Here is a 56065-nt window from a genome sequence, read left to right on the forward strand (position 1 = left end):
GCGCTGGCGGATGTAGCTGTCCTCTTCCCGCATATTGACGGCGGCCCTCAGCGCGCGGCTTGCGCCGGCGCGCTTGACGCGGACAGCAGGCGGCGCGGCCGCGAAAATCAAGTCTTGCATCGCGTTCCTCATTGGTGGATGGGTGACTTGCTGGCGGTGGCGCGGGCATGGCTGGCTGTGCGCAGATGATACAGTGAATGAGAATCATTATCAATATTACTTGCAGCCCTTTGCGCGTTGCAATATGCTATCGCCATCAGTTATAAACAGCCAGCAGCCGCCAGCCATGCACGATCCAATTTACTTATTTCAGTACATTCGAGGACCCCTATGGCAATCAAGAAAACCCCGCTGGCGCTGCTGCTGGCACTGACCTTCCCTGCGCTCTCGCAGGCCCAGATCGCCGACGCGGCCGACAGCGTGATGCAGACCGTGACCGTCGTGGGCAGCGCCGACGCCGAGGGCTACAATCCCGCCAAGTCGTCCAGCGCTACCAAGACCGACGCGCCGCTGCGCGACATTCCGCAAACCGTGAACGTGATCCCGCAAGCGCTGCTGCGCGACCAGGGCGTGCGCTCGATCAATGACGCCCTCAAAGCGGTGCCGGGCGTCGGCATGTCGCACGGCGACGGCCAGCGCGACCAGGTGACCATCCGCGGCTTCTCCGCCATCGCCGACCAGTTCATCGACGGCATGCGCGACGACGCCCTCTACTTCCGCGACCTCTCCAACATCGAGCAGCTGGAAGTGGTGAAAGGCCCGGCCGCCGTGCTGTACGGGCGCGGTTCGTCGGGCGGCCTGATCAACCGCGTGACGAAAAAGCCGGGCGTGGACATCAGCGAAGTGTCGCTGCAGGTGGGTAGCTGGGCCCAAAAGCGCGGCGAATTCGACCTGGGCCGCAAGCTGCCCGATACGGGTAACGGCACCGAGGTATCGTTCCGCGTGACCGGCGCGGTGGAGGACGCCGACAGCTACCGCGACCAGCAGTTCCTGGAACGCCAGGCACTGGCGCCGTCGGTGCTGTTCAAGCTGGGCGCCGCCACCACCCTGCTGCTGCAGGCCGAATACCTGCACGACAAGCGCGTCACCGACTTCGGCATCCCTTCCTACCAGGGCCGCGTGGTGGACGTGGCGCCGGGCACCTACTACGGCGCCGCCAACGCGAAGGACAACGACTTCAGCGAGGCGCGCGTGAAAGCGGCCGGCTTCGTGCTGGAACACGCCTTCAGCGGCACGCTCAAGCTGCGCAACGCCTTCCGCTACTACGACTACACGCTGGACCGCAACAACACCCTGGTGGGCTCGGTCAACGAGGCCGCGAAGACCGCCTCGCTCACGCGCGGCAACGTGTACCGCGCCGAGGACGGCTATTTCAACCAGACCGAACTGGTACAGAAGGCTGAACTGGCCGGCATGCAGCACCAGATCCTGTACGGCGTGGAGTTCGGCCGGCAGGACAAGGAAGTGCTGAACCGCTCGCAGACCAATGTGGCCACGGTATCGCTGTTCAATCCCGTGTCGCCAGCCGTGCCCTTCACCGCCGGCGGCGCGCCCACCGCCAACAACCTGTCCAGGTTCGACGTGAGCAGCGGCTACGTGCAGGACCAGGTGACCCTGGCAGCCAACTGGAAGGCGCTGGCCGGCGTGCGCTACGACCGATTCGAGCAGAAGACTACCGAGCGCCGCGTGAACCAGCCCAACCTGGCGCGCACCGACAGCACCTGGAGCCCGCGCGCGGGCCTGGTGTACCAGCCCGACGCCCTGCAGTCCTACTACGCCTCGTTCAGCAAGTCCTACCAGCCGTCCGGCGAGACCTTCGCGCTGGCCGCCAACAATGCGGAAATGGCGCCGGAACAAACGGTGAACAAGGAACTGGGCGCCAAGTTCGACCTGCTGGGCGGCCGCGCCTCGCTGACCGCCGCCGTGTTCCGCCTGCAGCGCGACCATATCAAGGCCACCGATCCGGGCACCAACAAGATCATCCCCATGGGCACCCAGCGCACCGACGGCCTGGAATTGACCTTCGCGGGCGACCTGGGCCAGGGCTGGCAGGCCTGGTCCGGCTACTCCTGGCTGGACGCCACCATGATCGCCTCCATCGCCAAGGATGACGGCCAGTTCGTGCAGGGCAAGCGTGCCACGCTCACGCCGCGCCACAGCGTCAACGTCTGGCTGAGCAAGGCCTTCAACAGCACCTGGGGCGCCGGCGCCGGCCTGAACTACGTCGGCGAGCGCTTCGCCAATCCGGGCAACACGGTTTCGCTGGCCGGCTACACCACGGTGGACGCCATGGCCTACTACCGGGCCAAGGCGGTGGAGGTGCAGCTGAACGTGATGAACCTGCTGGACCGCGGCTACATCGCGGCCGGCCACGGTTCCAGCAAGTTCCTCAGCCTGCCCGGCGCGCCGCGTTCGGCGCAGCTGACCGTGCGCTACAGGTTCTAAGCCAGGCGCGCTACTTCGCGGCGGGACGGGTGGACGCCCACACGTCCCCCTGGCGGCAAAACACCTCGCTGCTGGCCAGCTCGAAGCTGGCCAGCGCTGGCTGCCAGCTGTAGCGCTCCACCGTCAGCCGTCCAGGTTCCACGCGGATGGCGTTGAAGGAGTTTTCCTCGCCGCGCTTGCGGGTGGAGGTGGCAGTGCCAGCCTGCACCACCAGCGCCGCGTAGCCGGGAATCTTGTAGCGGTGCGCGCTGTTGCCCGCGTGGCTGGAATGCAGGTGGCCCGCCAGCAGCAGGTCCACGCCGCAATCGGAAAACGCCGCCATGGCCATGGGCGCGCGGTCCACCAGGTCGTCCTCGTCGAAATTGTCGGGCAGGTCGAAAGGATGGTGGGTCACCACCACGTGCGTCAAGCCGTCGGGCAGCGCATTGAAGCGCTGGCGCAGCCGGTCCACCTGCTCGCGGTTGACGCGGCCGTCCTTGAAGGTCAGCGAGCGCGCAGTGTTCATGCCCAGCACGGCAATTTCATCGTCCACGTACTCCGGCGCCAGGTTGGCGGTCATGTGGCGGCGGTACTTCACCAGCGGCGTGAAAAAGCGCGCCGCGATGTTGTAGAGCGGAATGTCGTGGTTGCCCGGCACCACGATCTGCGGCCCCGGCAAGGTGTCCAGCCAGGCCCGCGCGGCCTTGAACTGGGCGCTGCGGGCACGCTGGGTCAGGTCGCCCGACACCACCACCACATGCGGCTGCAAAGCTTCCACGCGCGCCTTGAGCGGCGCCAGCAGTGCCTCGTCGACGCGGCCGAAATGCAGGTCCGATAAATGCACCAGGGTACGCATGGCTTTCTCCTTTATTTGGGTACCACCACTGTCAATGCGCCTGCGCGCATGCGGTAGGACAGCGGCGCCTGCATGACGGTGACTTCGCCGTCGGTCGCCACGTGGATGCGGGCGTTGCCGTGCTTGAGGCTCTTGCGGGTGCCGATCTCCAGCTCGGTGGCCAGCAGCACGTCGAAGTCGCGCTGCTGCGCCAGGGTGCCGGTGAGCGCGTGCCAGGCCAGGCGCACCAGGCCCAGGCGGCTGGGCCGCTGCGCCACGTACAGGCTCAGCATACCGCTATCGATGCGCTCGCGCGCGCCGATGTTCAAGCCCTGCATCCGGTATTCGTTGTTGCCGATGAAAACAAAGGGCGTGCGCCGCGCGTGCTCTTCGCCGTTTACGCTCAGGCGCACATTCAGGAAGGGATAGCGCCGCAGCGCCGCCAGCGCGGCCCAGGCGAATGCCAGCCACTTGCCCCGGCCCAGGCGGCTCTGCTGCTTCTCGCGGTCGCGCACAATGTCGGGATACAGGCCGAGGCTGGAGTTGTTGAGGAAGATGCGGCCGTTCACCTCGCCCACGTCCACCCGCACGTGGCCGCCGGTGGCAATGGTGGCGATGGCCTGGTCCAGGTCGAGCGGGATGTTCAAGTCCTTGGCGAAGTGGTTCAGGGTACCCAGCGGCAGCACGCCATAGGCCACGTCGGTGCCCGCCAACACCGAGGCCACGGCGTTGATGGTGCCGTCGCCGCCGCCCGCCACCACCAGCCGCGCGCCCGATGCCACGGCCGCCTTCGCGGCGGCAATCATCTGCTCGCCGCTTTGCGCCAGCGTGATGTCGGCCAGGTAGCCATGCACGGCGAACCTGGCCAGCAGCCGCTGCGAAAACTCGCCGCAATAGCCCAGGCCTGCGCCGGCGTTGACAATGACGGGAACCACGGTCGCCACGCTTATCCTTTCCGGGTATCTGCCGGGCCGGGCCGCGCGGCCCGCGAGGCCTGTCTGCGGCGCAAGGTTGAACACCCGGTGATGCACACCGCGAGCCAGCCGCAGCCCTCCACCATGGCCCCCAGCACGTCGCTCGGATAGTGGGCCCCGAGGTAGATGCGGCTGATGCCGGTGAGCGCCACCATCAGCGTGGCGCCCGCCACCACCGCGCAGCGCACGCGCCAGCGCTGCGCCGTCATCACCGCGTAGCTGGCCACCACGCCCCAGAACAGCGTGGCCGCCACCGTGTGGCCGCTGGGAAAGCTGTAAGTGGCCAGCGTGAGCAGGGGTTCCTCGAACACGGGGCGGGCGCGCTGGTAGATGTGCTTGAGGACGACGTTCAGCAGCATGCCGCCCGGCACCGACAAGACCAGCGCCAGCAGCCAGTAGCGTCCGTGCAGCGCGGCGCGGCGCCAGAAGAAGGCTCCCGCCAGCGCCACCAGCAGGCACACGCCTGCCACGCTGTGCAGATGGGTGAACAGCCACATGATGCTGGTGTACGGTTCCTGACCGTTCACGTGCATCCAGGTCGATACGTGCTGGTCGAACGCCGCCACGCCGTCGTTCTCGGCAACGTCCTCGGCCACCTCGCCGAAGGCTGCAACGGCCGCCATCATCAGTGCCGCGCCGGCGGTCAGGTGCAGTCCGAATTCGCCACCGGGGGTCAGGCGTGCTTCGACGAAGCGCACCACGGCGGCTGGTATCAGTCGGGTCAAAATATCGGTTTCTCCTCGTGTTCCCCCGCATCTTATCGCGAACGCGCCGCAGCGCGCATTCAGCAGTGCGCTGCCCTATCATTCCATTCCACAATGCAATTACAATAATCGCTCCGCGACTTCCGCCCCGCTCCATGCCAACCCCGAATACCGGCCCGGTTTCCGCACCTGCCGCACTGCCCGCCTTGCACGGCGACCCCGCCCGGCAGGCCATCGCTTCCCTGAGGGGCTATGTCTACCAGCTGTACGCAAGCTGCCTGGCCTGGCTGGAGCTGCCACCCAACGCCGAGCTGCACCTGGAAGTGGCGGAGGACTACGCGGTGGCCCTGTCCGGCGCAGTGACGGCGTGCCAGATCAAGGACGTGACCGACAGCACCGTCACCATCAACACGGGCGATGTGCGTGACGCCATCGACAACTACTTCTACCTGGTCAAGCACAACCCGGGACGCACGGTGCGCATGCGCTTCATGACCACGGCAGTGGTGACGAAGGAAAAAGACCCCAGCCACCGCATCTGCGGCCAGGCCACGCTGGCGTTCTGGACCGAGGCGGCCGCCGCAGCGCAGCCCGATCAGGCCAAGCTGGCCACGCTGCACGCATTGCTGGTCAACCTGCCACTGAAAGCGGACACGCAGGCAGGCCTGAACGCCATCACGCCGCAGCGGCTGCCGCAGGCACTGCTGCGCAACATCAGCTGGGACTGCGGCCAGCCGGACCTGGGCAACATCGAGCGCGACGCCATCGAGCGGCTGGCCGCGCTGGGCAACGCCAACGGCCAGTGGCTGCCGGCGGACGCGCCACGCCTGTTCACCGTCATGATATGGGAGGTGATCCGGACCGTGCTGCAGACGGCCGCAGGCAAACGCGTGCTGCGGCAAGCCCAGCTGCAACTGCTACTGTCCCAGGCCAGCAGCACCCCGGTGCCCACCCACCAGCTGCGCGCCCAGCTGCTGGAATTGATTTCGCTGCGGCAAGCACGGGTCAGCGAGACCAGGGAGTTGGCGGCCCTGTCGGACAGCCTTGCCGCTGAAATCGGCGTCGCCGGCAGTGGCAGCGCGCACCAGGAGCTGCGGCTGGAAGACGGCCTGTTCGTGCCGCGCAAGCAGGGCCGGCTTATCCAGCAACGCATCGACGCGCTGCTGGCCGGCGACGGGGAAGCGCCACGGCTGCTGGTCCTGAGCGGCGAAGCGGGCCACGGCAAGACGTCGCTGCAATGGTGGCTGCACAGCCACTACCGGCAGCGCAGCGATGTCCGCGCCTTGCTGCTCAGGGCCTCCTGGCTGCGCGACGCCGGTTCATCGGTCAGCGTGGCAGGCGACCGCCTGTGGCGCGCCTGCGCGCTGGCGCAGGAAGAAGGCCGCGTGCCGCTCATCCTGATCGACACCGCCGACCTGCTGCTGCGCAAGGAGGACGGCGCCATCCTGCTGAACAGCAAGCTGGCCTTGCTGAGCGATACCGGCGCCATCGTGGTGCTGAGTACCCGGCCGCAGGAAGCGGGCCGCATCGATGCGGTCCAGTGCCCGCATGCCGCCTTCATCCTGGGCGCTTACGACGACGAGGAACTCGACTGCGCCCTGGCGGTGTACGGGAAGCACTACGGCGCCGCGCTCAACAAGGCCAGGCACGATATCGCCTTGCGCAGGCCGATCAGGGACGTGTGTTCGGTGCCGCTGACGCTGCGCATGCTGTTTGAAATCTATGCGCCCGACGCCATTCCCGATGAGATCGACATGGCCAGCCTGTACCAGGATTACTGGCGCTACCGCGTCAGCTCGGACCGCCGCTCGGTGCGGGCAGACGACATCGACGCGGCGGCGTCCGGCGCCGATCTGTCCGACGCCGCACACCGCATTGCCGCGCTCATGCTCTGTCGCGGCACGCTGGAACTGGACGCCAGGCAGGTGGAGGACGAGCTGGACAGGTGGCAGCTCCCCCGGCAATCGGCGCAGTCGCTGCGCCACCGAGGCCTGCTGCATGTAGGCCACGACGGCAGCGTCAGCTTCTTCCACCAGACCTTTTTCGAGCACGCTGCCGCCCGCGCCTTGCTGCGGCTGCTCCCCGATGATGCCGTCGGCCTGATGCAACAGCGTTGCGCAGCGCGCCAGGACGACCTGTTTCTCAAGCCCATACTGCTGCAGACGCTGCGGCTTGCGCTGGCCGGCGGCGCCCGGCCGCCACAGCGCGCCAGCGCGCGCAACTGCTGGCGCACCCTGCTGGACAGCGATGACATGGCCGACCAGGGCATTGCCCTGCGCGTCTACTGCGAGCTGAAACAGTGCGACTCGTCCGACAGTACCGTCGTGCTCGACTATTTCTCCCGGAAACAGACCGCCGAAGTCATGCGGGTCGAATTCCTGCGCTACGCGGCCAATATGCCGGCCAGCCGCCACGCGGAATTGTGGCGGCTGCTCGAACGCTTCTGGCTGTCGGGCACATTGCGCGTCCGCAAGCACCTGATGCGCCTGCTGGCCGCGCTGGCCACGCCGTTCCCGGCAGCCGTGCTGGATTTCGTCACGCAGCACAACATCAAGACCTATGCGTTCAGCAAGCACACGCGCAGCGACGAGTTCCCCAACTGGTTCCTCGACGTGCTGGCCACCATCTGGCTGCAGGCCGGCGCGCAGCAGCAAGCCGCCGCCCTGTTGATGAAGGACTGCCTGGACGCGGCGCTGGGCAAGCGAACCAGGCTGGTGAGTGCCGACCTGATCTTCGCCTCGGTGGCGAAAGGCACGCCGCAAGCGATCGCCGGCTTCATCGCGCTCACGCAAGCCGGACGCCCCCGCTGGAAACTCGCCATCAGCGGTTCGCGGCCCCTGCCGACAGCGGCCGCCTACGGCGCGCTGTGGGCCGGCCAGTGGCGCCTGCAAGCGCGCACGATTGAAGAACTGCTGGCCCCGCTGCCGAGCGCCGAGGTGGAATGCAAGCTGCACTTGCTGGCGCTGCGGGATTGGCTGTTCGGCAGTCCGGAGACCGCCCCGGCGCAGTCGCCAGGCACGCTGAAGCGCCTGATGTCGTGGCTGGACTCCTTGGCCGATGAAGACCTGAAAGTACGTTGCGTGCAGCTGGTGGTCGGACCATTGCTGGCCCACTGGCGAAGCGTCCCGGGCACGGCCGGCGCACCGGACGATGAACTTGCCGCCATCCTGCGGCAACGGCTCGGCACGGCGCTTGCCGCCTGGCGCACCGGCGGCAGGAAAGGCGAACTGGCAGTGGCCTGCTGGATGCTCAGGCACGCGGACCTGGCTCCCGCCGAGCTGGACTCAGTGCTTGCCGCGCAAGACATCAGCACGGCCGAGTGGCGCAGCCCGGAACTGATGTCCTTCCTGCTGAGGGCCAGTCAGGCCGATATTGCCGAAGCCGGCAACTGCTACCGGCAACTGCTGGCGGAAGAGCCTGTTAGCCAAGTGTTCATCAACTCCATGCTGCTTCAGATGTCGATGGTGCTGGAGGCCAGGCCGGGCAGCGAGATACCCGACCTCCCTCAGTTCCTGGACCTGATCGTGCTCGCGGGCGACAGCAGCAAGCTGCTGCGCGCAGCCGATGCCTTGCGCCAGGCGATGGCGCGGGACGACCGCTTGCAGGCGACAATAGAAAAGACGGTGTGGAAACTGCTGCGTAGCCAGTCCGGCACAGCGCGCCGCAGTGCGGTCCAGGCGCTGCCGATGCTGGTCCGGGAAGGCCTGTGCGGCCTGCCTGCCGCGCCGGACGCACTGGACTTGCTGGCCCGCGAGCCGGTGCCGGACAACCATGCGCACCTGGCGCGCTGGATATGCCGTGAAGCAAACCTCAGCCAGGCCCAGGCGGTGAGCCTGGCCGAAGGGCTGCTGGCGCGCGGCAGGCTGCTCGGCAAATCGGACGTTTTCCTGAAGGAAGCCTACCTGGAATCGTGCGCGGCGCTGCTGCGGCGCGGCCTGCTGCCCGTGGCTATGCCCCTGCAGGCCGTGACGACCGGGCCAGGGACCGCGCCGATGGACGTGGCGGATGCCATGCTGCAGTTCTGCCTGGCCGAGCCGGTGCGGGCGAATTTCCTCAAACTGTATGCCTGGCCCCTGTCGGCATGCGCCCTTGCCGACCCGGCGCGCGCCGCCCATTTACTGTCCACCCTGCTTTCATCGCAGCAGGCCAATGCCTTGGGCGCGAGCGCGCAGAACCACCTGGCGCGGCACCTCTGGCGTGCCAGCCACGAGGTATTTGCCCGCGCCGCACTGGCGCAATGCCGCGCGCTGCTGGCCCTGGCGTCGGCCATCAAGCCCCGGCTGGCGCGCGCGCTGGTGGATGCAGCGCTGGCGGTCCGCTTCGGCGAGTTGCAGCAGGAGCTGGAGCGGCTGCGCAATGACATGGCGCTGGGCCCCGACCTGCGCCGCCTGATCGGCGTCTACATGCATCACCGCGTACGGCCCGGCGGCAGCGATGAATGGGAAGCACTGGAGGACAAGCTGGGCTGACTGCACAAAAATACAACAGTTGTTTGATTTGCCTGTTTTTTCATACAGTACTGTGTTTTTCAACAGTAGTTGTGATACAGTGGCTTCACTCGATCAACATTCAACTGACCCAAAGGAAGAATCATGACTACATTGAACAGCGGTTTCGGCTCCCGTTTCGGCCTGGAATATGCCCCGATGTCTTTCCTGGTGCGCTTCGGCAAACGCGAAATCCTCGTCTGCCGCGACTTCCGCAAACGCTTCTACGCCGTTAACCCCATCCTGGAATGCGATACCGGCGTGCAAGCCGGCCATCTGGAAATCCTGGTGCTGCGCCGCTGGCTGCTGATTCTGTCCAAGGCGCACTAAAACAGCTGCTCGTACTGGGCGCGCAGGAAGTCGCGCAGCTGCAGCACCGTCGGCGTCACTTGCGAGCGGTGCATGCAGACCAGGTTCAGCGGCGTGGGTTCGCCCACGATGTCGGGCAACAGCACTTGCAGCCTGCCGCTGCGCAAGTCCTCCGACAAGTCCATCTTCGATTTATACGCAATGCCCAGGCCGGCCACGGCCCAGCGCCGCACCAGGTCGGCGTCGTCAGCGCAGCGGTTGCCGCGCACGGCCAGCGTTACCGGCTTTTTGCTGCCGGGCGGATGAAAAGTCCAGTTGTTGTGGATGACATCGTCTAGCGCGTAGCAGAGGCAGTTGTGGCGCGTCAGGTCATCCAGCGCGGCCAGGCGGCCATGCTTGCGGATATAGTCCGGCGACGCCACCAGCACGCGCCGGTTGTCCGGCGCAATCGGCATCGCGATCAGGCTTGAGTCCTCCTGTTTGCCGTAGCGGATGGCGATGTCCACCGGCTGGCGGTACATATCGGCCTGCCTGTCGCTCACGCTGATCTGGTAATGCACGCCCGGGTACTGGGCCTGGAACTTGTCCAGCCAGTACAGCAGGATGTTGCGGCCCAGGTCGGACGGCATGGCAATTTTCAAGGTGCCGCCGGGAATCTCCTTGGCTTGCATCAGCGTATCGTGACCCTCTTTCAGCAGCCGCAGCGCCTCGCGCGCGTGCACCAGGTAGCGCTCGCCTTCGTCCGTCAGGCGCAGCGAGCGCGTGGTGCGCGCGAACAGCCGCAGCCCCAGCTCCCCCTCCAGCCGCTTCAGGCCGGCACTGGCCAGCGCCGGCGAAATCTCCAGGCTGCGCGCGGCGGCGGACAGGCTGCCCTCGTCGGCGGTCCGCACGAACAACGTCAAATCATCGAGCCGCAGCACTATCTTCATTCCTTTGAAAGTGTTTCGCTAAAAGCGCTCTTTTTCGCGCCTGCGAAATAAGTGATGATACTCGCATCACACAAACCCATGCACAACCCATCAGGAGTTCCCCATGAAAGCAGTTGCTTACCGCGCCTCCCACCCCATCGACCACGCCGATGCGCTGATCGACGTCGAACTGCCCGAGCCGAGAGCGGCGGGGCGCGACTTGCTGGTGGAAGTGAAGGCGGTGTCCGTCAACCCGGTCGATACCAAGATCCGCAAGAACGTTGCGCCGGCGGACGGCGAATTGAAAGTGATCGGCTGGGACGCCGCCGGCATCGTGAAAGCAGTCGGCCCGGACGTGAGCCTGTTCAAGGTGGGCGATGAAGTCTGGTACGCCGGCTCGCTGACCCGCCCCGGCACCAACAGCGAACTGCACCTGGTGGACGAGCGCATCGTGGGCTACAAGCCGAAGAACCTCGATTTCGGCAAGGCCGCCGCCCTGCCGCTGACCGCCATCACGGCATGGGAACTGCTGTTCGAGCGCCTGGGGGTCAGCCGCGGCGGGAACGGCAGCAACAGCGCGGGCGGCAAATCGCTGCTGGTGATCGGCGCGGCGGGCGGCGTCGGCTCCATCCTGGTGCAGCTGGCGCGCCAGCTGACCGGGCTGACCATTATCGCCACCGCTTCGCGCCCGGATACGGCGGACTGGGTGACGCAGCTGGGTGCGCATCATGTGATCGACCACAGCAAGCCGCTGGACGAGGAAATCAAGCGCCTCGGCCTGCCGCCGGTGAATTACGTGGCCGCGCTGAACCAGACCGACAAGCACTTTGCCGCCATCGCCGAGCTGATCGCGCCGCAAGGCAAGCTGGGGCTGATCGACGATCCGGGCCAGCTGGATGTGAGCAAGCTCAAGCGCAAGAGCGTGTCGCTGAACTGGGAATTCATGTTCACCCGCTCGATGTTTGAAACGGACGACATGGCGCAGCAGCACGCGCTGTTGAACGATGTCGCTCAACTGGTGGACAGTGGCGTGCTGAAGACCACGCTGGGCGAGCGCTACGGCAGCATCAACGCCGCTAACCTGAAGCGCGCCCATGCGCTGATCGAGAGCAACCGCGCCAAGGGCAAGATCGTGCTGGAAGGGTTTGGATGCACGGCGGGTTACGCGCGCCCTGCGCGCTAACCCGCCCTACGAAGACAATGGCTGAGGCGGCTCCTGCATCTGCCGCAGCAGCGCCAGCGCCGCCGCGTCATGCTCGGCCAGCAGCTGCTGCAGCTGCGACGCCGATTCATAGGACTCCGACAACAGCTTGACCAGCCGCTCCTGCAGGCGCGAAAGCCGGCGCGAGCTGTAGCCCACATTGCCGAACAGCCGCGTCACGTCGATGCAGATTTCGCGCAAGTCCCAAAGGGTGCGCTTGGTGCACTCGATATCGTCGCGCATGGCCTGGCGCACGTCCATCAGTTCCGTCTTCGCCTCCTCCTTGGCGCACAGCTCCTGCACCGTGGCCAGCCACGCGCGGATGCGCACGGCGATGCGCTCGATGCGCGCCATCTTGGCCTGCATGGTGTAGCAGTACTGCAGCGCCAGCAGCCAGTACGGCAGGCGCGCCAGCACCATCGGCAGCCCTGCCACCCGCAGGCGCTGTTCCATCTTCTTGATTTTCGACAGCATCATCCAGATGCCGTTGTTCACCGGGTGCGGACGCATGATGGGGCCTCCGATAGCGGCGGCGCACCATGCACCGGCCAGTCAAGCCAGTATAGCCAGCGCGCTCCAGTCCGGCGTACCGCGCGGTTTGATCCAGCGCAAAGCCGAGCCACCTAAACAGGCATAAGGAACAGGGTCCGCTCCGCCTCGCGCCGCCGCGCCAGCCCGGCCACGCGGCGCCCGCCAGCCTTGTCCCACAACAAAAAGCTCTCGGCCGCGCCGGCCAGGTCCTGCGCCATGGTCTTGCGGCACACGGAACTCGCGCCGAATGCCCCCAGCCCGATGTTATAGGCCAGAGAGACGCAGGCGGCGGCGCGCTGCGGCGGCTCCAGGTGCAGCGCCGGGCAGCGTTTGAACACGCCGAGCAGGAACTGCGCCACGCGCCGCTCCAGCTCGGCGTCCGCCTGCCGCTGGCTCCAGACCATGCCCTCGGCCACGCCCAGCGTCTCGCCCCAGCCTATGGTCCACACGCCCACCAGGTCCCGGTAGGCGCGCAGGCGGCAGCCTTCGAAGCGGCGGATCAGGTCCAGCGCCAGCGGCAAGGCGCCGCTCTCCTCCAGCGCCGCCGTCACTTGCCGCGCTCGCGGAGCGCGCGGCCGACGAACCAGAACGCCAGGATGCCTGACAGGATGGCGCGGTCCTCGGCGTCGTAGATTTTCAGGATCGCCTCCCAGCCGCCGATATCGGCCTGGCGCGCCACCATGAACATGGCCAGCTTGGCCAGGCCGTACATCAGCAGCACATAATAGGTGGCCACCGGCCGCACCAGCACGTTGAGCGCGTCTGCCCAGGGGACGCCGCTCAGCTGCATCTGTCCCTGCAACGCCGACTTTTGCGCGTCCAGCAGCGCCAGCGTTTCGTCGACGCCGCCCTGGAACTCGGCCAGCGCCTGGCGGCTGGCCGCGCGTGTCTGCTCCAGCTGGAACTGGCGGTCCAGCATGGCCAGTTCATGCGCGTTGTCGCTGCGCTTGTTGAGAAAGCCGAACAGCTCAGGCAGCAGCCGCAGCAGGCCGCCGCCCAGCATGGACAACAGGGAAATAATCATGAACGTTCTCCTTGCAAATACCAGGCCAGCCAGGCCAGCAGCAGCGCGTCGCCGTAGCTGGGCGAGGCGATGCGGCCGAACAGCGGCGCCAGCACGATGTCGAGCGCGCCCGTGGTCAGCAGCAGCCAGCCCAGGCGCGCGGGCAACTCCGTGTGGCGGCCCATGTGGTTGATGGTGTGGAACAGCCCGTGGCACAGGATGGCCAGGGCTGCGATGAGATAGATAGCCGGCAGCATTACGGCCCTCCAACAAAAGAGCGCAGCCGTTTCAGGCCGGCAGGGATCACCACCTGCGCGGCGATGCCCAGGCCGGCGCCGCCGGCCAGGCGCATGAAATCGCCCACGCTGTGCAGCCAGGGAAAGTAATGCAGCGCCGCCGCCGCGATCACCGGGGCGAAGAAGCCCGCCAGCAAGGCCGAGCCGGCCACGGTGCTGGCGATCTTCAGCGCCGACATCGGCGGCAGGTAGGACAGCGACACCAGGCCGCCGAAGAAGCCGGCCAGGAGCGCGTCATACTGCACGCCGAACACCGAGCCGCTCAGCGTGATGGTGCCGGCGGCGATGGCTATCGACGCAGTCGAACTTGCGGGTTCCGCCATGGGGTTCCTTTCGTAATGAGTTGATCTAGGCCGGCGCCACCAGCGCCTTGCCGCCCTTTTTGCCGGGGCCGTGGCCGACCCCGGCCTTGCCGCCGTTGGCGCCGTTGATGGACAGCGTCATCTGCCAGCCGTTTTTACCGAAGCTGTGCGCCACGCGCTCCACCAGGTAGCTTCCGTCCACGCCGTGCTTGAAGCCCTGCAGGACCAGCTCCCGCTCGGCGCCGATGTCCGCACGGCCCGCCAGCGTCAGCGTGCCCTTGGCCGTGCTGCGGTTCAGCGCTTCCAGCCCGGCCGCGGCGGCCGCCCTGGCCGCCGGCAAGCTGGCGTGCACGCGGCGGTCCGTGTGCACCGCCCCGCCGCCCGGCACCTTGCTGCCGTTGGCCGCTTCCACGAGGGTCTGCTTGCCGGTCTTCGGGTCGTGCGCGATGGCCTTGACCGCGTCCACGCTGGCCCGGTCGGCATAGGTGAACTGGTACTGGATCAACATGTAGGGCGCCAGCGTGACGGCCGGCAGGGCCTGGCCGCTGGCGCGCTTGCCGCCGCCGCGCGGCATCACCAGCAGCTTGCCGTCCTTCACCGCCGCCGTGGCGCCGTGGTCCAGCGCCAGGCGCGTGATGAAGTGCAGGTCGCTTTCGTTGAGCTGGTCGGCGCGCGCAATGGAGGCCGTCACCTGGCACACCGCCTGCCAGCCGTGCCGCCCCGCCACCTGCGCCACGATGGCGGCCAGCGTGGTGTTCTCGTAGGCCTGACAGCGCTGGCTCTTGGCCCCTTGGCGCATGTCCACGCCTTTGCCGTGGATCTTCATGGTCATGGGCGAACTGTCCAGCACCACCTCGTCGATGCGGTAAGTGCCGAGGTAAGCCAGGCCGCTGCCGGCCCAGCCCAGCGACACCGTCAGCGTGGCGCCGCGCGGCGGGATCGCCACCTTGCCGTCGCGGTCGTCGACGTGGATGTCGCAGGTGTCGCTGGCCAGGCCGGTGCAGTCGGTCAGCTCGATGCTGATCAGGCGGTCTTGCAGCAGCGGGGTGATGTCGGTGCCGTTGGCCACCACTTGGAATTCAGCTTGCATGGCGCCTCCTTACGACCACAGTTGCACCACGTCCTTGCGCGGCGCAGGCAGCTCCGGCAGGCGTATCAGCACGCCGGCCGCGTAGGGCTGCGGCCGCGCCGCCAGGCCGGGGTTGGCCGCGTATACCGCTTCCACTGTGCCGGCCACGGTGCCGTAGTGCGCATGGCACAGGGTGTCCAGCAGGTCGCCGTCACACGTTCTTATAGTCATCGCCATAGCGTTTGAACTCCAGGTTGAAGGTTTGCTTGCGCGGCAGGCCGTCCATGCGCAGCCCGCTCTGGTCTTCGGCTATCGCCACCAGATACCAGCGGCCCAGCACTTCGCCGTAGCCGGTGGTCAGGCGCAACGGCTTCAGTGCCACGCCGATGGCGCGCAGCTGGTTGAGCTGCGTGCGGTCCGACTCGACAGGGCCGGTCCCGCCGGTCTTCTGCGGCTTGTCGCGTTCCACGTAGACCGCGCCGGCCAGCGTCAGCGTCTCGCCGCCCTGCGTCATGGCCTGCATAGCGTCGGGCCGTCCGAGGCGCGTTACCGCATCGATGCCGAAAGTGCTCTGGCGCCGCAGGCTGTCGAAGGCGGCGGAAGACAGCCCGAAGTGGTAGCTTGCGCCCTCGTCCGAGTTCAGTATCAGCAGATGGTTCATCGCCACTGCGGCCGGCGCTGCAGCCACGGCGGCGGCGCCCGGCGCCTTCAGCGCCAGCGAGGATACCGCGTCCAGCGCAGCCGTCGGCTTGCCCACGCCGCCCAGCGCCGCGAGCTTCTGTTGCAAGCAGCCCACCGCGCCTTCCAGCTTGAGCGCCGCGCCTTTCACCGCCGCGATCTTGCTGTCCACCAGCTTGCCCGCCGCCGCCTGCATCACGCCGACACTGCGCTGGATCACCTCCCCATCCAGCAGCGGCACCACGCGGTTCAGCAGCGCGGCGGACGAGGTCACCAGCTTGGTCGCCTCATCCACGTGGCCGACTGCCATGTCGGCCAGCTTGCTGATGCGGCCAGCCTGCTTCTGATATTGCTGGTCCAGCTTCTTCGTCACCTGCGCTTCCGCCTTCGCGGCACGCTCGGTGGCGCGCGCCACTTCGCTCGTGGCCTTGCTGATTAATTCCTTGATACTCATATGGCCCTCTAGAACGTAGGTACATCGAACAGACTGCCGCGCTGGCGCTGCGCCTGGAACTGGCCCATCAAGCGCTGCAGATGCGGCAGCAGCTGCTCGGCGATTCGGCGCGGATCCTTGGCGTCGCCCTGTACGGTGACGGAAATGGTGGGACTGAAGTGGACATTGGACGGCGCTGCCGCCACCGAAGGCGGCCTTGCCTGGGCTGCGCCGCCCGCAGATGCCGCGCTGCCCGCCGCACCACCGGCCGCAAGCGCCTGCGCCTGCACCAATGCGCCGTGCGGCTGTGCTGGCGCTCCTGCGGCAGGCGGCACCGGCAGCGCATCCGGCCTGGTCGCCGACCGCATGCCGGCGTAAAGCAGCGCGCCGGCGCCAGCCATCGCAATGCCCGCCGTGGCCGATACCGCAAGGCTGCGCCCTCCCAGGCGGGGTGCGCCGGATGCGCGGGCGGCCGCCGCCTCGCCTGCCTGGTTGCCGGCGCCGTTGCGTGCGTCACTGCCATCTGCCTTGCGCTTGCGGCGTGCGGCCCAGGCATTGCCCAGCGCATCGATGCCTTCCGCACCAAGGGCCGCGCCGATGCCGCCGCCGATCAAGCCACCCACCGCTGCGCCAATCGGGCCGCCAAAGGCGCCGATCAGCGCGCCCGCCTGCGCGCCGGCCGCTCCGCCAGCCAGGCTGCCGCCAACCTTGCCCAGGCCGCGTGCCTTGTCCCCGGCCGTGCCGGGGCCGCGCAACACCTCGTAAGCCTCATAGGCTGCCCCCAGGCTGCCCAGCGAGCGCCGGCCGAGGCGCCCCAGCAGCTTTGGCGCCAGCTTCAGCCTGTCCAGCATGCCCGCCCGCCCGCGAGCCGGCACCGGCGCTCCCGCTGCGCCGCCAGCCGCCTGGCTGCCTGCGCCGGCCGCAGGTCGGCCCCCGGTTCCAGCGGCCGCGCTGCTTCCGGCGCTGCCGCCGTTCCCGCCGGTCCCGCCACTGCGGCCGCCGCCGATGCCGCCGCCCAGCCCTGCCCGGGCCGCGCCAGCGCTGGCCTGCCTGTTCTTCCTGCCCTTCCTCTTCGATCCACCACGCTCCGCATCGCCGGCGGCGCTGCCCGCGCTCATCGTCTCGCCGGGCCAGTTCACGACAAATACCTTCTGCGCACCGCCCGCCGCCGGCTCAGTCCCACCAGCGGCCGCTGCCGCTGCCGCCTCGGCAGCGTTCCTTGGCACTTTCAGCCGCCCCAGCACCGTCCCGATGCCGAATTCGCCTGCGCCGCGCAGCATGCCGAATCCGGCCTTTGCCACCCTGAACGCGCTGATCGCCCCCACTATGCCGACGATGCCCGCCACCGCAGCCGGCGACGACCTGGCAAAACCGCCCGCCGCATCCGTCAGCGCAGTCAGGCCCTTCGCAGCCATGTCGCTGTACGGCTGGATCGCATCGCCAATGCTGCGCTTGGCCTCGTTGACGGAGCGGTCCAGGTCCGCCCAAAGCTCTTTCGACTGGCCGCGTTTGTCCTGCTGATCGTTGCCTAACCGGCCCGCATCGGGCTTGACCTCCTGGCCGGGCAGTTTGTTCAGGTAATTCCGCGCCAGCACCCCATCGGGAACAGGCGGATACTCCCCCGACGCCTTCGTTGCGCGCGCGCCCAGCTTGGCCAGCACCTCCTTCGCGCCCTTGGCCGCGTCATCCGACGTGGCCGCAGTCTTAGCCTGCTCATTCAGCAGGGCGACCGACTTCAGCACCGCTTCCTGCCCGGTGATGCCCAGCTTCTTCATTTCCATCAGCAGCGCAGGCAGGTGCTTCGCCAGCTCTTCCGCGCCGAACTCCCCGCCGCTCAGCTGGGCCACCGATGTCAGCGCCGCCCGCATGGCGGCCTGCGTGATGGCACCGTCTTTTGCGCCCGAGGTCTTGCGCAGCGCGTTCATCAACGCCGCCGTATCGCCGGCGGACACGCCCTGGCCCACCGAGAAGATGGACAGCAACCTGGCCTCATCCAGGATGCCCGCGCCTTGCGCGCCACCGGACGCCAGCTTGCCGGCCGCCCTGGCCAGTTCGTCGCGGTCGATGCCGTTGGCGCGCGCGGCGGCGGCCAGTTGATCGCCGAACGCCTTCTTTTCGGCGGCAGTCTGCTTGCCCACCAGCGGCCCCACGTCGTTGACGATGGCCTGGTAGTCCGCCGAAATCTTCACCGGTTCGGAAAGCGCTTTCCACAGCGTGGCCATGTCGCCCACGGCAGCCTTGCCCTGCTCCAGGCTCTTGCCCATGCGCTCGAAGCCATCCGCCTTCCATTGCAAGCCTTTCGACGCGAGACTGAGCCTGAGCGGACTGCGGCTCAGCTGCTCTTCCTGTTTGGCCAGCGCCTCCGCCTGGCGCCGCAGCCGCGCCACCTGCCCTTCCACGTCTGCAAAAGCGCGCCCCAGCGTGGGGTCGATCACGGCTTTGAACAGCACATTCAATTCCACTTTATCGGCCATCTTCTACTGCCCTCCTTCCTTGCCATCGTCTTCCAGCCACCACACAATGTCTTCCAGCGTCATGCCGTCGATCTCCGATGGCTGGAAGGCGTACTCACGCGCCAGGCGCCGCGCCAGGCTGCGCAACTGCGGCGGCGTCACCTGCAGCATCGGATACCAGGCGAAAATAGGCTTCCTGGATGCGGTTGTAATCGGTCAGCTTGAGCTGCTCCAGGTCCGCCGGCGCCGCTTGCGCCAGGCTGGCGAACAGCGCCAGCTCGCGCTCTTCCACGTCGTTCGGGTGCATCTTCTGCGCACCGCGCATGTCGCGCACGGTGGGTGCGCGCAGCACCAGCTGGTTGGTCTTCACGCCATTGAACGACTCAGGGCGCGACAGCGTAATGGTGATCGCGTCGGTGCCTGGGCGCAGCCAGGCGGGGATGGTGTTGTGGTCCATGGTGATCCTTGAAATGAAAAAGCCCGGCACTCAGGCCGGGCCTGGTTTTAACTAAAATGCAAAGCGCTTACTGGCCCAGCGCCGCGCGCACGCCGGCCAGCTGATCCTGGCCGTTGACCATGCGGATGCCCGCCACCGGATCGATCTCGATCACGGGCGCACCGTCGATCTCCAGCTTGTAGTAGCTGCAGCCCACGCTGTACTTGGTTTCGCCCTTCTCGCCGGTCTTCCAGTCGCCCATGTCCACTTCCTGCAGCAGGCCGCGGAAGGTGGCCACGGCCGCCACCACTTCACCCTTCTGGTTCTTGAAGGCGCCGCGGAAGCTGCCGTTGAAGCTGTTCTGGTCGGACAGGCCGAAGAACTTCAGCACGTCCTTGGCCACGCCGGTCATGGAGAAGGCTGCGTCCATGGCCTCCAGGCCCATGTCCATCTTGACCGGGGCGTCCATGCCGCCGGCGCGGTAGTCTTCGGTTTTCACCTTCAGCTTGGGCAGGGTGACCTGGCTGGCCACGCCTGCATAGGAGTTACCGTCGACGAACAGGTTGAAGTTGTAGAGAGTCTGAGGAATCATGTTGTGGTCCTTGTAGTAGTCGGGGGTTGATTAGTTCGATGCGTCCAGCACTTCGGCGACCCACTGGTTGGTCACCTCGACGCGGAAGTTCGGGTTCTCGGCCGGCGGCACGTCGGTGAAGCGGATGTTCCAGTACACCTTGCCCTGCTCCAGCTGGCTGGCGGAGTTCAGCTCGGGGTCGGCGTAGACCTCGAAGTTGATGATGCAGCCGGCGTTGCGCAGGTCGCGCATGAAGGCGTTCAGGCCCTCGGTCACGTCCTTCACGTAGGTCTTGGTGATGCCGCGGTCCACCGCCCACTTGTGGGCATACAGGATCGCGTCCATCACCATGTCGGTAGTGCGCACGCGGGTGACGAAGGCCCACTTCGGATCGGCCGACAGCGTGCGGTTGCCCCACAGGCGGAAGCCGCCGTCGCGGATGATGGTGGCGATGTTGGCCTGGTTCAGCAGGTTGGCGCGGCAGGTGGCGTCGCCGTCCAGGAACTCGACCGGGCGCTTGGTGCCGGTGATGCCCACCAGTTCCTTGTTGGACGGCGAAACCCAGAAGCCGTGTTCGGCGTCGGTCCAAGCGAACAGGCCGGCAGCGGCGGCCGACGCCGGCGCGTCGATGTCCTTGCTGGTCGCGGTGTCCCACACGCGCACGCCGGGGTCCACCATGTACAGGCGCTTGCTGCCAAAGTTCAGCGCATGGGCGATTGCTGCATCGTCGTCAGTGTTGGGGCCGTCGATGACGGCGATAGCGCGCAGCTTGCTGGCGATGCCGTCCATTTCAGTCGCCACCGCCTTGGCCGAGGAGTGGCCGGGCGCGGCCAGCAGGCGCGGATGCAGGCCCAGGACGGACTTGGCGTCGAGCAGCGCCTGCAGGCCGGTGCGGGCGCCCTGCGCGGTCACGCCGCCGATGATGGCGGTGGTCTGCGCGGCAGCGTCGGCCGCCTTGGCCACGCCGACGGCGGCCACCACCGCGCTGGTGCGGGCGTAGATGGCGCGCAGCGACTGGTAGATGGCGCTACCGGTGCCGAAGGCCGCCGCCGCTTCGCGCAGCGAGGTGATCTTCACCGGCGTGTTCGGCGCGGCCAAGCCGGCGCCCGGGGTGTAGGTGTCGACCAGGCCGATCACGGAGCTGGACGGCGTGGCGATCGAGCGTGGGCCGGTGTCGACCAGGGTGACGGTTACGCCGTGGAAGAAGGATGTTGCTGCCATTGTGAATCTCCTAGAAATGAAAAAACCCGCTCGCGGCGGGTTGGAAGGGACTGCTGTAGGTACTGCTGATGGGCGTGCTTAGTTCAGGGTCAGCACGCCGGAACTGACGTTGCCTTTGGCGCCTGCGATGGGCGTGGCGGTGTTGTAGTTGAAAACAACATTCGGATGATTGATGCGGTACGTCCCTTTGCTGAATATGTTGGACAGATCCCCCTCATTCGGGCAGTACGATCCCGCGATGCCGGCAAAGACGCACTGTTCAAACACAAAGCGCGTCAGGTTGCGCGTGCCGGAGGTGTTCTGTCCGAACGTCAGTAGCTGCATACCGTCGCTGACGAGGCTTACAGGGCAATTCCTCATCGCCTGACTGTCAGCATTAAGAAATTGGCGAAAGTTCTCAGTTCCAGTCGCGTTGATGCAAACTAACAGCGAATTGTAGTAGTTATAGATACTGCCTTCGGCATCTTCTGTTTGCCACCGAAACGCTCCATGAATAACAGTCGCGGTTCCGCTAGCATTAGCTTTCTGCGCTGCCCACCCCTGGCCGGGTGCGTCGTTTGCCTTGCCCGCGATTGTGAGGCGAGTAAGACTCGCAGGCGTACCATCGTTGAGGAATATGCCGCCGTAGCCCGCGATACTGTCACCCGCCGCCAACATCAAGAAACGGTCGCCAAGCGGCGCAATTAGGTGCGAACCATAGTTCCCCACTCCCGTCACGACAGTGACGCCACGCCTCATCAGGGTGCCATCGGTCCTCACTATGGTCAGATCCATAGCCGCAGCGTCATTGGCAAACGCAAACGCTACTCGTCCATCTGACAGCCGCCCCATAACCGCGGACCGGTTGGAAGTCGTCGCTGTACTCAGTATCGATGTCAACACGCTGGCATTCGTCAGAACGAACAGGGACGCTTTTGTAGTGCTCTGCACTCCCCAACATATCTTGTCTTCACCGAGCACGCTAATACGCCGAGTCGGACAATTCGAGAGCGAACCAATGCTTGCCGCCGTTGCTGACCTGGGCGCGCCTACCGCGACCAGATTCGCATCGACGACAGCAAAGTTAATATCCGACGTGGCAGACATCTTGTACACGAATGCGATCTGCCCGGTCCCAAATCTCTCCATATCGAATGCACGGGTACGGGAAACCGGGTGAACGTACAGTGCTGCAACGCCGCTCGACACCGTCACGGCTGACAAGCTTGCGCCAGTGACGAGATTGATGCGGGCTGCATACAAGGTCAGGCCCGTAAGCCAGCTGTAGTAGAGATTGCCGCCAACGGCGTCGAACACATGATTCCAGCTCCCGGGGCCAGCGGTGGCGCCAGCGACAACAACCGGCGTCAATACCTGCCCGTTGCTCCCGTTGGACCTGAGGTTCGCGTTGAAAAAGAAGATCTTCATCTGCGAAGCCACGGAGGCAATCACCGCGATATTCGTCCCATCGGTAACGATATCCGAAACGTCGCAGTTCCCTGTCGCGAGCGACATGTCCACTTCCGTGATGCCATCCTTGGATGCCCAACAAGTTCGCAGTTCAGGAGTGGTCGTCTTATAGACCATGAACAGCATGCCGCCCGCCTCGACCATCTTGTCGCCGTATTCATTGCTCGTCGTGCCCAGACTACTATTCGGCACTGGCGTCGTTTTCAAGACAGCATTGGACAGCGCCGCCGTTCCGCCCAGAATATTCTGTTGCGATGCCTGGGCAATATTCAGAGTGCCACTCAGCGGCACGATTTTGCCGTCCAGACGGCGGAAAACCGGCACGCCAGCCGAGAACGGAGCCCCTGCAACCGCGACTTCGGAAATCTGCGTACCCAGTACACTGGTATTGAGATAAATGGTCATGATCAGGTGTCCGCAGTGACGGCGCCGTTATACGTCACGCCCACGAAGCCGCTGGTGCGCACATAGATTTTCTGGCCACCGCCCACCACCAAGCCGGTAACCGTGGCAGGGATCGCGTCCATCAGCATCTCTTCAAACATCCAGTCTGCGGCGACTGGCGCACCGCCGGCAGTGACAGCCAGGGAAATGGTTGCGTTGGTGCGCGCCCGATTATTAAAAGTCAGCGTGCCGATCGCTTTGCGTCCCGCCGCGCAGGCGAAAAGCTCCACGTCCTGCCCGCCAGGCGGTACTGCCGCCGCGAGCCTTCCAGAATTATTTGCCATCATTTCTCCTTAAAAACTTGCATAGAAAAGCGCTTTGCCGATGTCATCGGCGTCAGCCTTGGCCGCCAGCTGGCCATCAACGTAGGATTGATCGGCCTTGCCGGCGATGCTGCTTTCGACGTAGGCGGGTGTGGCCTTGAACGCCAGTTGCTGGTCGACGTAGCTCGCGTCCGCCTTCAACGCCAGGCCTGCAGCGACATCGCCCTTGTTGGCCTTGAGCGCCAGCAGCGACGTGATGTCGCCGATGTTGCCTTGCGCTTGCTTCAGAACGGTGACGATTTCCTGCACCGTGTCCAGGTTGACGTCGTCGCTGGCGACCAGGGAGCGCAGCGAGAACAAGGCGCCGTCCACTTGCGTGAACGCCTCGCGCAGGCGGGCGACGTCGGTCTCCAGATCGTTGTCGGGGTGCGGCAACGGCAGCCCCAGGTGGGGCGTGGCTTGCAGCACTGTCATGCCAGCACCTCCACCGCGCGGCCGTTTCCGATCAGGCCGGCGATCTCCAGGGCTTGCACGCCAGCCAGCGTGGCAGGGTCGTCCAGGTTGATGTCGTCGGCCAGGCAGAATTTCTCCCACCAGGCACGCATGGCGCCGTTCTCGTCGATTGCTGTCAGCACGGCTTGCAGCTCGGCGGAGCTGAAACGCTCGGTGAACTGTTTGCGAGTCAGACGGCGCGGCGGGGCTACCGGTACATCAACCGCCCACGTGAAGGACTGGACGCTGGCGACGTCCGTCAGGGCTTCCAGCGCAGTCTCGGCGGCGTCACTGGAGCGGCGGATCGCTTCGCGTTCGGCCAGCACAGCGTCAACCTCCGCCAGCGTGCCCCAGCCAGCTGCCTCACGTTCGCGGGCCCGGCCCAGCTTCCAGTCCAACGCTTCGATGAGGCGCGCGGCTTCAGCTTTGATGCGAGCTTGGCGTGCCGCCTTCGATTGCCTCAGCAGCGCGGTGGTGTCACGGAATACCGTCGCACCGTCGCTCGCCAGGAACAGGCAGGCCGGCTCGGACAGGTCCAGGTCAGCCGGCAAGCGACTTAGCGGGATGCAGACGCCACGCCCCTCAAACTCCGCAGCACCTTCGACAGAGCCAATGCAGCGGCGAGTGATTTCGTCAAATATCAGTTTCTTCATTGTTGTCCTAAGCGTTTAGAGGGATAAAAGCGAATTCGACGGCGGCGTAGCCCCGATAGGACAGCGAGCTGGCAAAGCGGCGCATCGGGAGGCGTGGCGATGCGGTCAGCGCCGTGTGGTTATACGGATTGGCGCTTCGTTCGGAGTACTGGACATTGGAACCGTCGTAAGTAACCCATTCATTCGTAACGTTTCCCTCGCCCCACCCTGCGTTTCCGGCTTTGGTCGTCAGACGGACGAACAACCCGATGCCGCTTCTCAAAGTAGTCTGGTTAGCCCACGTCGCCGCTGAGCCGTAGCTAATTTTCACCACCAGCGGGGAGGTGTAAAGTGCGTCCATCGCGGCACTCGATGCGTTTAGAAAAGCCATGGCATTGCCCGACGCGGCCATAGCTGCGACTGCTGTGCTCGATGCTACGATCGCATTCATTGCCGGAGGCGACGCAAACATCGCAGTCATCGCCAGATTCGATCCCGCTACCGCAGCCATCGCCGTACCCGATGCGACGACGGCATTTAACGCGTTGGCATTTGCGAGCACCGCAGTGATAGCCACGGAGGATGCGACAAGCGACCCCATTGCGCTGGCCGTTGACACGACTATGTTTAGAGCATTGGCTGATGCGAGCAGCGCCGTGATCGTCGACGACGAGGCAGAAATGAGATTCATCGCAACGCTCGTCGCTGCTATCGAGCCCATCGCCAGGGGCGATGCGTACAGCGGGCTCATCGACGCTGGCAAGGCTATGAGCAAAGACATTGCGATCGATGATGCTGCCACAGCGTTCATCGCCACTGTCGAGAGGACAATGAAGTTGATCGCCTGCACGGACGCGGCAACTGCGCTGGCGGCGGACGACGCGGCCGCCACGGCGGTCATATCACTCCACAACACTGGATCAAGGCCAGCGGCGCCGGACGCGAGTTTGGCCATCGCCATGGAGCTGGCCTTCAGGATGTTCATGGCCGGTGCGCTGTTCAGCAAAGCGGCCCGCGCCGCAGACGATGCACCCAGCACGTTCATGGCAGATGCCGAAGCCGTCAGCGCAGTCACTGCGGTGGTGGACGCGGCGACCGCCTCCACATTGGCGTAGACGAGGGGGTCAAGCCCAACGATGCCGATCGCCAGCTTGGTTGTCGCCAGCGGACTCGCGTTAATGGCGGTCATCGCGACACTGGAAGCCAGCAGCGCGTTGCGCGCCACGCTCGATGCGCCGACGCCGTTCATTCCCTTGACACTGCCCGCCACCGCCGCCATCGCCGGCGCGCTGGCCGCCATCGCTTTCATCGCTTCCTGCGATGACAGCACCAGCTCGAAACTTTGCCGGTTGCTGGCATCTTCCAGGTAGGCATCGAGTTCGGCGCTGGTCATGCCTTCGATCGGGGCGATGGCTTCGGGCAGGATGGCGTCGAAGCGGTTCACGCTGTCATAGCTGCGCAGCATGGCGCCGGCCAGGACCAGCGTGTTGTCGTCGGCCGTGGCCAGGTCGACCGCGGTCAGGCGCGCCTTGGCCCGCGCCAGGTACTGGTTGCGGAAGTCGGTTAAATTGGTACTGGACATGGGTCCTCCTTATAAGCCTGCATACAGCAGGGACGAAATCGCCGTGAGCTGCGCGGCGACGCGTTGGTCCTGGCTGGACAGCTGGGTGTTGATGGCGGCGCTGTTGGCCGCCAGCTGGCCGGCCACCAGCGTGTTCAAAGCGCCGATGTCGCTGCGCGCGGCCTTGACGGCGCCAACCAGTTCCTGGACCGTGTCCAGGGTCAGGTCGTCGCTGTGCAGCAGCGTGTCCAGCGCTTCGACCTTCCGGTCGAGCGCCGCCAGCGCCGCACGGATGCGCGGCACGTCATCTTCCAGGCTGTTGTCCGGATGCGGCAGCGGCAGCCCCAGGTGGGGCGTGGTTTGTTGTATCGTCATTTACATCACCATGATGCGAAGGTTGCGGACAAAGGGACGGGCTGCGGCAGAACCCGCTGTGGCCAGGCGGGCCTGCACCACGTTCTCGTTCACGCCGGTCTGCTCGTACACCAGCTCGTGCCAGCCGTTGTCCAGCGCCGTGGTGCGGATCTGCGGAATCGGCGCGGACCAGGTGTCGCCGATGTCGCCGCCTTTCAACTGCACGGTGGCGGCGGCGCCGCTCGGCAGCTTGGCGTCGATCACGACGCGTACCCGCGAGCCGGTGCCGGCCTTGATGCTGCGGCTGACGTAGTCGCCGTTGTCGCCCAGCCAGCCCACCATCAGCTGGCCGCCACGGTGCAGCACCGGCGACACCGAACTGTCGCCGCGCAACTGGGCGCGCAGCGTGATGTTGCCGGTGACCGGCGCCGACAGCGCCAGCGGCTGGTTGCTCGACGCGGCGATCTCGCTGCCGTCCGGGAGCACCACCGTGTAGCCGATGGTGGCGTGCGCGCTGGACTTCTGCTCCAGCCCCATCACCATCAGGTCGGTGGCGCCGTTCACCGCTACCGTCCCCAGGTCGATATTGCGCACGGTCTCGGTGTAGTTGGCAGCCAGCACGCGGAACTTGAGGTCGCGGTCCTGGTGCGGGGTCCAGGTGCTGTTGTTGCTGGACGAAAGCAGCACGCCGATGGTGTAGGGCTGCGCGGTAATCCACGCGGCGCCGTCCCACTTGCCCAGTTCCGCCACCGACAGCGACGTTTCCGCGTCGTTGCACATGACGACGAACGCCAGTTCCTCGTTCGCATCCGTGTAGTACGGCAGCGCGAACTGGGCGCGGGTGGCCGTGCCGTCGGTGCGGATCTGGCCGGGAGACAGGCGCGCTTCGGCCAGCACGCGCAGGGACGGCAGGCCGGTCTGCACGGCGCGCAGCTGCACGATCACGTCTGTGCTGCCCACCGCTTCGAACCACAGGTCCACGCCCACCAGGTGCGCGGGCGTGGGCGACAGGAAGGTCTGGGCCAGCGGGTCGACGCCGACGTTGGCGTGCTGCGCCTCGCCTTTCTTGATCACTTCCCACGCGTCCTTGGCGCTTTGCTGCATGTTCTTCTCGGCGTTCGCCACCGCGCCGGTCAGGAATTCCTTCAGCAGCGCAGCGCCGGTCACGCCCTGGTTGATGGCGCCCATCCAGAACTCCACGCCGGCCGGCTCGCCCTTGCGGCCGAGGAAGGTGGTGTACATGTCTTCCACCTGGGCGCGAATCGGATCGCTTGGCCGCGGCCCCGGAACCAGTGGCGGGATGGTGACGGGGGGAGTATCGACGCCCGTTTGCGGCACGGTCACCGGGACGGCCGGCACCGGCTCAGGTTCATACTCATACGCGTACTGGGTCACCACGCGCCGCAGCACGCGGTCTTCGCTCCAGCTGGCGGCGGTATAGTAGGCACTGCCACGGCTGCCGCCGCTGCCGATGATCTGCACCAGTTTGCGCCCTACCGGCACATTCGGCGGAATGTTGAACTGGCCGCTGACCACGCCGTTCGCGTTCGCCACCGGCAGCGCGGACGGGTTCGATTGCGAGCCTGGCGTGACGGCCACGCTGTCGAAGCTCGCGCCCACAACCGTCTCGTACGGGCCGAATCCGGTGATGCTGAACTTCACCGTCACCGGCCGGATCACCTGGTCCTGCTTGCGCGCGCTGCTCAGCGTTTCCACCGCCGTGGTGGAGGAAGGGCCGGCGCTGTCGCCCCACGCCACGTACTGCACCACGCGTTTGGTCAGGTTGCTGGTCCAGCTTTCGGTGGTGTAGGTCATCTGGTCGATGGCCGGGTCCAGCACCACGCTGGCGGGCAGCGGGGCGAACGCCTGGTAGGGATTCACCGCCATGGAGCCGGTGCGGCGGTTCTGCTCCACCAGCGGGATGACCGTGTACGCCAGCGTGGTCGGCCCGGCCACGTCCTTGCCGTAGCGCGAGGCGGACAGCGACACCGGCAGGGTCAGCGTGCCGCCGACGATGGCGCCCGACTGGGCCTGGCCTGCGTCGCGCATGCTGTCGTCCATGAAGGGATCAACGAACACGCCCTTCTTCTGCACCGCTTCGCGGTTCATCGCGTCCGATTGCAGCTGCTGCTGGGCGATCAGCATTTTCAGGCCGTCCAGCTGGTCCTGCACGTGCGCCAGGTCGGACATGGGCACCATGCGCGGACTATCCAGGCTGATGCTGGTGTCGGCGTTCCAGTGCTGGTAGATGGTCGCCAGCAGCAGCAGGCCTTCCGGCACGCTGGGCGGCGGCGGCATCCAGTCGCTGGCCACGCCCTTGATCGGCACCACGTCGCCGGCCTCGTTCAGGCACAGGCGGTCCACGCGCGGCATCTTGTAGCGGTAGCTGGCCAGGATCAGGGTGCCGGCCACGGCGCCGGTGACGGTGAAGCCGGCGTTGTCCACCAGCGTCGGCGTCACGGCGACGATGTGCTGGTACTTCACCGTATAGGTGCTGCCCGCTGCCGGTTCAGCGCCGGCCGGGCTCCAGTCCACCTTGCCGCCGGTGAGCTTGTAGTCGGTGTTTTTCACGTAGACGGTGGCGCCCTGGCGCACTTCCACGATCTGCAGCACCGAGGTATCCGGCAGCGGGTCCAGGCCGCCGGCAATCACGCCGTGGCTCAAGGTCACGCTGCGTTCTGCAGTCATGCTCACGCTATCCAGCTGGGCGATGGGGCCGAAATCCACGTTCACGCGCTGCGCCGCCGTGCCGCTCGACACGTGCGGTTCGTCGGCGATAACCTTCAGATCCGGCGCGGCGGAGTACACGTAGCGCAGCGCGGCGCGCAGCTCCACCTGCTTGCCGTTGGCGCGCGCGGCACCGGCCGAGATGATGTAGCTTTGCTTGTCGCCTTCCAGCTCGGCGCCGCGGCGCACGTCCATGCCGCTGATAATGTAGTTGCCGCCGGTGCTGTCGCGGTCATAGCGCTGCAGCGCCACCGACACGGCGTCGATGGTCGGCGGCGGTTCCTTGGCCTTCAGCACGCCGTTCAGCACCTGGTACACGGGATAGAACTTGCCGGCCTTGCCGTCGCCCGCCACGCCCCACACGGGGTTCAGCTGCAACCGCGCGGCGCCCGGCTCCATGTAGCCGCGCGTGCCTTGCGCGGGGTTGAGCAGCTCGGGATCGTCCAGCTCCGTGACGGTGGCTTCCTGCAGATACACGCCCACGGCGATCTCGCCTTCCACCGGCACGTTCAGCGCCGCCGGGCCGATGCCGCGCACGGCGCCGGCCAGCCACAGCGCGCCGGAGGCCAGGCGCACATCGCCGGTGACGCCGTCCACCACGCAGCCGGCATCGCGTATCAGGTCGCCGTCCTTGAACAGCACATTGCCGATGTTGGCGATGCGGTCGATCAGGCCGGTCTGCATTTCATTCAGTTCCGCCGACTGCAGCACGCGCTCGGCACTGAACAAGTGCTTCTCGTGCCGCTTGGCGGGGTTGAAACGGTCGTAATAGGTCATGCACTTCCCCTTAGAACGGTAATACGTATTCGAACGCCGGACGCACCGCGCCGTTGCGGTCGAACATCTGGCTGCGGTCCAGCAGGTACAGCTTGCCGGGGTGGGTGATCTCGTCCGGCGCGAAGTAGCGCTGGCCGGCCGGCAGGCCGCTCTTGACCTGGGTGCCGAGGAAGATGCCTAGCTCGCGGATGCGCGCCGACGGCGCTTCGTTGAAGGCGAACACCACGCGCACGTACAGCCAGCGCGTGGGCGAGGCGGACATGCGGAAATTGCCCTGCGGGGTTTCGATGGTGCCGGCCGGGTCGGGTTCCACGAAGCCTACTTGGGTGGCGGCGCGGCGGCCGATTTCGCTGACCAGCGCGGCGGCGTTCACCGGCTCGGGTTCGGCCTGGGTGTCCCAGGCCGGATTGCCGCCGCCCCAGGCCACGTGGACGGGCTGGGCGGCGACCAGTTCGGCAACGGCCACGCGGCCGTCCAGTTGTTTTGCTGGCATGGATCAAACTCCTTCAAAGGTAGTACGGTTTGGAATGGGTTCGCGCCAGGCGCCGGCCCAGCGGCCGGTCCAGGTGCGTGCTTCTATCGGCATGGCGGTGGCGGCACCGTCGCTGCGGGACTGGGTGCCCGTCTCGTCCTGCACCGGCATGACGTTGATATAGCCGTCGTAGCCGGACACGATGGCGGCTTCCTCGGCCTCGGGCGCCAGCGCATAGCCCTGCTGCGACACCATGCCGCCCACCACGTCCACCAGCACTTCGGAATCGAGCTGGAAGGCATCGAGGCGCCAGCTGTTGTCGTCCCACACGCGGGTGGAATAGGTGCTCAGCGAGCCGTGGCTGAAGGGAGGGTCTTCCGGCGCCATGGCGGCGGCGGCGCGGGTGCCGAAGCTGAGCTTCACGCCGTCCACGTAGACGCCGGAGTCGTCGTCCAGCAGCGCGGCATCCAGGCGCGAAAAATCCAGCGCCACCGGGCGCAGGTCGTAGCCGTGGTACATGCGGTAGAAGCGCGCATGCGCCGGCAGCGACTGGCCCACCAGGTGGCGGATGGCCGCCAGTTGCGGCTGCGCCTGGGCGGTGCCGGGATCGATCTGCAGCCACGGTCCCTGCTGCTCCAGGGTGCTGTCGTAGCCAATCCACGACAGCGCGCGCTTCACGGAGGCGGCGCTGCCGCGCTGGCGCAGCCAGGGCAAGCCCTGCTCGATCAGCGCGCCGGTGCTGCTGAAGTACGGTGCGAATTCGGCCAGCTGCCATTCGGCGGCCTGCCACTGCGCGAAGCCTGCTGGCCGGCGGGTGCGCAGCCCGCCCGGCGCGTCGGCCAGCGCGCCGAGTTCAGCGCGCGGCGCGGTGCGTGCCAGTGCGCGCTCCAGCGCGGTGCTGTTGGGCGGCAGCAGGCGAGCCGGATCGGCTACAGGCAGGGGCAGCGGCGCCGTGGCGCCGGCCAGCGCGGCGGCGGCCAGGGCGCCTGCCGCCGCGAACGCGCCGGCCTCACTGGCGCGGATGTCGCCGGCTACCATGCCACACCGCCATCGCGGATCTCTACGCCGCCCGCTTCGACATACTCGTTGGGCGCAACGCTCACGCCATCCGTATCGAGCTGCACGCGGGAGACGCCTTCAACGTGCAGGCGCCCCGCCAGCCAGGAGGCGGACAGGTCGCGCCCCAGGCGCGCATGCTCGGCGATTTGCAGCGGCAACGCTGCCTGCAGCTGCGCCGCCAGGTCCAGGGGCGCCGTGCTTTCGCGGTAGATGGTGGCCTTTACCGCGAGCGGACGCGCCTTCGCCAGCACCACCGTCAGCGGTACGCCGAGCGGCTTGGCGTCGTCGGCTGCGAAGGCTTGCTGCACGTCGGCCAGCACGCTGGCGCCATTCGCGCCCGCCTCCGGCCACACGGCCAGCGCCACGCTGCCGGGCGTGGCCGGCATGATGGCCGCGTCGTGCACTTGCTGGCTGGCCGACAGCGCCACGTAGCGGTACTGCTCGGGCGTGCCGTTGCCCGCCAGCGCGGCGATGCGTAATTGCGTACGCAGCCGCAGGCGCTCGTCGCTTTCGCCCTCGCTGTCCGCCGCGCCCTGCGCCTGCAGGCGGGCCACGTTATAGAACGCCGCCGCATGGTCCAGGTCCGCGCCTTCGGCGCAGGCGATCAGGTTGGCACGCGCCGCGTCGTTGATGCGGGCGCGGATCTGCAGCTCGCGGTAAGCCGCCAGTTGCAGCAGCTTGACCACCGGATCCGATTCCAGCGCCGCGTTCCAGTCCTGGCCCATGTTGGCGCGGAAGCTGGCCAGCATGTCCTGGTAGATCTGCTCGAAGTCGAGCGCCTCCACCACGTCGGGCGGAGGCAATTGTGTGAGGTCGATGATGCTCATGTCTGCACTTCCATAATCATGCTGGTCCCCAGATAGACGCCGCTCAGCTTGAGCGTGACGCTGCCATCGATGACCGACTCCACCGAGACCGCCTGCAGCTGCAGGCGCGGTTCCCAGCGGCCCAGCGCGCGCGCCACTTCGGCCTGCACCGACGATTTCCAGCCGGCCGTCAGCGGCAGGTCCACCATGCGCGGCAGCTCCGAGCCGTACTCGGGCCGTTCACGGCGGCTGCCTTGCGGCGTGGTCAGGATGTCGCGCACGCTCTGCAGCAGGTGGGCCACGGCGGTGAGCGGCCGGCCGGTGTGCCGGTCCATGCCGACGATGCCCATGGTCAGGCCGCCGCGCGGACCACGGGCACGCGCTGGAATTCGGCGTGCTGGTCGAGGTGCGCAATCAGTTCCGGACTGGCGGCGGTGATGTGGCCGTGCAGCACGCGGTGCGTGGTGCCGTTGGCCAGCACGATGCTGCGGCTCTTGTAGGCGGTGTCGCGGAAGACGACCGGGGTTTTAGGTTCGGCTTTTGCCATGAATAGCTCCTTGAGGACGAAAAAAAACCCGCACGCGGCGGGTCGGTTTGAAACAATTGAGTCAATCTGAAAAACTAGTGCTTGTGGTGGTTGCTGTTGCCGCCGCCGTCCATGACGGCGCCGGCGGCGTCGACGTTGCCGTCGACCTTAAGGTTGCCTTTGAATGTGGCGCTGGGCGCGTCCACCACCAGTGCGGCGCACTTGAGCGTTACCGTGCCGCTGCTTTCCACGCTGATGCTCTTGCTGCCGCTCGCCTTCAGCGCGCCGGCTTCCCAGTCGTATTCGAGCAGGCAGCCGTCCGGCATGCGCCAGGCCACTGCCTTGGGACGCGCATCGCCGGCCTGTGCATGCTGCTCGGTGTAGAAGCCGGGCAGCACAAAGCCGCCCGCCGGCTCACCGGAAGGCGCCACGATCAGCGCCTGCTCGCCCACCGAGGGCGCGCGCCAGTGCCGCGCCTCGCCCGCGCCCAGGCTCAGCCAGGGCAGCATGGCCGAGATCCACGGCCCCACCTGCACGCGGCAGCGCGCGTTGGCGTGGTCCACTTCGGCCACCGTGCCGGCCTGTATCAGCGCGGCTAGGCGGCGGTCCAGTTCCGCTATTGCGTAGTCCATGCCGCCTCCCTCAGATCGAGACCGCCGGCGCGGCGCCGGCTGGCCAGTATTGCGCCTCGCGGCCCGTGCCGGTGTCCGGCTCCAGTCCCAGCATCAGGGCCGCGCCGCTGCTGTCTTCATACGGCCACGCGGGCTGGCCCAGGTCGATCTCGTGGGTCCAATCCAGCAGCCATGCCAGCTGGCCCGCCGCGGCGAGCTCCGCGTCCAGCGCGGGCGAGGCCTGCACGAACTGCGCGGCGCCGATGGCCAGGTTCCAGGTTTCGTGGTGGACGGCCAACGCCAGCCGCGCCGCCAGGGCGCGCACCTGCAGCGCCGCGCCGGCAGCCGCCGCGTCGCACACGATGCGGGCCTGGAAGCGCGCCAGCAGGCCCATTTCGCCATTGCCCGGATCGCGCGCCGCAGCCAGTTGCGCCAGTTCGATCAGCACTGCAGGCAGCGCCGGTGCGGCGCCGCTGGCGGGATAATGCGCCACGGTGGGCACGTCGTGCAGCTTGGCGGCGAGGCCGGCGCGGATCGCCTCGTGCAGCTGTTCTATGGTTTGTAATGGTTCACTCATGCCGCACACTCCTGAGGCGAAAAAAAACCCCGTGCGACAAAACCGGACGGGGAAATAAAAAAGCCCGCTTAGGCGAGCTTTGGTTGCAATTACTGCGATGATGACTGAATCATATAGGCGCTGTAACACGCCGTCAAGCCCTTTTTCAAAAATTATTCAAAAAAGTCGCCGACCACGCCCTGCTCGCGCAGGTACGGCTCCAGGCGGTCCAGCGCCACCTGCTCCAGTTCACGCAGGCGGGTGCGGATCTTGTCAAAGGCGCGCGCATACGTCATATGGTTGCCGCCGAAATTGCCCGCCAGCTCGCGGAAGCTGATTTCCATCTTCTGGTGGTTCGCATACAGCTTGCCGATCATGCAGTCCACCGCGAACGGCTTCACCGCCGGGAAGGATGGCGCCAGCCAGTCCGACAGCCCCTTGATCGCCTCGATGCGCTCGGCCGAGAAGGCGAAACGGCGGCTGCCCTCCCCGTCCTCCACTTCGGTATGGCCGTAGCGCGCCTGCAGCGCCCAGGTCTCCATGCGCGGCAGCTTGCTCTTCACCGCATGCACGATCAGCGCGCACTGGGCGCGCACCTCCAGCGGGCTGAGTCCCGCAAAATTGACGCGGCGCGAACTCTGGCCGCGCAGCTGCTCCAGCCAGGCGCGCTGCTCGGTGCCGGGATTGGCCGCGCTTTCCAGCATCCTGATCAGCATCTTGCGCAGCGGCGCGTCCTGCGGCGCCTCCTGCCCGGTAATCATGTACGCCACGTGCACTGCCTGCCCCGCGCTGGTGAAAATTGCGTCTTTATTCATCGTATCCACTGCCATCATCTGTCTGCCCTCCTGGTTGTTCAGCTTGCTGTAGGGAACAATATATACGAGAATGAATACACACTCAATACGTGAATGAATAAATATTGCACTTATCTATCCACGCATGTATAGTGTAGCCATGGATATCTCTAGCCGGCTGGAATCAGCCATGAAAGCAGCGGGTTACGAATCGCAAAGCGCGCTCTCGCGCGCTTCCGGCGTGCCGCAACCCACCATCAACCGCATCCTCAACGGGGTGGGCAAGAAGGGCCCAGAAGCGCACACGCTGGTGCAGCTGGCTGCCGCCTTGAACGTCACGTTTGAATGGCTGCACGAAGGCATCGGCCAGCGCGAGCGCGGCGCGCCGCCGGCCGGCGTGCTGCCCGCGCAGTACACCCAGGTGGTGGTGGCGCCGGAGGACGACACGCGCTTTTACCAGATCCAGAAGGTCAAGCTGCGCCTGTCGGCGGGCATCACCGGCTTTGCGGTGGAGCCGGAAACGCATGACGGCAGCACCCTCAGCGTGCCGCGCCACTGGGCCGACCGCAACGGCTACAACCCGGAGCGGCTGATCGGTATCAAGGTGCGCGGCGAGAGCATGGAGCCGTCGCTGTTCGAGGATGACCTGGTCATCATCAACACGGCCGACAACAAACCGGTGGATGGTGTAGTGTTCGCTGTAAATTACGAAGGTGAGCCGGTAGTAAAACGCATGTCGCGCGACGCCGGCCAGTGGTGGCTGACGTCAGACAATCCGGACCAGCGCAAATACCACCGCAAGGTTTGCCGCGGTTCGGACTGCATCATCATCGGCCGCGTGGTGCGCAAGGAGAGCGACCGTATCTGATGCGCGCCGAACACGCTTGCAACGCACGTCTCGTCTTCCCTGAGAAATAGGCTTAGAATCAATCCAAAGAGTTGCGCCAGAAAAAGTAGCATACCTTGGGGGGATACACCGTGAACGTACAATCGTGGCTAGACCGGCTGCTGCTTTGGCAAAAATTCATTGTCCTCAGCCTGATCGCCCTGCTGCTGGCCAGCATACCGACCGCACTTTACCTGCGCGAAGCAGATAAGGCGCTGGACGCGGCGGAGCGGGAAACCGCCGGCCTGGCGCCCAGCACCGCCATCCTCAAAGTGATCCAGACTACCCAGCAGCACCGGGGCCTGGCCGCGCTGGTGCTGGGCGGCGTGGCGGGCGCGCAGGAAAAGCGCGACGCCAAGCAGCGCGAGACGGACGAGGCGTACGAGAAGATGGACGCCATCATCCGCAGCTTCAACAACAAGGCCATCGAGCAGGCCTGGGAAGCCCCCAGGCGCGACTGGGCCACCCTGCGCGGCCAGGTTACCAGCCGCAGCATCTCGGTGCCGGACAGCTACGCCGCGCACACCGCTCTGGTGCCCAAGCTGCTGGTGGTAAACGACCTGATCGGCGACCTGTTCGGCCTCAGCCTGGACCCGGACCTGGCCAGCTACCAGCTGATCCAGGCCATGTACTACCAGCTGCCCTACCTCACCGAGGAAACCGGCAAGATGCGCGCCAAGGGCGCCGGCATGCTGGCCAAGCAGGAAGCATCGCTGGAGGACAGGATGGCGCTGGCGGCCATCGCGGCGCGGGTCAACGACAGGATCGTGCAGACCGCCACCGCTTTCAACAAATCGGTGGCCGCCGATCCGTCCATCAAGGACAAGGTGGGCGCGCAATGGCAGGAAGCGCAGGAGCTGACGCTGAAAACCATGCAGCTGGCCACCGACCAGATCGTGCGCGCCGAGACCCTGAGCTATCCCGGCACGGACTATGTTGCGGCCACCACCAAGGCCATCGACGCGCAGTTCACGGCCAACCAGGCCGCCAGCAAGGAGCTGGAATCCATGCTGAAGGAGAAGGTCGCCAGCCTGCGCAGCACGCGCTGGACGATGATTGCCGCCATGCTCGGCCTGATCGTGCTGGCCGGGCTGGTCGCGCGCCTGATCGCGCGCTCGGTCAGCGTGCCGCTGGAGCACGCGGTGCAGATTTCGCAGCGCATTGCGCAGGGCGACCTGACGGCCAGCTTTACGCTCGAAGGCCGCAGCGAAACCGCGCAGCTGATGCGCGCGCTGAAAGAGATGAACGACAGCCTGGTCAACATCGTGGGCAGCGTACGCGGCAGCATCGACACCATCGGCTTTGCCTCCAACGATATCGCCAGCGGCAACTCGGACCTGTCCTCGCGCACGGAAGCGCAGGCCTCGAACCTGGAGGAAACCGCCGCGTCGATGGAGCAGATCACCTCCACCGTGCGCCAGAGCGCCGACAACGCGCGCCAGGCCGATGAGCTGGTGAGCAGCGCCACGGCGGTGGCCAGCAAGGGCGGCCAAGTGGTGGAACAGGTGGTGCAGACCATGGGCGCCATTAACGACAGTTCGCGCAAGATCGTGGACATCATCGGCGTCATCGACGGCATCGCCTTCCAGACCAACATCCTCGCGCTCAACGCGGCGGTGGAGGCGGCGCGCGCGGGCGAACAGGGGCGCGGCTTTGCCGTGGTGGCGTCGGAAGTGCGCAACCTGGCGCAGCGCAGCGCCAGCGCGGCCAGGGAGATCAAGGACCTGATCAGCGACAGCGTGCAGAAGGTGGACGCGGGCAACGTGCTGGCGGCCGACGCGGGCAAGGCCATGGGCGAAGTGGTGGACAGCGTGCGCCGCATTACCACCATCATGTCGGACATCGTGCACGCGGCGCAGGAGCAAAGCGCGGGCATCGAACAGGTGAACCAGGCCATTACACAGATCGACGAAATGACGCAGCAGAACGCGGCGCTGGTGGAACAAGCCGCCGCCGCGTCGGAAAGCCTGCGCCAGCAGGCGGGCGCGCTGTCGGAGGCAGTGGCGGTGTTCACGTTGCATGAACACGACGCTACGCGTGCCGTGCCGGCGCCCGCGCACTCCCCGGCGCGGCAACTGCTGCTGTCGAAGCGCGCCAGGACTGTCTGATTTTTCACTGATTTCTGCGGATTCTGTTCAATTCTGGACAGAACCCGCAGCACTGTCCCAAACGGGACAAAACGAAGCGGTTTATAAGCTTTGCCTCTTAATCTCCAAGCAAATTCGAATTTGTCGGGCAATCGGGCCTGCTGCATAGTGGCGCGCACCACCATGCTTAATAGGGCCCCGCATGAATCACCTGAACCACCTCCTGCTGTTGCTTGCCATGGGCGGCACCGCCGCCTCGCACGCGTCCGAAGCGGACCACCGCGAATTTGAGGCCACGCTGCATGTGCCCTACCGCGCCGTGCCCGCGCCGGACGGCACGCAGCAGGAAGCGCGTACCTTCACGCTGGAATTCAGCTATCCGCACGTGCAGCGCCCGCAGTCGGTGTTCTGGCTGGTGGAATTGGAGGGTCCGGACGGCGGCACCGTGCAGCGCTGGCACGGCGTGGAGCGCCTGTTCAAGGCGCCGGTGCAGGTGCTGGTGGACTGGAGCGCGCAGAACGGCCGCGCCGCCATGCCGGAAGGCGTGTACCGCGTGCGCATGCGCGCCGTGGCGCAGGATGGCCGCGCGGTAAAAGGCAGCACCGAGGATGCAGTGCTGCAGGCGCTGGCCGCCGAAGGCGAAGAGGCGCACGAGCAGGAATGGGAACTGGCCGTCGGCGGTGGAAACGGCCCCGCCATGCCGGCCTTCAGCGCCCTGCCCACCGGTCCGGCCAGCGCCGCCCGCGCCCGCGCGGAAGCCCGTGCCGCCAATTCAGCCGATTCAGCCAATTCAGCCGGGCCCGCGCCGCAGCGCCTGCGCCAGGGCGCCGCGGCAGCCACCGCCTCGCTGCCCTACACGGTCTACTTCGGCAACCTGCACAGCCAGACCAACCATAGCGACGGCGGCGGCGCGCTGGCCTCCTGCACCGGCGCGCAGGCGCCGCAAAGCGCTGCCTACGGGCCGACCGACGCCTACGCTTACGCCAGGAACCGCGGCCTGGACTTCCTGCTGGCATCCGAGCATAACCACATGTACGACGGCTCGGACGCAACCAACACCTCGGCCGACGCAGCCGCCGCCAAGGCGCTGTACCAGTCCGGCCTGTCCATGGCCGGCAGCTACAGCAGCGCCAACCCCGGCTTCCTCGCGCTGTACGGCCAGGAATGGGGCGTGATCAACAACGGCGGCCACCTGAACATCCTCAATGCCGGCGAACTGCTGGGCTGGGAGAGCAACAGCAACGGCCAGCTGCTGGCCGACACGCCGACCGCCAAGGGCGACTACGCCGCCCTCTACACCTTGATGCGCCAGCGCGGCTGGCTGGGCCAGTTCAACCACCCGGCCACCAGCGGCCAGTTCGCGGCCGGCGGCGTGGCGCTCGGCTACACCGCGGACGGCGACCAGGCCATGGCGCTGTGCGAAGTGCTGAACACTTCCGCCTTCTCCACCAACACCACCGAAACCGAAACGGGCCGCAGCAACTACGAGGGCGCGTGCAGGAAGGCGCTGGAAGCCGGCTTCCATGTCGCCTTCAGCAGCAACCAGGACAATCACTGCGCCAACTGGGGCGCGTCCTATACCAACCGCACCGGCGTGCTGATCCCCAGCGGCACGGCGCTGAGCAACGCCAGCTTCATGGATGCGGTCCGCGCCCGGCGCGTATTCGCCACCATGGACAAGGCCTCACAGCTGGTGCTGACGGCCAACGGCCACATCATGGGCGAGCGCTTCAGCAACAGCGGCACCCTGCAGCTGCAGGTGAACTTCGCCAACAGCGCCGGCAAGACCGCTTCCACGGTGCAGATCTTCGAGGGCGTCCCGGGCCGCAACGGCACCGTCACGCAACTCTCGTCCACCGCCAGCACCACCATCACGCCATCCAACGGCGAGCACTTCTACTACGCCAAGGTGACCCAGGACGACGGCAACATCCTGTGGTCGGCACCGGTGTGGGTCAGCCAGGGCGCGGTGGTGGAACCGCCCCCGCCGCAGCCGCAGCCGCAGCCGCAGCCGCAGCCGCAGCAGCTCATCCTCAACGGCGGCTTCGAGTCCGGCGCCGCGTCGTGGACCGCCAGCAGCGGCGTGGTCACCAACAGCGCCGGCCAGGCCGCGCACGGCGGCAGCTACAAGGCCTGGCTGAACGGCTATGGTGCCGCCCACACGGATACGCTGTACCAGCAGGTGGCCATTCCCGCCGCCGCAGCCAGCGCCACGCTGAGTTTCTGGCTCAAGGTGGCATCCGACGAGAGCACCACCTCTACGGCCTACGACACGCTCAAGGTGCAGGTGCGCAGCAGCACCGGCGCCGTGCTGGCCACCCTGGCTACCTACTCCAACCTGAACAAGAGCAGCAGCTACGCGCAGAAGTCCTTCAGCCTAGACGCCTGGAAGGGCCAGACCGTGCGTATCCACTTTGAAGGCATAGAGGGTTCCACCGTGCAGACCTCCTTCCTGGTCGACGACGTGGCCCTGAACATCCAGTAGAGACCTCCACTGGTTTTTAGGGGCGGCTCCCTCCGCCCCCGTTTTTTTTGCCCGACTTGATTAGGACTCCTTTACAAGACTGCAAAGGGGTTTATAATTCGCCGCATGGACATCAAACCCGAAACCCCATGGGATGGCACGCCGGACGTATCGGCGCGCATTATCACGGCCATCGCGCGTATCGCCAGCGTGATGCGTTCGGGCGTGTGGGAATTTGCCACCAGCGAGAACTTGAATCCGGCCCAGACCGAGATACTGCAGCTGCTGCATGCGCGTCCGCATGGCGTGCGGCTGTCGTGGGTGGCGGCGCAGCTGTCCATATCGGCCGCCAGCGCCAGCGACTCGGTGGCCTCGCTGGTGTCCAAGGGCCTGGTGCGCAAGGCCCGCGCCGAGGATGACGGGCGCGCCACGGCCCTGTTCCTGACCGCCGGCGGCCATGCCGTGGCCGAGCGCATCGGCGGCGCCCTCAGCTTCGCCGACGATGCCGCAGCCGCCCTGCCCCCCGCCATGCAGGTGCAGATGCTGACAGGGCTGCTCAAGCTGATCGCCGAACTGCAGAAGTCCGAGCGCTTTCCGGCGCTGCGGGCCTGCCCGTCGTGCCGCTACTTCGAAGCGAACAAGTATCCGGGTGCCGAAACGCCACACCACTGCGCGCTGGTCAACGCGCCGCTGCCGATATCGTTTATCCGCATCGACTGCGCCGAGCACGAAGCGGCCGACCTGGCCACGCAGCAGCGCAACTGGGCGATCTTCGCCTGACTACTGCTGCGGCTTGCCGCCCTTGCGCGGCAAGGCGACACTGAACACCACGTGCGGCGCCTCGTAGCGGTAGGCGATGCTGCCTTGGTGTTCCTCGGCGATGCGCGACGCGATGTACAACCCCAGGCCCATGCCGGTGCGGTTGTTCGGATTTTGCAGCGAGATGCGCTTGAAGGGATTGAACAGCAGCGCCTCTGTTTCTGCAGCCAGCTGCGAGCCGTGGTTGCGCACCGCGATCGTCACCTGCTCGCCGTCCGGCGCCAGCGCGAGGGCCACGTGCACCGGCATGCCCGCCACGCCGTGGTGGCGCGCGTTGCTCAGCAAATTGCTCACCACCTGCTCCATGCGGTCCGCGTCCACGTCGGCCGTGACGGCAGGCGCAATGTCCGCCTCGTAGACCACGCCCGGATGCGCCAGGCGCGACTCGTCCAGCAAGTCCTCCAGTAAACGGCTCAGGTCCGCCTCGCGCAAGCGCAGGCCAAGGCCCATGCCGCTGTCGAGCCGGCTCATGTCGAGCACCTGGCTGATCAGGCGCTGCATGCGGCCGCTGGAGCGCTGGATGCGCTGCCCCAGCTGGTGCGGCTGCGCGCCGTGCTGCAGCACATTGGCGGCCATGGTGATCGATTGCAGCGGGTCGCGCAAGTCATGGCCCAGCATGGCCAGCAGCTGCATGCGGGCGCGCTCCAGCTCCGCGTGGCGCGCCATGCAGGCGCGGTGCATCTCCGCCAGCAGCTGCTCGGCCACCAGCAGGTGACCATCCTCCCACGGGTCGGCGCTGCCGTGCACCAGGTCCACCCATTCGTCGAAAGAGCCGCGCGGCGTCAGGCGCACGCCGTTGGGGCCGAAGCTGAGCGTCTTGTCGGGACGCCCGCCCCAGCGCACGGTCTGCACCTGCTCGGGACGCAACGCCAGCAGCCAGCCGCCGGAAGCCGGATCGAAATGCAGCGCCAGCATGCCCACCCAGCGCCCGGTCTTGCCGCGCAAGTCCTCCGGCCAGTCGGCCACGCCGCCACGGCGCACCAGGCGCGTGCTGTCGGGTGGCAGCGACGCCACCATGCGGGCAGCGAGCGCCTCGTCCACGGGATTGCCGTCGCCGCTGTACACCACCAGCTTGCCGTGCTGCGCAAATACCAGCGCACCCGCTTCCAGCACCGCACACAGCTCGGGCGCGTGGCGCTGCAGCGCCAGCAGCACGTCATCCTCGTGCAGCAGCGTTTCTATCAGTTCGGTGCGCAGGGCCGCGCCGCGGTCGGTCAGTTCGCTGCGTTCGCGCGCGTCGGTGCTTTGCACGTGCGCGGCCAGCACCTGGGCCAGCACGTCGCAGGCCATGCGCACCGAATACGGCACATGGCGCGGCTGCATGTGGTGGCAGGCCACCAGCCCCCACAAGCGCCCGTTGACGACGATGGACACGCTCATGGACGCGCCCACGCCCATGTTCTGCAAGTACTCGATGTGGATCGGCGAAACGCTGCGCAGGATGCTGTGGCTCAGGTCCAGCGGCCCCTGTTCATCGCCGTCCGCCATCCCCAGCAGCGGCACCGGCTGGTAGCCCACGTCGGCGATCAGGCGCAACGTGTTGATGGTGTACAGGCGGCGTGCCTGCGCCGGGATGTCGCCGGCCGGGTAGCGCTGGCCCAGGTAGCGCGGCAAGTCTTCGCGCACCGCCTCGGCCACCACGTCGCCGCTGTCGTCGTGCCGGAAGCGGTAGCCCATCACGCGGTCGAAGCCGGTGATTTCACGCACCTGCTCGGCCACCAGCTGCATCAGCGCCACCAGCGATTTCTGCCGCTTCAGCTGGCCGATGGCGGCATGTGCGCGCAGCGCGAACGCCGCCACCTCGTTGCTGGGTGCATGGCGCACTTCGAATTCTGCGATCACGCGCCCGCCGTAGCCGTGCACCACGCAGTCGAAAGTACGGCCGGCGCGGGCCACGTCGGCCATGGCGGGCGGCGTGGCGCCGTCGGCCTGGTCGGCCAGGGCCGCGCGCAGCAGGCCTGTCACCTCGCTGTCCAGGCCCAGGCTGTCGAAGGCTGCGCCGGGCTGCGGCACCAGGTCCAGCAGCGCGGCGGCGTTGGCGCTCCACGCGGCCAGGCGGCCCTGCAGGTCGAACGCCAGCAGTGCGCCCTGCGGTTGTATGCTGCCCGGAATGTGAATGGGTTCGCTGGCGCAGTTGGCCAGGTCCACTTGCGCGGTCACGCCGCCACCGCCTGCCTGGTGTGCCGGCCCTGGGGCAGCCGGGCAATCAGCGCGTCGAACGCGGCGCAGGCGCCGGCACACGCTTGCGCGATATCGGCCGGGGCGGTCACCTCGGCACGCAGCCGCGTCAGGAACAGCTGCCAGCGCGGGCCTGGCGGGACGCCGCCGCCGTGCAGGTAGCGCAGGGGATGCGGCGCGAGGCTGGCCGACAGGCGGCGGTGCAGCACGATGCCGCCCAGCTGCGAGCCTTCCACCACGTAGGCCACGCCCCAGCGCCACGCGGCGCTGCCGTCCAATGCGATAGCGGCCATAGTTGGCGGGGCGGCGGGTTGCGGCGCGGCGGCGTTCGGCGAGGCTGCCCCTGCGAGGCAGGTCTGGCCGGCTATGGCGGCGCGATCGGCGTGGCCTGCGCGGCCGCCGCGGTCCGCGTATTCAGCGTGTTCAGCGTATTCAGCGTGGTTGGCGAGCTTGGCGTGGTCGGCGAGATCGGCATCCAGTGACGCCAGCCGGTCCAACGGCGGCAGGAGGCGCGGGTCCTGCGGGCCGTCGCTGTGGCGCGCGGCCTCGATGGCAATGCCGGCCAGCCAAGGCCGCAGCAGACAGAGATGCTCGTGGTAGTCGTCCAGCGTTGGCGCAGTGCGCGCCAGCGGCATGGCCTGGTCCAGCAGCGCGTGGCGGTTCGCTGTGGCGCCCCGCAAGGCGGCCAGGACATCGTCTTGTAAAGAAATCATTACCCCATTTTAATGCAGGCGGGAGAAACGCTCATGCACGTGTGGATCAAGCAATGAAATGGCCAAGGACGGCCGATTAACGCTAAGCCGGCAGGCAGAGGTTCGGGCAAGCGGCGCCTTGCATGTAGCAATCCAGATTGTCCAGGGTGGTCTCGGCGATCTCCCGCAGCGCCTCCTCGGTAAAGAATCCCTGGTGCCCGGTGACCAGTACATTCGGGAAGGTCAGCAGGCGCTGGAAAACGTCGTCCGATATGATGTCGGCTGAATGGTCGTGGAAGAACAGTTCGCTCTCCTGCTCGTACACGTCGATCGCCAGCGCGCCCAGGCGGCGCGACTTGAGCGCCTCGATCACGGCCGGCGTGTCGAGCAGGCCGCCGCGTGAGGTATTCACCAGCATGGCGCCCGGCTTCATCTGCGCCAGCGCCGCCGCGCCGATCAGGTGATGCGTGGCGGGCAGCAACGGGCAATGCAGCGAGACGATGTCCGACCCGGCCAGCAGTTCGGCAAGCGCCACCGCCTCGCCCACTGCGCCAAACGCATCCGGCGGCGCCGGATCATGGCCCAGCACGCGGCAGCCGAAACCGTGGAAGATGCGCGCCGCCGCCATGCCGATCTTGCCCAGTCCGATCAAGCCCACCGTCTTGCCATGCAGGTTGCTGCCCAGCAGGCCATCCAAGGCGAAGTTGCCTTCCCGCACGCGGGCATAAGCGCGGTGGGTGTGGCGGTTCAGGGTCAGCACCAGCGCCAGCGTGAACTCGGCGACCGCTTCCGGCGAGTACCCGGGCACGCGCGCCACGAACAGGCCCAGCCGTACGGCGACCGCCACGTCCACATTGTTGTAGCCCGCGCAACGCAGCAGCACCGCGCGCACGCCCTGCTGCGCCAGCGCCCCCAGCACCTGCGCGTCCAGTACATCGTTGACGAACACGCACACGGCGCCGCAATGCTGCGCGAGCGCCAGCGACTGCATCGACAACGCTTCGGTGAAATAGTGCAGCGTCACCTCCGCGAATGCCGGCCGGCGCGCCAGCGCCTCGTCCAGGAAACGGCGGTCATAGGACTGGGCGCTGAAGACGGCGATCTGCATATATTGCTCCAGGTCAGTGAGTCGTTAAATTCATTACGGCAACTTAGTTTGCTTTTGGGAACAATAGTGACATAATTATGATTGCTGACATCTTAGTACCGATTTACCCACACTGCTCCATGACGTACGCATCCGACACCCAAGCTTTGCTCGACCAGCGATTGAAGACCACTGGCTGGCAGATTGCGCAAACTGTCGTGCTTGGGCTGCTGGCAGCCTGCCTGTCGCTGTTCGGCCAGGTCTGCCTGGAACGTGCCCGCCCCATCTTCCCCGCCCTCGACCAGAACTTCGCCGCCTGGCAGAGCGCCTACACGCTGGTGCTGATCGTGATCGGCCTAGTGTGGCTGGCGGCCATGCTGCAAAGGATCAGTTTCTTCCAGGATTGCCTGGAGCGGCTGCGCAGCCAGCGCCGCCTGGACGAACAATATGCCGTGCGCAAGCAGCAGGCCGAGGAGGCGCGCCAGGCCAAGGCGGCCGAGAAGGCGGCGCGCGAGGCGGAGGCCGAGGCGGCACGCGCGGCCAGGCTCAACAAGGGCGCGCGCAGCACAAAGTTCGATTACTGAGTCTACTGAGTCTACTGAGCAGTGCCGCAAGGTTAGCCAGCACACAGTGCGCCAACGCAATCGCGCCTAGCATTTGACCTGGACAGCCGAGGCATAAGGCCTGGGCAATTTCAGGAGAACGCAATGGACAGCATCAACCGCAATCAGCCGGAACACAACCGCCAGGACCTGACGGGCAGCGAAGCCGTCAAACGCATCAAGGACACCGTCGAGGAAGCCAAGGCGGGCTTCTTCTGCACCGCAAACCGCGTCATTCCCATGAGCCCGCTCAAGGTCGACGAAGCGGGCAACCTGTGGTTCCTCAGCGCCGACGACAGCCACCACAACCAAGACATCGCCGCCAATCCGGCCGTGCGCCTGTACTTCCAGGGCTCGCACCATTCAGGCTTTCTGTACTTCGACGGCCACGCGGTCATCTCGCGCGACCCGGCGATGATCAAGGAACTGTGGAGTTTCACGCTGAAGACCTGGTTCACCGAAGGCGAGAACGACCCGCGCATCACAGTGATCCAGGTGCGGCCGGTGGAAGGCTACTACTGGGACAACAAGCACGGCGACGCCGTGGCCGGCGCCAAGATGCTGGTCGGCGCCGTTGTCGGGCAGACCCTGGATGATTCGATCGAAGGGACCATCAGGCTGTAGCCGCCGTCAGCAGACTTAGCCCCAGCCGTACCACGCATCGCGCAGCTCGCCCACCTGGACTTGCTGCAGCGCGTCCTGCCCTTCCAGCCAGGCACGCACCAGCTCGCGGTGGCGCTCTTCCACTTTGCCGTAGGCCTTGTCGGACACCACGAAGCCGCTGAAGTCGCTGTTCATGCCGCCGCCGAAGGCCAGGCCGTTGGCCTCGATGGCTTCCAGCAGGAAGCGGTACAGCAGGCTGTCGCGCTGCGCTTCGTCCTGGCCTGCCGCCAGCTTGGCGTCGACCATGAAGCCGAGTTCCTGGAATTCGCCCAGGTGCATTTTCTTGCGCTGGCGCCGGTTGGCGCGGTGGTGGGATCGGCTCATGTTTTTCTATCCGGTGAGTTGCAAAGCCGAATTGTCTCACGGCACCGGCGGTGGAGAACAGGGCTGATTAGCGGGCTGCCGGCGGCACAGCGATTGCGGGCGGCGCCAGCGCCGCCGGCGCGGCTTGGGCGTAGATCACGATCGGCGCCGGCGTGGCCGCCGGCCTGCTGACGATCAGATTGACGCTGCCTATCCAGACGGCGCACATCGCCACCACGGAGCCCATCATCCACTTGAAGGAATTGGCGGTGTTCGTTTGCAGCAGGGCGTTGGCTTCGGCGAATTGAATGCGCTGGCTGGCGGTGAATTCATCGAACTTCTTGTTTTGCGTGGCGGTGAACTCATCAAATTTCCGCACCATGGTTACGGTGAAATCGTCAAATTTCTTGTCTTGGGCGGCAGCGAACGCTTCGAACTTCCTGTCTTGGGCTACGGAAAATTCCTCGAATTTCTTGTCCTGGGCTGCGGAGAATTCTTCGAATTTCCTGTCCTGCGCTGCGGAGAATTCTTCGAATTTCCTCTCCTGGGCTGCGGAAAATTGTTCGAATTTCTTGTCTTGGGATGCTGAGAACTCCGCAAATCTTTTGTCTTGCGTCGACGTGAACTTGCCCATCTCTTCCCGCAAGTCTTTCAGGCCGCCCTCTACGCGCAGTTCAAAAGACTTTTGCCTGTCAGCTTGTTCAGCAACGATGGCGCGCACCTCGCCCAACACTTTGGTGGAGAAGCTCTCCAGCTTGGCGTCCAGATAGGCTTGGTCGGTAGCGGCATTCATCAGGCTATGTTCGGCCGCTCCCGCGCAGCTGTCAATGACATCGATCAAACGTGCTGCATGCGTTTCCGCGTCGGAAATAGGTTGCATTGCCGACGATGAAACGCTCAACCATACTCCTGTGCGCCCTGCTCGGCAGCGGCCCGCAGCAAGGTGAACGCATCGATGGACGCCAGCTTGAAATGCGACGCCAGGCGCTTGCGGATCGGCTCGCTATTAGGAAGCAGGTTGTCGAAGAAATTGCAGGCGACCTCACCTCGCAAAGGCAGGTCGCCGGTATATGGCAGTGACAGCGACAAAGGCCGTCCTACGACTGACTCGCGCCACGCTTTATCGTAACGAAACTGGGTTTCGCCACGGGCCGGGATAGTCCAGACGCCGACACGTTCGCCGTTACTGCAAACCGACAGCGACCGCAACTTCGGTTTGCGGCCCATGGATTACCATTCCGGCGTGTTTGAGCCACGCTCTTCGTCGATACGATTCTTCGGTTGCACCAGCACCTCGTGATTCAATGCGGCGAGCAGTGCGAGGAGCTGGTCGACATTGATTGTGCCCGGCTCCAGTTCCATCGCCGAGATGCGGCTTTGGCTGACGCCCAAGCACTGCGCCAGTTGCGTTTGCGACAGGCCTGCCGACTTCCGCGCCCCTTGAAGAAGCGGCCCGAGCTGCCTTGAGAGCGATAGGATTTGCTTCATGGGATGGGACGTCGGGTTCGTCGAGAAGTGAAATGGGGATGTGATCGCGCGCCGTCGGCGCGCGGAGCTGCGCGCGCAGCGCGCAGCAGATGGGCGATTCGGATAGCCTCGCCCCCCTTAGGGGGCTACGTCTTCGAATCTCACCGTTTCCGTCCGAGCAATTAAAAACGGGCTCCCGCAGGGGAGCCCGTTTTTAATTGTTCTGGCGGAAGCGGTGAGATTCGAACTCACGAACAGTTTAACCCGTCGGCAGTTTTCAAGACTGCTGCCTTCAACCACTCGGCCACGCTTCCTGGGTGCCAGCATTATACAGAATTACCGCCCTTCCGCCAGCCAGTCTTCCCGCAGCGCTTTTTCAAACTGCTCCGCCGGCAAGGGCTTGGAGAACAGGTAGCCTTGCACTTCGTCACAGCCGCTGTGCTTGAGGAACGCGAGCTGCTCTACCGTTTCCACGCCTTCGGCGATCACTTTGTGGTTGAGCTGCTGCGCGATGCTGATGATGGTGCTGGCAATGGCGCAGTCGCTGGCGTCGCTCGGGATGCCGGTGGTGAAGGAGCGGTCGATCTTTAACGTGTCGATCGGGAAGCGTTTCAGGTAGGACAAACTGGAGTAGCCGGTGCCAAAGTCGTCCAGCGACAGGGTCACGCCCAGCGCGGTGATGCGGTCCATGATGCCGATCACGCGGTCGATGTTGTGCATCAGCGTGCTTTCGGTGATCTCCAGCTCCAGCCACGACGGTTCCAGCCCGTAGCGCTCCAGCGTTTCTTTCACCCGCCCCGGCAGCGCCGAGGTGAATTCGCGCGCGGAGACGTTGACGGCCAGGCGGATCGGCGGCAGGCCGGCGTCTTTCCAGCTTTGCGCCTGTGCGCACGCCGCTTCGAGCACCCATTCGCCAACCTGCACCACCAGGCCGGTGGCTTCGGCCAGCGGGATGAATTCGGCCGGCGGCACCAGGCCGCGCTCGGGATGGCGCCAGCGCACCAGCGCTTCGGCGCCGATGATCTTGCTGTCGGCGATGGAGAACTTGGGCTGGTAGTGCAGTTCAAGCTGGCCGTTGCCGAGCGCTTGCCGCAGCCCGGATTCGATGCGCATGCGCTCCTGCATGCCCTGGTTCATGTCGCGGCTGTAGAAGGCCACGTGCTCGGCGTCCGAGTCGCCGCCCTGCTTGGCGCGGTACATGGCGATGTCGGCCAGGCGCAGCAGGGTTTCGGCGTCGGCGCCGTCTTGCGGGTAGACGCTGATGCCGATGCTGGCCCCGACCCGCAGGTCGTGCCCGTCCACCATGAAGGGCTCGTTCAGCGCGGCCAGCAGCTTGTGCGCCACGCGGCTCGCCTCGTAGTGCTGGCCGATGTCGAACAGGCCGACGGCAAATTCGTCGCCGCCCAGCCGCGCCACCAGGTCCTGGTCGCGCAGCACCAGGCGGAAGCGCGCGGCGACTTCCTTGAGCAGGGCGTCGCCGATGCGCCGGCCCAGGGTGTCGTTGATCAGCTTGAAACGGTTCAGGTCGATGAACAGCACGCAGCCGTGCAGCTTGCTGCGCTGGGCCACCGTGAGGGCCTGGTCCACCAGCTTGGTGAGCAGGGTGCGGTTGGGCAGGCCGGTCAGCGCGTCGTAGTAGGCCAGGTGGTGGATGCGCTCTTCGGCCAGCTTGCGCTCGGTGATGTCGGTCAGGTAGGCGATCATGCCGGTGGGCTTGCCGTCCACGTCGTGCAGGGTGGACAGCGACAGGCTGGCCCAGAATACCTCGCCGGATTTTTTCTTGCGCCGCACTTCCATCAGGCGCCCGCCGTGTTCCAGGAAGGGGTCGGCAAAGCCGACGTCTTCGTCGTCGTACAGGAACAGGATGTTGCGCCCCACCGCTTCCACCGGGGTGTAGCCGAACAGGCGCTCGGCGCCCTTGTTCCAGCTGGTGACGAAGCCGTTCATGTCCATCGTCAGCACCGATTCGTGGATCTGGTCCAGGATCTGGGACTGGTGCTGCAGCTGCGCTTCCACCTGCACGTAGGCATGCGTGCTGCGCTGGGCGATGGAGTGCACTTGCAGCACGCTGCCGGCCAGCGCCGCCAGGCTGGCCAGATGCTGGCGCTCGGCGTCGGTGTAGTCGCTGCGGCCGGCCACTTCGAAGCGGCCGAAGCTCTGGTTTTCAAAGCGGATTTCCTGCACCAGGCCGCCCGCCCAGGCTTCCAGGCCTTCCGTGCCGGGCGGCAGGTAGCGCCCCTGCGGCGAGTGCACCACGCTGCGCGCGATGCGGCCCAGTTCTTCCGTGAGGGCCGCGCCGCGCAAGCGCAGCACCGCGTCGCACAGGGCGGCGCTGCTGCCCAGGAAGTCGGAAACCGGATGGGCCAGCATGGCTAGAGGTTCCTGCTCACCTGGATCGCCCAGTGGCAGGCTTGCAGCAGGCTGCGCCAGTGCGTTTCGTGGTCCACGCCCAGGTCGTGCAGGGCGCTGGCGTCGGGCATGTCCTGCTCCGCCAGCGTGAGCATGTCGCCCATGGGGCCGGCGCGGTCCAGCAGGGCCATGACCACGTCCAGGTCCAGGCTGAGTGCGCTGACGATTTCCGTCATCGGCATGTCGAGCAGCACGTCGAGCAGCGAGAACACGCCGGCCACGAAGGCCATGTCTTGCTGGTCGCGGTCGCCGCCGCGCGCCTTGGCCAGCGCTTCCATGTGCGCCGCGCGCACGGCCGCCAGCGGCAGCAAGGCATTGGCGCCGCCGTCGTCCTGCTGGCGCGCATACAGCAGCAGCTGCAGCCAGCGCTGCAGCTGGCGCCGGCCCAGCACGTTGATGGCCTGGCCGAAGCTGTGGATGGGGGACTTGGGCGCGAATGCGGCTGAATTCACCACTTTAAGCAGGTGGTAGGCCAGCGCCGGGTCTTGCTTGAGCAGAATTTCCAGCTCGCGCGAGTCGGCGTCGCGCGCCAGCAGGCCGAGCAGCGCCAGCAGGCGCTTGCGCGAAGTGCCGTCGGCCGCGCTGCTTTCACGCTGCGGGTGGCGCACGTAGGCGCCGCTGAACAGGGTGAAGCCCGCCGCGCGGCAGGCTGCCAGCCGGGCCGGCGTGTCCACGTTGAGCGCCAGGTGCGGGCCGGCCATGGTGAGCATGGTCAGCTCGCTGGGCAGGGTTTCGCGGCAGTCGAAGGCCAGGCTGCGGATGGCGCACTTGCCGGCGTCGAGGCCGGCCTCGCCGTCCACCATCAGGCGGTAGCCGGCCTCGGCCAGCTGCTTGCATCTGGCCTGCATCGCGGCATTGGCGCAGGCGGCGGCCGGCACGCGCAGCACAGTGCGCGCCGGCGGCAGGAAGGCCAGCTGGCTGACCTCGTACTGCTGCAGGCCATTTATGGTGACGAGGAAGTCCAGCGGCGCCAGCGCGGCGCCCATGTCGGGATAGCCGAACACGGTCTGCAGCGTGGTCAGCTGGGTTTCGTCGGCAACGGCGGAAATTTGAAATGACAGGGCCACCCACTCGTTTTGAGCGTTGGACACCGCTGTGAGGCCCACCAGAGGAAATGGGCTTGCGTCAGACAAGGACATCAGAATCTCGGCGTGGGTAGTGCATGCAATAGTAGAGCAAATATTGATTCAGGGCAATTATTTGACGCGCAAATAACAACGGTTCGCGTTTCCAATTGCCTGGGAGCAGGAATATATCAGAAATTGCAGATAGGACACGTTCTGTACGCTAGAGTGCGGGCTCTGTTAGTGACATTGTTGCACCGCCCCGACGCCGGGGCGGGCGTCAGGGGGCGCCGCTGGCGAATTGCACGGCGTAGCGGATGAGTTCGGCCTGCCCTTCGATGCCGAGCTTGCGCTTGATGTTCAGGCGGTGGGTTTCCACGGTGCGCACGGACAGGTCGAGGTCGCGCGCGATCTGCTTGTTGGACTGGCCGTTGGCAATGTGCAGCAGCACTTCGTGTTCGCGCGAGGTGAGCTGGGCGTCCACGTTCTGCGGCTTGGCCAGCTGGCGCGCCAGCGCGGCGCTGTAGTAGATGCCGCCGGACATCACGGTCTCGATGGCCACCACGATGTCCTTGCCGGGCGCGTCCTTGAGCACGTAGCCGCGCGCGCCGGCCTGGATGGCTTGCGACACGTATTCCAGCTTGTCGTGCATCGACAGGATGAGCACGGCGATATCGGGGAATTGCTCGCTGAACTGGGCCGTCGCTTCGATGCCGTTGCCGCCGCGCATATTAATATCCATCAGCACCAGGTCCACATTGGCGTGGCGCGCCTGCTGCAGCGCTTCCTGCGCCCCGCCCGCCTCGGCCACCACCTCGAACTGCGGCACGGCTTCCAGACGGGCGCGCAGGCCGTCGCGCACCAGGGGATGGTCGTCCACCAGAAGAATCTTGATTGTCATCGCTTTAACTTTCGTTGGACACATGGGCCAGCAGTACCGTGCCGGCCGACGAGGACGAGATGGAGAATTGCCCGCCTATCGCTTCCATGCGCTCCATCATATTGCGTAAGCCGATGCCGCGCTTGGGGTGGACGGCGATGCTGTCGGCGTCGAAGCCGTGGCCGTCGTCGGCAATGCGCAGGGTCACGGCGCGGTCGGCCCCGGTCAGGCTGATCTCGATATGGCTGGCGCCGGCGTGGCGCTCGATGTTGGTGAGCGCTTCCTGGGCGATGCGGAACAGCACGGTATTGGCCACTTCGGGCAGGTCTTCGGTGCTGCCCTCGGCGGAAAACACGATGGGCACGTCGCTGCTGAGGCGGAATTCCTCGGTCAGGTGGCTGAGCGCGGCGGCCAAGCCCAGGTCATCCAGCAGCGCCGGGCGCAGGTTGTGCGAAATGCGGCGCACTTCGCCCAGCACGTTGTTGAGCTGTTCCGCGGCGTGTTCGAACACGCCCTGCGCGGCGGCGCACTGGTCCGGCCCCGGCCCGCTGACGGGCTTGACGTGGCCGAGCCGGATGATGCCGGCCTCGATCTGCAGCTTGATCGACACCAGCCACTGCGAAATGCCGTCGTGCAGGTCGCGCGACAGGCGGGCGCGCTCCTCCTCCTGCGATTCCACCACGCGCTGCGCCAGCGCCTTGAGCTTGGCGTCCGCCACGCGCAGCTCGCTGATGTTGAGCGCCACGCCCGCGCCGGCTACCACCAGCGCGGCCAGGATGGCAATGCCGGTGATCCACAGCATGGTGTTCTGGATGTTGGCGCGCTGCTGGGTGTCCACCTTCTCCAGCGCGCGGTCGACGTCGTCCAGGTAGATGCCGGTGCCCAGCATCCAGCCCCACTCCTTGAGCATGATCACGTAGCCGAGCTTGGGCGCCGGCTGGTGGCTGGACGGCTTTACCCAGTAGTAGCGCTCGTAGCCGCCGCCCGACTGGGCGCGCTGCAGCAGGCGCTGGATGGTGGGGGTGCCGTTCTGGTCCTTCAGTTCCCACAGGTTCTGCCCCACCAGCTCGGGCTGGCGCGGATGCATCAGGGAGTTGCCTTTCAGGTCATAGATAAAGAAATAGCCGTCATCACCAAAGCTGAGCGAGCCGAGGATGCGCTTGGCTTCGTCCATGCTGGCCTGGTCCCTGGCGCCGGACTGGTAGAGGCGCGAGATGGAGTGCGTGGCCAGGGTGACGTAGTGCTCCAGCTCGGCCTCCTTGCTGGCCAGGTAGGCTTGCTGGATGGTGCCGCGCTGCTGCTGGGCCAGCACGTTGGCCTGGTGCCGCACGGCCAGCGCAATGGCGCACAAGGCCAGGATCAGCGGCGTGATGGCCAGGAAAATGACTTTTTGGCGCAGCTTCATAGTGGGTGTCCGAGCTCGTTTCCAGGGCGATGAGGCGGATTGTACGTTGCGGGGGCCGCCAGGCGCTCCGTATTAGTACGTAGTCTATCTGCGTAGTGCTGCGCTTGTGACAGTTATTTACTTCCTGAATACTAGCCATAAGCCGAAAAGGTCTCGTAGGGCGGGTTAGGCGCAGCCGTAACCCGCCATGCGTCTCGGCGGCTCATGGCGGGTTACGGCTGCGCCTGACCCGCCCTACGAAAATTACAGTTATCTCCCGGAGGAAAAATATGCAAGCACTCCTACGCAAGCTCGGCTGGGCGGCGTTGTCGCTGGCCGGCGCGGGCGCCCTCGGCGTCATCGCGCTCAAGCGCGGCGAAGCCATCAGCGCCATCTGGATCGTCATCGCGGCGGTCTGCATCTACCTGATCGCCTACCGCTTCTACAGCCTGTTCATCGCCAAGGAGGTGATGAGCCTGGACAAGAACCGCATGACCCCGGCCTACAAGTTCAACGATGGCCTGGACCACGTTCCCACCAATAAGTATGTGCTATTCGGCCACCACTTTGCCGCCATCGCCGGTGCCGGCCCGCTGGTCGGCCCCGTGCTGGCCGCGCAGATGGGCTACCTGCCCGGCATGCTGTGGATCCTGGCCGGCGTGGTGTTCGCCGGCGCCGTGCAGGACTTCATGGTGCTGTTCATCTCCATGCGCCGCGACGGCAAGTCGCTGGGCGACCTGATCAAGTCCGAGCTGGGCCCGATTCCGGGCAATATCGCGCTGCTGGGCACCTTCATGATCATGGTCATCATCCTGGCGGTGCTGGCGCTGATCGTGGTGAAAGCGCTGACCGGTTCGCCGTGGGGCAGCTTCACCGTCATGGCCACCATCCCGATCGCGCTGTTCATGGGCGTGTACTCGCGCTATATCCGCGTGGGCCGCATCGGCGAAGTGTCCATTATCGGCTTCGTGCTGCTGATGCTGGCCATCGTCGGCGGCCAGTACGTGCAGGAGAATCCGGCGCTGGCGCCGATGTTCAACTACACCGGCACCGAACTGACCTGGATGCTGATCGGCTACGGCTTCATCGCCTCCGTGCTGCCCGTGTGGCTGCTGCTGGCGCCGCGCGACTACCTGTCCACCTTCCTCAAGATCGGCACCATCGTCGGCCTGGCGCTGGGCATCGTGATCGTGGCGCCGTACCTGCAAATGCCTGCCGTGACCAAGTTCATCGACGGCACCGGCCCGGTCTGGTCGGGCAACCTGTTCCCCTTCCTGTTCATCACCATCGCCTGCGGCGCCGTCTCCGGCTTCCACGCGCTGATCTCGTCCGGCACCACCCCCAAGATGATCGAGAACGAAGCCCATGCCCGCTTTATCGGCTACGGCGCCATGCTGATGGAATCGTTCGTTGCCATCATGGCGCTGGTGGCCGCGTCCACCATTGACCCGGGCATCTACTTCGCCATGAACGCGCCGGCCGCCCTGCTGGGCACCACGCCCGAAGCGGCAGCCGCCGTGATCTCGGGCTGGGGCTTCCACATCACGCCGGACGTGCTGGTGCAAACCGCGAAGGACGTGGGCGAGCATTCCATCATCTCGCGCGCCGGCGGTGCACCGACGCTGGCCGTGGGCATGGCCCATATCCTGTCCAACGTCATCGGCGGCAAGGCCATGATGGCCTTCTGGTACCACTTCGCCATCCTGTTCGAGGCGCTGTTCATCCTCACCGCCGTGGACGCGGGCACCCGCGCCGGCCGCTACATGCTGCAGGATCTGCTGGGCGCCATGGTGCCGTCGATGAAGGATTCCAAGAACGTGTTCGCAGGCCTGCTGGCCACCGCGCTGTGCGTGGCCGCGTGGGGCTACTTCCTGTACCAGGGCGTGGTCGATCCGCTGGGCGGCATCAACACCCTGTGGCCGCTGTTCGGCATCGCCAACCAGATGCTGGCCGGTATCGCGCTGATCCTGGCGACCTGCGTGCTATTCAAGATGAAGCGCGCCCGCTTCGCCTGGGTGACCATGGCGCCGACCGTATGGCTGCTGCTGTGCACCCTGACTGCCGGCTGGCAGAAGATCTTCGACGCCAATCCGAAGATCGGCTTCCTGGCCCACGCCGCCAAGTACTCGGCCGCGATTGCCGAAGACAAGGTGCTGGCACCGGCCAAGTCCATGGCGCAGATGCAGCAGATCGTCTTCAACGACTATCTGGACGCGTCGCTGGCAGGCTTCTTCATGGTGGTGGTGCTGAGCGTGCTGGTGTTCGGCGTGCGCACCGCGCTGCGGGCCCGCGCCAGCGCCAAGCCGACCGTGCAGGAAAGCGCGGCGCAACTCATGCCGGCGGTGCAGTAATGTTCCAGGAACTGGTCCAGGCCGGCCGCTATCTCGGGCAAAGCATGCGCCTGATGGTGGGCCTGCCCGAATACGACACCTACGTGGCGCACCATGAAAAGACCCATCCGGATCTGCCCATGATGAGCTACGAGGAGTTCTTCCGCGAGCGCCAGGAAGCGCGCTACGGCGGCGCCGGCAAGCGCGGCGGCTGCTGTTAAGCTTCCTTCCCCCTAAAGCCCCGTGCTCCCCACGGGGCTTTTTCATTTGAGCGCCCGCAGCACAGTGGCGATGCGCCGCGCCAGCGGACCTTCCAGCAGCACGTAAGGAATGCTGCGCCGCGCCAGCTCGGCCAGATACCAGCTGTGCTGGCGCTGGCGGAATGCCGGCTC

The 56065-nt window shown here is 66.2% G+C and carries 56 protein-coding genes and 1 tRNA gene (2 of these 57 running past the window's edge); 12 read left to right on the forward strand and 45 right to left on the reverse strand.

From position 1 onward, the window contains the following. A protein-coding gene (locus ASC94_RS30535; protein WP_056405066.1) for an IucA/IucC family protein crosses the window boundary here: on the reverse strand, positions 1-120 show its start. Its footprint begins 1719 nt before the window's first position; 120 of the gene's 1839 nt are visible here — the first part of the coding sequence; its start codon is at positions 118-120; its stop codon lies beyond the left edge, outside the window. Positions 121-330: 210 nt separating this feature from the next. Here ASC94_RS30535 and ASC94_RS30540 point away from each other — a divergent pair, with 210 nt between their 5' ends. Next, on the forward strand, positions 331-2445 hold the full coding sequence (locus ASC94_RS30540; protein WP_056405068.1) for a TonB-dependent siderophore receptor: 2115 nt from the start codon (positions 331-333) through the stop codon (positions 2443-2445). 10 nt (positions 2446-2455) lie between these two features. Here the strand turns inward: ASC94_RS30540 and ASC94_RS30545 are convergent, their stop codons facing one another. Genes ASC94_RS30545 through ASC94_RS32900 form a run of 3 tightly spaced genes read right to left on the reverse strand, consistent with a single transcriptional unit; the run spans position 2456 to position 4958 of the window. Then, positions 2456-3280 (reverse strand): metallophosphoesterase, encoded by an 825-nt coding sequence (locus tag ASC94_RS30545; protein WP_056405069.1) that lies wholly within the window; start codon positions 3278-3280, stop codon positions 2456-2458. An 11-nt stretch (positions 3281-3291) separates the two neighbouring features. Continuing rightward, positions 3292-4203, reverse strand: a complete 912-nt coding sequence (locus ASC94_RS32895; protein WP_229417455.1) for a diacylglycerol kinase family protein — start codon at positions 4201-4203, stop codon at positions 3292-3294. Between the two features lie 2 nt (positions 4204-4205). After that, entirely contained in the window at positions 4206-4958 is a 753-nt protein-coding gene (locus tag ASC94_RS32900) for a phosphatase PAP2 family protein (RefSeq protein WP_229417456.1), read from the reverse strand. Positions 4959-5092: 134 nt separating this feature from the next. On the opposite strand from ASC94_RS32900, the gene ASC94_RS30560 reads away from it, so the two are divergent. Together ASC94_RS30560 and ASC94_RS30565 are read left to right on the forward strand one after the other, a co-directional pair. Then, positions 5093-9406: a hypothetical protein gene (locus ASC94_RS30560; protein WP_157201652.1), complete on the forward strand. Its 4314-nt coding sequence runs from the start codon at positions 5093-5095 to the stop codon at positions 9404-9406. A gap of 123 nt (positions 9407-9529) precedes the next feature. Beyond that, positions 9530-9754 carry a hypothetical protein gene (locus ASC94_RS30565; protein ID WP_056405072.1) on the forward strand — a complete coding sequence of 75 codons (225 nt, stop codon included), beginning with the start codon at positions 9530-9532 and terminating at the stop codon, positions 9752-9754. On the opposite strand, the gene ASC94_RS30570 is transcribed toward ASC94_RS30565, so the two are convergent. Beyond that, positions 9751-10662, reverse strand: a complete 912-nt coding sequence (locus ASC94_RS30570; protein ID WP_082616944.1) for a LysR family transcriptional regulator — start codon at positions 10660-10662, stop codon at positions 9751-9753. The two genes, ASC94_RS30565 and ASC94_RS30570, sit on opposite strands and share 4 nt — an antisense overlap. Before the next feature lie 103 nt (positions 10663-10765). Here ASC94_RS30570 and ASC94_RS30575 point away from each other — a divergent pair, with 103 nt between their 5' ends. After that, a complete protein-coding gene (locus ASC94_RS30575; protein WP_056405074.1) occupies positions 10766-11824 on the forward strand; it encodes a zinc-binding alcohol dehydrogenase family protein in 1059 nt (352 codons plus the stop codon). Between the two features lie 6 nt (positions 11825-11830). Here ASC94_RS30575 and ASC94_RS30580 read toward each other — a convergent pair whose 3' ends face one another. The 27 genes from ASC94_RS30580 to ASC94_RS30710 all read right to left on the reverse strand — a co-directional run bounded on the left by ASC94_RS30580 (position 11831) and on the right by ASC94_RS30710 (position 34379). After that, positions 11831-12352 carry a hypothetical protein gene (locus tag ASC94_RS30580; RefSeq protein WP_082616945.1) on the reverse strand — a complete coding sequence of 174 codons (522 nt, stop codon included), beginning with the start codon at positions 12350-12352 and terminating at the stop codon, positions 11831-11833. A 113-nt stretch (positions 12353-12465) separates the two neighbouring features. Then, positions 12466-12924: a lysozyme gene (locus ASC94_RS30585; protein ID WP_056405076.1), complete on the reverse strand. Its 459-nt coding sequence runs from the start codon at positions 12922-12924 to the stop codon at positions 12466-12468. Then, entirely contained in the window at positions 12921-13397 is a 477-nt protein-coding gene (locus ASC94_RS30590) for a hypothetical protein (RefSeq protein ID WP_056405078.1), read from the reverse strand. The genes ASC94_RS30585 and ASC94_RS30590 overlap by 4 nt, the downstream gene beginning before the upstream one ends. Further along, positions 13394-13633 (reverse strand): hypothetical protein, encoded by a 240-nt coding sequence (locus ASC94_RS30595; RefSeq protein WP_056405080.1) that lies wholly within the window; start codon positions 13631-13633, stop codon positions 13394-13396. The genes ASC94_RS30590 and ASC94_RS30595 overlap by 4 nt, the downstream gene beginning before the upstream one ends. Next, the gene (locus tag ASC94_RS30600) at positions 13633-13995 is read right to left on the reverse strand and encodes a hypothetical protein (RefSeq protein WP_056405081.1); all 363 of its coding nucleotides are present in this window, start codon (positions 13993-13995) and stop codon (positions 13633-13635) included. Before ASC94_RS30600 ends, ASC94_RS30595 begins: the two co-directional genes overlap by 1 nt. A gap of 25 nt (positions 13996-14020) precedes the next feature. Continuing rightward, on the reverse strand, positions 14021-15064 hold the full coding sequence (locus ASC94_RS30605; protein WP_056405084.1) for a phage late control D family protein: 1044 nt from the start codon (positions 15062-15064) through the stop codon (positions 14021-14023). A 9-nt stretch (positions 15065-15073) separates the two neighbouring features. Then, on the reverse strand, positions 15074-15280 hold the full coding sequence (locus ASC94_RS30610) for a tail protein X (protein ID WP_056405087.1): 207 nt from the start codon (positions 15278-15280) through the stop codon (positions 15074-15076). Then, positions 15255-16175: a phage tail protein gene (locus ASC94_RS30615; protein WP_056405089.1), complete on the reverse strand. Its 921-nt coding sequence runs from the start codon at positions 16173-16175 to the stop codon at positions 15255-15257. Before ASC94_RS30615 ends, ASC94_RS30610 begins: the two co-directional genes overlap by 26 nt. An 8-nt stretch (positions 16176-16183) precedes the next feature. After that, on the reverse strand, positions 16184-18628 hold the full coding sequence (locus tag ASC94_RS30620) for a phage tail tape measure protein (protein ID WP_056405091.1): 2445 nt from the start codon (positions 18626-18628) through the stop codon (positions 16184-16186). A 94-nt stretch (positions 18629-18722) separates the two neighbouring features. Continuing rightward, a complete protein-coding gene (locus tag ASC94_RS30625) occupies positions 18723-19064 on the reverse strand; it encodes a phage tail assembly protein (protein WP_056405093.1) in 342 nt (113 codons plus the stop codon). A gap of 67 nt (positions 19065-19131) precedes the next feature. Beyond that, positions 19132-19635, reverse strand: a complete 504-nt coding sequence (locus tag ASC94_RS30630; protein WP_056405095.1) for a phage major tail tube protein — start codon at positions 19633-19635, stop codon at positions 19132-19134. Between the two features lie 30 nt (positions 19636-19665). Further along, positions 19666-20835 (reverse strand): phage tail sheath family protein, encoded by a 1170-nt coding sequence (locus ASC94_RS30635; protein WP_056405097.1) that lies wholly within the window; start codon positions 20833-20835, stop codon positions 19666-19668. 78 nt (positions 20836-20913) lie between these two features. Beyond that, positions 20914-22689: a hypothetical protein gene (locus ASC94_RS30640; RefSeq protein WP_056405099.1), complete on the reverse strand. Its 1776-nt coding sequence runs from the start codon at positions 22687-22689 to the stop codon at positions 20914-20916. 2 nt (positions 22690-22691) lie between these two features. Beyond that, positions 22692-23015, reverse strand: coding sequence for a hypothetical protein (locus ASC94_RS30645; RefSeq protein WP_162251464.1), 324 nt, complete (start codon positions 23013-23015; stop codon positions 22692-22694). A gap of 6 nt (positions 23016-23021) precedes the next feature. Then, positions 23022-23465, reverse strand: coding sequence for a hypothetical protein (locus ASC94_RS30650; protein ID WP_056405103.1), 444 nt, complete (start codon positions 23463-23465; stop codon positions 23022-23024). Next, positions 23462-24136: a hypothetical protein gene (locus ASC94_RS30655; RefSeq protein ID WP_157201655.1), complete on the reverse strand. Its 675-nt coding sequence runs from the start codon at positions 24134-24136 to the stop codon at positions 23462-23464. The genes ASC94_RS30650 and ASC94_RS30655 overlap by 4 nt, the downstream gene beginning before the upstream one ends. A gap of 7 nt (positions 24137-24143) precedes the next feature. Further along, positions 24144-25697: a hypothetical protein gene (locus tag ASC94_RS30660; protein ID WP_056405106.1), complete on the reverse strand. Its 1554-nt coding sequence runs from the start codon at positions 25695-25697 to the stop codon at positions 24144-24146. 9 nt (positions 25698-25706) lie between these two features. Next, positions 25707-26051 carry a hypothetical protein gene (locus tag ASC94_RS30665; RefSeq protein ID WP_056405108.1) on the reverse strand — a complete coding sequence of 115 codons (345 nt, stop codon included), beginning with the start codon at positions 26049-26051 and terminating at the stop codon, positions 25707-25709. Continuing rightward, complete coding sequence (locus ASC94_RS30670) at positions 26052-29534, reverse strand: DUF4815 domain-containing protein (protein ID WP_056405109.1); 3483 nt, start codon at positions 29532-29534, stop codon at positions 26052-26054. 10 nt (positions 29535-29544) lie between these two features. Then, the gene (locus ASC94_RS30675) at positions 29545-30027 is read right to left on the reverse strand and encodes a hypothetical protein (protein WP_056405111.1); all 483 of its coding nucleotides are present in this window, start codon (positions 30025-30027) and stop codon (positions 29545-29547) included. A gap of 3 nt (positions 30028-30030) precedes the next feature. After that, a complete protein-coding gene (locus ASC94_RS30680; protein ID WP_056405113.1) occupies positions 30031-31044 on the reverse strand; it encodes a phage tail protein in 1014 nt (337 codons plus the stop codon). Further along, positions 31038-31892, reverse strand: coding sequence for a baseplate J/gp47 family protein (locus ASC94_RS30685; protein WP_056405115.1), 855 nt, complete (start codon positions 31890-31892; stop codon positions 31038-31040). The genes ASC94_RS30680 and ASC94_RS30685 overlap by 7 nt, the downstream gene beginning before the upstream one ends. Then, the gene (locus ASC94_RS30690; RefSeq protein WP_200955858.1) at positions 31889-32221 is read right to left on the reverse strand and encodes a GPW/gp25 family protein; all 333 of its coding nucleotides are present in this window, start codon (positions 32219-32221) and stop codon (positions 31889-31891) included. The genes ASC94_RS30685 and ASC94_RS30690 overlap by 4 nt, the downstream gene beginning before the upstream one ends. A 2-nt stretch (positions 32222-32223) precedes the next feature. Continuing rightward, on the reverse strand, positions 32224-32418 hold the full coding sequence (locus ASC94_RS30695) for a hypothetical protein (RefSeq protein ID WP_056405117.1): 195 nt from the start codon (positions 32416-32418) through the stop codon (positions 32224-32226). Positions 32419-32492: 74 nt separating this feature from the next. Further along, positions 32493-33029 carry a phage baseplate assembly protein V gene (locus ASC94_RS30700; RefSeq protein ID WP_056405119.1) on the reverse strand — a complete coding sequence of 179 codons (537 nt, stop codon included), beginning with the start codon at positions 33027-33029 and terminating at the stop codon, positions 32493-32495. A 10-nt stretch (positions 33030-33039) separates the two neighbouring features. After that, complete coding sequence (locus ASC94_RS30705) at positions 33040-33585, reverse strand: hypothetical protein (RefSeq protein ID WP_056405121.1); 546 nt, start codon at positions 33583-33585, stop codon at positions 33040-33042. 152 nt (positions 33586-33737) lie between these two features. Further along, complete coding sequence (locus ASC94_RS30710) at positions 33738-34379, reverse strand: hypothetical protein (RefSeq protein WP_157201656.1); 642 nt, start codon at positions 34377-34379, stop codon at positions 33738-33740. A gap of 139 nt (positions 34380-34518) precedes the next feature. On the opposite strand from ASC94_RS30710, the gene ASC94_RS30715 reads away from it, so the two are divergent. From ASC94_RS30715 to ASC94_RS30730, 4 genes are all read left to right on the forward strand, one after another. Further along, the gene (locus ASC94_RS30715; RefSeq protein WP_056405124.1) at positions 34519-35226 is read left to right on the forward strand and encodes an XRE family transcriptional regulator; all 708 of its coding nucleotides are present in this window, start codon (positions 34519-34521) and stop codon (positions 35224-35226) included. A 110-nt stretch (positions 35227-35336) separates the two neighbouring features. Next, positions 35337-37352: a methyl-accepting chemotaxis protein gene (locus ASC94_RS34215; protein ID WP_056405126.1), complete on the forward strand. Its 2016-nt coding sequence runs from the start codon at positions 35337-35339 to the stop codon at positions 37350-37352. Between the two features lie 181 nt (positions 37353-37533). Continuing rightward, entirely contained in the window at positions 37534-39816 is a 2283-nt protein-coding gene (locus ASC94_RS30725; RefSeq protein WP_056405128.1) for a CehA/McbA family metallohydrolase, read from the forward strand. Between the two features lie 105 nt (positions 39817-39921). Beyond that, complete coding sequence (locus ASC94_RS30730; RefSeq protein WP_056405130.1) at positions 39922-40575, forward strand: MarR family transcriptional regulator; 654 nt, start codon at positions 39922-39924, stop codon at positions 40573-40575. On the opposite strand, the gene ASC94_RS30735 is transcribed toward ASC94_RS30730, so the two are convergent. From ASC94_RS30735 to ASC94_RS30745, 3 genes are all read right to left on the reverse strand, one after another. After that, positions 40576-42774, reverse strand: coding sequence for an ATP-binding protein (locus tag ASC94_RS30735; RefSeq protein WP_056405131.1), 2199 nt, complete (start codon positions 42772-42774; stop codon positions 40576-40578). Beyond that, positions 42771-43505, reverse strand: a complete 735-nt coding sequence (locus ASC94_RS33365; protein ID WP_200955859.1) for a biliverdin-producing heme oxygenase — start codon at positions 43503-43505, stop codon at positions 42771-42773. The genes ASC94_RS30735 and ASC94_RS33365 overlap by 4 nt, the downstream gene beginning before the upstream one ends. Positions 43506-43587: 82 nt before the next feature. Then, positions 43588-44592: a 2-hydroxyacid dehydrogenase gene (locus tag ASC94_RS30745; RefSeq protein WP_056405133.1), complete on the reverse strand. Its 1005-nt coding sequence runs from the start codon at positions 44590-44592 to the stop codon at positions 43588-43590. Between the two features lie 119 nt (positions 44593-44711). Between ASC94_RS30745 and ASC94_RS30750 the strand changes: the two genes are divergently transcribed. Both ASC94_RS30750 and ASC94_RS30755 read left to right on the forward strand, forming a co-directional pair. Further along, positions 44712-45155, forward strand: coding sequence for a hypothetical protein (locus ASC94_RS30750; protein ID WP_157201658.1), 444 nt, complete (start codon positions 44712-44714; stop codon positions 45153-45155). A 123-nt stretch (positions 45156-45278) separates the two neighbouring features. Then, positions 45279-45797: a pyridoxamine 5'-phosphate oxidase family protein gene (locus ASC94_RS30755; RefSeq protein ID WP_056405137.1), complete on the forward strand. Its 519-nt coding sequence runs from the start codon at positions 45279-45281 to the stop codon at positions 45795-45797. 15 nt (positions 45798-45812) lie between these two features. Here ASC94_RS30755 and ASC94_RS30760 read toward each other — a convergent pair whose 3' ends face one another. The 9 genes from ASC94_RS30760 to ASC94_RS30800 form a co-directional block, all read right to left on the reverse strand. After that, positions 45813-46160 carry a YggL family protein gene (locus tag ASC94_RS30760; protein ID WP_056405140.1) on the reverse strand — a complete coding sequence of 116 codons (348 nt, stop codon included), beginning with the start codon at positions 46158-46160 and terminating at the stop codon, positions 45813-45815. Positions 46161-46227: 67 nt separating this feature from the next. Beyond that, positions 46228-47040, reverse strand: coding sequence for a hypothetical protein (locus ASC94_RS30765; protein WP_157201659.1), 813 nt, complete (start codon positions 47038-47040; stop codon positions 46228-46230). Further along, the gene (locus ASC94_RS32180; protein ID WP_229417458.1) at positions 47037-47366 is read right to left on the reverse strand and encodes a HipA N-terminal domain-containing protein; all 330 of its coding nucleotides are present in this window, start codon (positions 47364-47366) and stop codon (positions 47037-47039) included. Before ASC94_RS32180 ends, ASC94_RS30765 begins: the two co-directional genes overlap by 4 nt. 3 nt (positions 47367-47369) lie before the next feature. Beyond that, the gene (locus ASC94_RS30775; protein WP_056405145.1) at positions 47370-47627 is read right to left on the reverse strand and encodes a helix-turn-helix domain-containing protein; all 258 of its coding nucleotides are present in this window, start codon (positions 47625-47627) and stop codon (positions 47370-47372) included. 203 nt (positions 47628-47830) lie between these two features. Continuing rightward, positions 47831-47920 (reverse strand) — tRNA-Ser (locus ASC94_RS30780). A 22-nt stretch (positions 47921-47942) separates the two neighbouring features. Then, positions 47943-49976, reverse strand: a complete 2034-nt coding sequence (locus ASC94_RS30785) for a bifunctional diguanylate cyclase/phosphodiesterase (RefSeq protein ID WP_056405147.1) — start codon at positions 49974-49976, stop codon at positions 47943-47945. A gap of 2 nt (positions 49977-49978) precedes the next feature. Continuing rightward, positions 49979-51154 carry an EAL and HDOD domain-containing protein gene (locus tag ASC94_RS30790; protein ID WP_056405150.1) on the reverse strand — a complete coding sequence of 392 codons (1176 nt, stop codon included), beginning with the start codon at positions 51152-51154 and terminating at the stop codon, positions 49979-49981. Between the two features lie 205 nt (positions 51155-51359). Beyond that, entirely contained in the window at positions 51360-51980 is a 621-nt protein-coding gene (locus tag ASC94_RS30795) for a response regulator transcription factor (protein WP_229417459.1), read from the reverse strand. A gap of 4 nt (positions 51981-51984) precedes the next feature. Continuing rightward, positions 51985-53364, reverse strand: coding sequence for a cache domain-containing protein (locus tag ASC94_RS30800; protein WP_056405153.1), 1380 nt, complete (start codon positions 53362-53364; stop codon positions 51985-51987). Positions 53365-53633: 269 nt separating this feature from the next. Here ASC94_RS30800 and ASC94_RS30805 point away from each other — a divergent pair, with 269 nt between their 5' ends. After that, positions 53634-55694, forward strand: coding sequence for a carbon starvation CstA family protein (locus ASC94_RS30805; protein ID WP_056405155.1), 2061 nt, complete (start codon positions 53634-53636; stop codon positions 55692-55694). Beyond that, complete coding sequence (locus ASC94_RS30810; protein ID WP_056405157.1) at positions 55694-55894, forward strand: YbdD/YjiX family protein; 201 nt, start codon at positions 55694-55696, stop codon at positions 55892-55894. The genes ASC94_RS30805 and ASC94_RS30810 overlap by 1 nt, the downstream gene beginning before the upstream one ends. 42 nt (positions 55895-55936) lie before the next feature. Here the strand turns inward: ASC94_RS30810 and ASC94_RS30815 are convergent, their stop codons facing one another. Beyond that, positions 55937-56065, reverse strand: the 3' portion of a protein-coding gene (locus ASC94_RS30815; protein WP_056405159.1) for an AAA family ATPase. 879 nt of this gene lie beyond the right edge of the window; 129 of the gene's 1008 nt are visible here — the last part of the coding sequence; its start codon lies beyond the right edge, outside the window; it ends in the stop codon at positions 55937-55939.

The sequence above is a fragment of the Massilia sp. Root418 genome, assembly GCF_001425265.1.
Lineage (GTDB): Bacteria > Pseudomonadota > Gammaproteobacteria > Burkholderiales > Burkholderiaceae_D > Rugamonas.

Coding starts and splice junctions, on each gene's coding strand:
- ASC94_RS30540 (WP_056405068.1), top strand. CDS start 331: ATGGCAATCAAGAAAACCCCGCTGGCGCTGCTGCTGGCACTGACCTTC.
- ASC94_RS30545 (WP_056405069.1), bottom strand. CDS start 3,280: ATGCGTACCCTGGTGCATTTATCGGACCTGCATTTCGGCCGCGTCGAC.
- ASC94_RS30560 (WP_157201652.1), top strand. CDS start 5,093: ATGCCAACCCCGAATACCGGCCCGGTTTCCGCACCTGCCGCACTGCCC.
- ASC94_RS30565 (WP_056405072.1), top strand. CDS start 9,530: ATGACTACATTGAACAGCGGTTTCGGCTCCCGTTTCGGCCTGGAATAT.
- ASC94_RS30570 (WP_082616944.1), bottom strand. CDS start 10,662: ATGAAGATAGTGCTGCGGCTCGATGATTTGACGTTGTTCGTGCGGACC.
- ASC94_RS30575 (WP_056405074.1), top strand. CDS start 10,766: ATGAAAGCAGTTGCTTACCGCGCCTCCCACCCCATCGACCACGCCGAT.
- ASC94_RS30580 (WP_082616945.1), bottom strand. CDS start 12,352: ATGCGTCCGCACCCGGTGAACAACGGCATCTGGATGATGCTGTCGAAA.
- ASC94_RS30590 (WP_056405078.1), bottom strand. CDS start 13,397: ATGATTATTTCCCTGTTGTCCATGCTGGGCGGCGGCCTGCTGCGGCTG.
- ASC94_RS30595 (WP_056405080.1), bottom strand. CDS start 13,633: ATGCTGCCGGCTATCTATCTCATCGCAGCCCTGGCCATCCTGTGCCAC.
- ASC94_RS30600 (WP_056405081.1), bottom strand. CDS start 13,995: ATGGCGGAACCCGCAAGTTCGACTGCGTCGATAGCCATCGCCGCCGGC.
- ASC94_RS30605 (WP_056405084.1), bottom strand. CDS start 15,064: ATGCAAGCTGAATTCCAAGTGGTGGCCAACGGCACCGACATCACCCCG.
- ASC94_RS30610 (WP_056405087.1), bottom strand. CDS start 15,280: ATGGCGATGACTATAAGAACGTGTGACGGCGACCTGCTGGACACCCTG.
- ASC94_RS30615 (WP_056405089.1), bottom strand. CDS start 16,175: ATGAGTATCAAGGAATTAATCAGCAAGGCCACGAGCGAAGTGGCGCGC.
- ASC94_RS30620 (WP_056405091.1), bottom strand. CDS start 18,628: ATGGCCGATAAAGTGGAATTGAATGTGCTGTTCAAAGCCGTGATCGAC.
- ASC94_RS30625 (WP_056405093.1), bottom strand. CDS start 19,064: ATGGACCACAACACCATCCCCGCCTGGCTGCGCCCAGGCACCGACGCG.
- ASC94_RS30630 (WP_056405095.1), bottom strand. CDS start 19,635: ATGATTCCTCAGACTCTCTACAACTTCAACCTGTTCGTCGACGGTAAC.
- ASC94_RS30635 (WP_056405097.1), bottom strand. CDS start 20,835: ATGGCAGCAACATCCTTCTTCCACGGCGTAACCGTCACCCTGGTCGAC.
- ASC94_RS30640 (WP_056405099.1), bottom strand. CDS start 22,689: ATGACCATTTATCTCAATACCAGTGTACTGGGTACGCAGATTTCCGAA.
- ASC94_RS30645 (WP_162251464.1), bottom strand. CDS start 23,015: ATGATGGCAAATAATTCTGGAAGGCTCGCGGCGGCAGTACCGCCTGGC.
- ASC94_RS30650 (WP_056405103.1), bottom strand. CDS start 23,465: ATGACAGTGCTGCAAGCCACGCCCCACCTGGGGCTGCCGTTGCCGCAC.
- ASC94_RS30655 (WP_157201655.1), bottom strand. CDS start 24,136: ATGAAGAAACTGATATTTGACGAAATCACTCGCCGCTGCATTGGCTCT.
- ASC94_RS30660 (WP_056405106.1), bottom strand. CDS start 25,697: ATGTCCAGTACCAATTTAACCGACTTCCGCAACCAGTACCTGGCGCGG.
- ASC94_RS30665 (WP_056405108.1), bottom strand. CDS start 26,051: ATGACGATACAACAAACCACGCCCCACCTGGGGCTGCCGCTGCCGCAT.
- ASC94_RS30670 (WP_056405109.1), bottom strand. CDS start 29,534: ATGACCTATTACGACCGTTTCAACCCCGCCAAGCGGCACGAGAAGCAC.
- ASC94_RS30675 (WP_056405111.1), bottom strand. CDS start 30,027: ATGCCAGCAAAACAACTGGACGGCCGCGTGGCCGTTGCCGAACTGGTC.
- ASC94_RS30680 (WP_056405113.1), bottom strand. CDS start 31,044: ATGGTAGCCGGCGACATCCGCGCCAGTGAGGCCGGCGCGTTCGCGGCG.
- ASC94_RS30685 (WP_056405115.1), bottom strand. CDS start 31,892: ATGAGCATCATCGACCTCACACAATTGCCTCCGCCCGACGTGGTGGAG.
- ASC94_RS30690 (WP_200955858.1), bottom strand. CDS start 32,221: ATGGGCATCGTCGGCATGGACCGGCACACCGGCCGGCCGCTCACCGCC.
- ASC94_RS30695 (WP_056405117.1), bottom strand. CDS start 32,418: ATGGCAAAAGCCGAACCTAAAACCCCGGTCGTCTTCCGCGACACCGCC.
- ASC94_RS30700 (WP_056405119.1), bottom strand. CDS start 33,029: ATGGACTACGCAATAGCGGAACTGGACCGCCGCCTAGCCGCGCTGATA.
- ASC94_RS30705 (WP_056405121.1), bottom strand. CDS start 33,585: ATGAGTGAACCATTACAAACCATAGAACAGCTGCACGAGGCGATCCGC.
- ASC94_RS30710 (WP_157201656.1), bottom strand. CDS start 34,379: ATGAATAAAGACGCAATTTTCACCAGCGCGGGGCAGGCAGTGCACGTG.
- ASC94_RS30715 (WP_056405124.1), top strand. CDS start 34,519: ATGGATATCTCTAGCCGGCTGGAATCAGCCATGAAAGCAGCGGGTTAC.
- ASC94_RS30725 (WP_056405128.1), top strand. CDS start 37,534: ATGAATCACCTGAACCACCTCCTGCTGTTGCTTGCCATGGGCGGCACC.
- ASC94_RS30730 (WP_056405130.1), top strand. CDS start 39,922: ATGGACATCAAACCCGAAACCCCATGGGATGGCACGCCGGACGTATCG.
- ASC94_RS33365 (WP_200955859.1), bottom strand. CDS start 43,505: ATGATTTCTTTACAAGACGATGTCCTGGCCGCCTTGCGGGGCGCCACA.
- ASC94_RS30745 (WP_056405133.1), bottom strand. CDS start 44,592: ATGCAGATCGCCGTCTTCAGCGCCCAGTCCTATGACCGCCGTTTCCTG.
- ASC94_RS30750 (WP_157201658.1), top strand. CDS start 44,712: ATGACGTACGCATCCGACACCCAAGCTTTGCTCGACCAGCGATTGAAG.
- ASC94_RS30755 (WP_056405137.1), top strand. CDS start 45,279: ATGGACAGCATCAACCGCAATCAGCCGGAACACAACCGCCAGGACCTG.
- ASC94_RS30760 (WP_056405140.1), bottom strand. CDS start 46,160: ATGAGCCGATCCCACCACCGCGCCAACCGGCGCCAGCGCAAGAAAATG.
- ASC94_RS32180 (WP_229417458.1), bottom strand. CDS start 47,366: ATGGGCCGCAAACCGAAGTTGCGGTCGCTGTCGGTTTGCAGTAACGGC.
- ASC94_RS30775 (WP_056405145.1), bottom strand. CDS start 47,627: ATGAAGCAAATCCTATCGCTCTCAAGGCAGCTCGGGCCGCTTCTTCAA.
- ASC94_RS30785 (WP_056405147.1), bottom strand. CDS start 49,976: ATGCTGGCCCATCCGGTTTCCGACTTCCTGGGCAGCAGCGCCGCCCTG.
- ASC94_RS30790 (WP_056405150.1), bottom strand. CDS start 51,154: ATGTCCTTGTCTGACGCAAGCCCATTTCCTCTGGTGGGCCTCACAGCG.
- ASC94_RS30795 (WP_229417459.1), bottom strand. CDS start 51,980: ATGACAATCAAGATTCTTCTGGTGGACGACCATCCCCTGGTGCGCGAC.
- ASC94_RS30800 (WP_056405153.1), bottom strand. CDS start 53,364: ATGAAGCTGCGCCAAAAAGTCATTTTCCTGGCCATCACGCCGCTGATC.
- ASC94_RS30805 (WP_056405155.1), top strand. CDS start 53,634: ATGCAAGCACTCCTACGCAAGCTCGGCTGGGCGGCGTTGTCGCTGGCC.
- ASC94_RS30810 (WP_056405157.1), top strand. CDS start 55,694: ATGTTCCAGGAACTGGTCCAGGCCGGCCGCTATCTCGGGCAAAGCATG.